We start from the raw sequence: 56,718 nt of genomic DNA, 5'->3' as shown, positions 1-56,718 counted from the left end.
CGTCCCCCAGTTCCTGAAAGAACGCCTGCCATGCCTCATCCACCGCATTCGGATCATTGGCATATCGCGCGTAAAGCTGCTCGATATACTCGGCATTGTGGCCTTGGAGGAATGACGAGGCCTTGAAGATATCGTTTGGAGATTGGTCGGTCATGATGAATCCTCACTTCTATTAGAAGTAGTATTTCTAAGGTCTTCAATTACGGCTTTAACAAGCCAAGCTGCTGCCAGCAGTGCTGCGGCAACAAAAGCCAATAATGGCCAGTTTACGATAGTTTCGAAAAAATCAGTCGGTGAGTTAGAAGAGAACAATCCTTCGGATTCACTGCCGATGTCTGTGCGAAAGTAATTTGTTTGAATGATTGGGCCAAAGGCTGCGATGCCAACGGCGGTCGAAACCGCAAGCCCAACCAAAAAGATAATTAGTCTTCGCAGCGTCATTAGTGGTCTACCCAATCGCCTCCAGCACCGCCTCACCAAGACCCGCCGGGCTCTCGGAAACAACAATCCCGGCCGAGCGCATGGCCTCGATCTTGTCGTCCGCGCCGCCCTTGCCGCCAGCAACAATCGCGCCAGCGTGGCCCATACGACGACCCGGAGGTGCCGTGCGACCGGCAATAAATCCAGCGACTGGCTTCCAGCGGCCCTTCTTCTTCTCATCGGCCAGGAACTGCGCCGCTTCTTCCTCAGCAGAGCCACCGATTTCACCGATCATGATGATCGACTGCGTCTCGTCATCCGCCAGGAACCACTCCAGCACATCTATATGCTCGGTCCCTTTGATCGGATCGCCGCCAATACCCACACATGTCGACTGTCCCAGCCCCACATCCGTGGTCTGCTTCACCGCCTCATAAGTCAGGGTGCCCGAGCGTGAGACAACCCCGCACGACCCGCGCTGGTGGATGTGTCCCGGCATAATCCCGATCTTGCAGGCGTCCGGCGTAATCACACCCGGACAGTTCGGCCCGACCAAGATCGTGTCGGATGTCTCCAGCGCCCGCTTCACACGCATCATGTCCAGCACCGGAATGCCTTCAGTGATCGCAACCACCAATGGAATTTCGGCATCAATCGCTTCCAAAATTGAGTCAGCCGCAAACGGCGGCGGCACGTAAATCACGGATGCATTCGCCCCGGTCTTTGCCACCGCTTCGTGGCAGGAGTTGAACACCGGAAGCTCCAGGTGTGTTTGTCCGCCTTTGCCGGGCGTCACACCACCAACCATCTGCGTGCCATAGGCAATCGCCTGTTCGGAATGGAACGTGCCCTGGCTGCCGGTGAATCCCTGACAGATGACTTTCGTGTTTTCGTCTACGAGGACTGCCATATCAGGCTCCTTGGTTGCGCGGCTGGGGCCGCTTCGTGTTCATATTCAATTCAATTCCAAACCAGCCTGATGCACGATCCTGCCGATTGTCTATGCCGCTTGAAGTGGGCTTTGTGATCAAGACTTGCATCATCCCGCCGCCGCCGTTTCCATGTTGAAACGCGCAACTACTTTACGCACCTGCTCAAGCGACCAGATTGCCATCCAACGCTCACCGCCTGGTGCATCCACGGGAACCAGATCGCCCGCATCGTTGCGCGTTGCTGTTTCTACAACGGCCTCGACAGGTTCAGGGAAATCAAACGGCGATTTGGTCGGGTTGAACGCCTGAAAGCGCCCATTATCCCGCACATTCCGGTTGGCCTCGACTGCATGCATCGTTGTCAAAAGATACCGCGACCCCGAGGCGACAAAGCGCTGGAAAAACTCCCAGCGCAGCCAGTATTTCAAATGAAACAAGCAGTCGCGGCACATGAACAAATCGGCCTTGGGTAATGGGTCAGAGGTGACATCCGCCACCGCAAAAGAGACGCCGTCGCGTGCATAGGCGGCCTGGTTCGCGGCAATCAGACTTTCCGAGATATCCAGACCGACATAATCGACGCCTTGCAGATCAACCTCCTGCATCCAACTCCAGTCGCCACAGGGCGCGTCAACAAAGGATTGGACTTCGTAGCGGTCAAACAAACCCGGCAATGCCTCACGAATGCGCGCGGTCAGAGCAAGACTGGATCCAACGCCCGAACGCGGGTGCTTGCCACCCTCGGACCAGTCCTTGTCTTCAAACACACGCTTCAAATTTTGACGCAAATCCGGGAACCCCCTGGTGGTCTAAACCGCTGGAATATTCGGCCAACCGTTACCCCTTAACCGCAGCAACGATCTTCTCGGCACCGTCCTTCAGGTTGTCCGCCGCAATGACGTCCAGCCCAGAAGTATTGATGATCTCTTTGCCCTTCTCGACGTTTGTACCTTCCAGCCGAACCACAAGCGGCACTTTCAGGCCGACCTCTTTCACAGCCGAAACCACGCCCTCGGCAATCACGTCACAGCGCATGATGCCGCCGAAAATGTTCACAAGAATGCCCTTCACCTGCGGGTCAGACGTGATGATCTTGAAGGCTTCGGTCACCTTCTCCTTGGTCGCTCCACCGCCAACGTCCAGAAAATTCGCTGGCTCCGAGCCATAAAGCTTGATGATGTCCATCGTCGCCATGGCCAGGCCCGCACCGTTCACCATGCAGCCAATCTCACCATCCAAAGCAATATAATTCAGATCGTATTTCGAGGCTTGCAGCTCTTTGGCATCCTCCTCGGTTTCATCCCGCAGCGCGGCGATGTCCGGGTGACGATAAATGGCATTGCTGTCGAACCCCATTTTTGCATCCAGACACTTCAGATCGCCTTTGTCGGTGACGATCAGCGGATTGATTTCCAGCATCTCCATGTCTTTCTCAACGAACATGGAATAAAGCGTGCCCATCAGCTTGACGCATTGCTTGATCTGCTGGCCTTCCAGCTTCAGCGCAAAGGCGATCCGGCGGCCATGAAACGGCTGGTACCCGGTGGCAGGATCAACGCTGAACGACAGGATTTTATCCGGTGTTTTCTCGGCCACCTCTTCAATATCCATGCCGCCTTCGGTCGAGGCGACAAAGCTCACTCGGCTACTGCCGCGGTCCACCAGCAATGCCAGATACATCTCTGTCTGAATGCCTGCGCCATCTTCAATGTAGATGCGGTTGACCTGCTTGCCCGCCGGACCGGTTTGCTTGGTCACCAACGTGCGACCCAACATGCGTTTGGCTTCTTCAGCAGCTTGCTCAACCGACTTGGCTAAACGAACACCACCCTGATCACCGGCATCGGCTTCTTTGAACGTGCCCTTGCCGCGGCCACCTGCGTGAATCTGCGCTTTGACCACCCACAGCGGGCCGTCCATTTCACCGGCTGCACTTTTGGCTTCTTCGGACCGCAATACCGCGCGACCGTCCGAAACAGGGGCCCCGTAACTGCGCAGCAATGCTTTTGCCTGATACTCATGGATATTCATTTGGGGTCTCCTTGACGGCTTTTCATTGGAATTGTTGGCACGCGATGTCCGGGTTGTGAAACGAAAATGTCCTTGCTGGCATGGATTTGCGAATATTTCCGAATTTTGTGATCACACCATTATATCGTGTGATCACAAAGCCGCCGCAAAATGGAATTATTCGCGAATCCCTGATTTTTGCCAGCTGGCCTGGCGTGAAAGCGAATGCCGATATCCGGAACACGACAACTTAATTGCCGCGTTGAAAAGCATTCTCCATCATCGCCGTTAGGACTTCAAATTCTGCCAGGATACTGCCCCAAGATTAGCCAACGCGGCTTCCAATCCCGGAGCCAGCAGCGATGGGTTTAAACAAAGCGTATCTTTGCTCAGACGAAACCCAACATAATTAGCCGCTTCAAGCTGGTCGCGAATACGGCGGTCAGTCGCGTCGTCCAAATGAACATTCTCATATAGGATGAACTCGGGACTAAACTGGTCAAAGCGTGCTCCGGCAAAAACATCTGCCTCATGGCCCTCGACATCCACAATCAACCCGTCTGCATCCAAGGCATGTTGTTCAACCAAAATGTCATCCAGCCGCCGCAAATCGATCTTTTCTTCAACGATGTCGTTCGGGTCGGCATTGTCGCGCCGCATCGACATCAACCGAAAAAAAGTGTCGCGATCCAGCGATGCCGCACCGGGAACCCATTTTGGATATCGATCGCGTGCTTGAGGGTCCAAAGTATGAAGAGTTAAAGTTCCAGATTTAGAAGATGCACCGACATTCAAACATTTCACCCATGGGCGGTCTTTGTGCAGAGTTTGCAATCTGGCAAAAGGTTCAGTCGCAGGTTCCAACAACAACGCGTCCCAGGTCCCGCGGACTACATGACTATACATCATGTCATCGAGAAACCCGTCATGGGCGCCAACCTGAACATACTTTGGACGACGGCCCGCAGCGCGTGCTTTTGACTCCACCAGATCAAAAACCAAACCCGGCAAACTGTCCTGAGACGCCTGCAGTAACCTGCGATGCGCGCGTTTAAAATGTCGGGCGTCTGCGGCCAATGTTGATCCTACTCAGGCTTTTCGAATTCCAGGCCGACACTCTGCAATGCCTGACCAATGAAAGACTCGGAGTGCGGAGGATTCGACTTGTGGTGCGCCCGCATCAAACTGCTCCACAAGTGAACAGTACACGTTTTTTCTGTCATCCAGAACTCCATGCTGGGCTTGGAGTTAAATGGAAGATCGGCCAGGGTCCAATAAACAGGCGAAAACACCTCTTGTTGTGCGCAATGTTCGAACTCACCGGAATCCAACAACCCATGAGTTATGGCCATCGGTCCCAGAATTATTCTTCGTTCCTTATACATCCCGACCAACTTATTCTCGGGCGGAATATCAGAGACGCGGTTCTGTCCACGCGGACGAAGCCAAGGCGGAACAAACTCGGGGTCCGTGACGGCTTGATGCAACAGCGCAAGAGTGGCCGAACCATGGGGTAGCCGCATTACCGCATTGTTGACTTGGTTCCTCTCGCCGGTTCGGCCGGCGATGAAGCGGTGTTCGGGCCAGGTAATAGGCTTCACACAAATTAAATCAGTGTCGCACCAGACCTCATCGGTCTTTGACATCAAAAAGATGCGAAAGATATCCGCGATATATGCAGGAGCTGTCTGGTCGAACAGCTCCTGGCTTGGTTCGAATATTTCGTTGGCGTCGGCCGTCTCAATGTCTTCAGGTATATTCTCTACCGGTGCATAGGAATACAGCTTTACCCGATGCCCCTGAGCACGAAATGACGCCAATCCAAGCCGATCATACCAGCGCAGCCGATTTCCAACCCAAAGACTTGAAATCGTAGGCAGATCAGGATCAATGGGCGTCAGTGACACCGACTTAGCTGAGGTTTCCGTCGATGCCTTTACACGCCTCGACAAGCCCCTTCACGGCGTCAACCGATTTATCGAACATGGCTTGCTCGTCTTTGGACATCTTAATGTCGATGACCCGCTCAATACCGCCTGCGCCGATCACGGTCGGCACACCGACATACATGCCCTTCAGGCCCAATGCGCCGTCGACATAAGCCGCACATGGCAGAACCCGTTTTTGGTCTTTCAGATAAGCCTCGGCCATCTCGATTGCGCTGGTCGCAGGCGCGTAATAGGCCGATCCATTGCCCAACAGACCAACGATCTCGGCGCCACCGTCACGGGTGCGCTGAACAATCGCGTCCATTTTTTCCTGCGTCGTCCAGCCCATGTCCACCAGATCAGGCAAAGGAATGCCCCCAATTGCTGAATAGCGCACAAGCGGAACCATAGTGTCGCCATGACCACCTAGAACAAATGCAGTCACGTCTTTCATCGAAACTTCAAATTCCAGGCTCAGGAAGTGACGGAAACGCGCCGAATCCAAAACCCCGGCCATTCCGCAAACCTTTTCGCGGGGCAGCCCTGAATACTCACGCAATGCCCAAACCATGGCATCCAGCGGGTTGGTGATGCAGATGACAAAAGCGTTCGGCGCATGGGCTTTGATGCCCTCGCCAACCGATTTCATGACTTTCAGGTTGATGCCCAACAGGTCGTCGCGGCTCATGCCCGGCTTGCGTGGCACACCAGCAGTAACGATACAGACATCAGCTCCGGCGATATCGGCGTAGTTTGTCGTGCCTTTCATTGACGCGTCGAAACCTTCGGCAGGTCCAGCCTCGGCGATGTCCAACGCTTTGCCCTGAGGCGTGCCGTCGGCGATGTCGAACAATACGACGTCGCCAAGTTCTTTCATCGCTGCGAGATGGGCCAAGGTGCCGCCGATCTGGCCGGCTCCGATAAGGGCAATTTTGGGTCTGGACATGAGGGTTCTCCGATCCGAATGCGAGTTCAGGTTCGGAACCGATGCCTAGACACACTTGCCGACCCGCGCAAGGCAGAACGCCACACTGCGACACTTCTGGTGCGCGCGGGTCAAGAAACACAAGGTTCAACAGCGGCCAGCACACTCCCGGAATTGGCGAGCAGAACCCTTTTACATGTGATCCTGGTCATGGTTGCTACCGCAAATGCCAAGGGGGATTCGGCAGAAACGACCACCTCGATGACTTGGCTTAACTCTGGATACCCGCCGGTTGCAGGTCTTCGGTCAAAAGCTCAAAGGCGTCGCCCGCGCTCACCAGACAGGTCAGGCCGCTGGGCAGGGTCACCGTTATGGTCCAGCTGCCACTCTCTTCAGACGCGAACACTTCGACGACACGGCCCTGGCTGGCAATGCCGATGGCCTGTCTGCTCTCTCCATACTTCCCCGCCAATTGCTCGATCACGGCAGCACGGGGCGCGCAGTTCTGTTGGGCCGAGGCTGTGGTCGTCGCTATAACTGTTGTCGCAAATGCTGCCATCGCAATTATGGTCTTCATCAGTTGCCTTTCTGGACCCGGTTCACTTTAGGCCCGTTGCCGTGTCAGACCGTCACGCGATCTCTGACTCCAATCTCGTCAGCCAAACCCTAAAACTGATTAACAGTGCGTGCGCAGCTCCCGGGGCGCGCAACACCTGTTCCGAAGCACCCAAATGCTGCGTTGCGGCGAAAATGCTTGCAGATTGCTGCGTCAAGGTGCAGGTTCCGCGCAATAAAATTGCTCATAGGTCGAATCATGACGACAGAAACGGCGCTCTACCGTTCGGTTCTCTACATTCCAGGCTCGAATGCACGGGCGCTGGACAAGGCGCACAATTTGCCGTGCGACGCCATCATTTTCGACCTGGAAGATGCTGTTGCGCCCGATGAAAAAATCGCCGCGCGAGAGAAATTGGCCGCCGAACTGGCGAAAGGCGGCTATGGTCACAGGCAAAAACTTGTCCGCATAAATGCTCTCGATACTCTCTGGGGCCAGGACGACGCGCGCGCAGTTGCATCCATGGATTGCGACAGCGTTCTCTTGCCCAAAGTCGATGATCCCGCGCAAGTCGACGCACTGTCAGCGATCCTTCCAGATGTGCCGATCTGGTGTATGATGGAAACGCCACGCGGCGTGTTGAACGCCCTATCTATTGCTGACCATAAAATGGTTGCTGGGTTCATTCTCGGAACAAACGACCTGGCAAAAGATGTCGGTTGCGAAACCGGCGGCGACCGTCTGGCTATGATGATGGCATTGCAAACCTGTCTTTCTGCTGCCCGAGCCGCTGGGATCGCCTGTGTTGATGGTGTCTTTAACGCCTTCAAAGACGAAACCGGCCTGAATGCCGAATGCCGACAGGGCAGGGCGCTGGGCATGGACGGTAAATCTCTGATCCACCCGGCCCAGATCGCCGCCACCAATCAGGTCTTCGCTCCAACCGCCGATCAAATCGACATCTCCACCCGTCAGATCGCCGCATTTGACGAGGCGACTGCGCGCGGCGAAGGTGTCGCTGTGGTCGACGGTAAAATCGTCGAGAACCTGCATATCGAAACCGCACGCGTGCTTTTGCAAAAAGCAGACGCCATCGCGAAACGAGAGAACGCATGACCCTTCTAATTCTTGGATTGATCCTCTGGACCGCCGCCCATTTCTTCAAACGACTGTCACCCAATGCCCGGCAAAGCCTAACTGATCGCTTGGGTGACGGCTCGAAAGGGGTTGTTGCTCTAGTTCTTCTGCTTTCTGTCGTCCTAATGGTTATCGGCTATCGGGCCGCGCCCTTCGTCTCTGTCTACGAGCCGCCGTCATTCCTGCGCCACGTGAACAACCTGATGATGTTGTTCGCGGTCGCACTTATGGGCCTTGGCAGTTCAAAAAGCCGATTCAACGGCACTCTTCGGCATCCTATGTTGACAGGTGCCATCGTCTGGGGCGTTGCGCATCTTTTCGCGAATGGAGACTTGGCGTCCATTGTCCTTTTCGGTGGTATCACGGTCTGGGCTTACACGCAGATGGTCTTGATCAATCGCGCAGTCCCAGACTGGACACCACCCGAACCCGGCACTGCTCAGGGCGACATCAAGCTAGGTGTCATCACTCTGGTTCTGTTCGCGATCATCGCAGGTATCCACACCTGGCTCGGCTACTTCCCGTTCGGTAGCTGATCACATGAAAACCAATCCAGGTCGTTTCTTCGAAGACTACAGCTTGGGCGAAACGATTGCGCATGCCGTCCCACGCACAATTTCAGGTGGCGAACGCGCCCTCTATCACGCGCTTTATCCCGCCAGACATGCGCTCCACTCATCGGACGAATTCGCAAAAAATTGCGGTCTCAACCCGGCTCCGCTGGACGATCTGCTGACGTTTCATTCAGTTTTCGGCAAGACGGTCCCGGATATCTCTCTGAATGCCATGGCCAACCTCGGCTATGCCGAAGGCCGTTGGCTGAAACCGGTTTTCCCAGGTGACACGCTGACAGCAACATCCGATGTCATCGGGCTTAAAGAAAACTCCAGCGGCAAGAACGGAGTTGTCTGGGTGCTGACGACTGGTCGTAACCAAGCGGGCGAGCCGGCGCTGGAATACGTCCGCTGGGCAATGGTGCGCAAAGGTAACCTTGCAAGGCCCGCGCCCAATCCCGTTATACCAGAGTTGAAATCGGTGCTCACTGCGGACGATTTGGTCATCCCTAATGGTCTCGACTTCACCAACTACAATTTCATCCTCGCCGGGGAACCGCACCGCGCAAGCGACTACGACATTGGTGAAAAGATCGACCATGTCGATCGCGTCACCGTGGAAGAAGCCGAGCATATGCTCGCCACCCGGCTCTGGCAGAACACCGCCAAGGTCCACTTCGACGCCACAAACCGAGAAGACGGTAAACGCCTTATCTATGGCGGCCACGTCATATCTCTGGCTCGCGCGCTCAGCTTCAATGGCCTCGCCAATGCCCAAATGATCGTCGCCCTGAACGGCGGCACTCACGCGGGTCCTTGCTTTGCAGGTGACACAGTCGCCGCCTGGTCCGAAATCCTCGACAAAGCCGAAACCACCGCCCCCGGTATCACCGCAGTGCGCCTTCGCCTTGTCGCACACAAAGCCGATCTGCCGCCGTTTGAGTTAAAAGCCGACACTGGCAAATACGCACCTGGGGTCTTGCTTGACCTCGACTACTGGGTTCTGATGCCCGCATGACGCGAATTCTATCAATTGTTGCTTCGGTATTTTTGGCATCACCTGCGGCTGCCGCCATCTGCGGTGAGGACACCAGCAGCGACATCCCAATGTTCGAAACGGCGAAAACAGCTTTCAAAAGTGGTGACTACCGAACCTTCACGCGCATTGTGGGCAACTTCTTTCCGGACCTGAAAGACAACTACGACGGCTATTTCGGCAAACTCGACGAGCTTTTTCCGGAAGGCTACGACCGCTGCACAACTATCTTGCAACGAAGGGAAGACCCGGGCTTTTATCAGGACATGGTTCTGTTTTTTCCAAAAGGTTACGATGCCCCAATGGCCGTCCTTTTGATTGGTGCCAAGATCGACGGCGAAGTGCGTATGATCGAGTTCAACTACAACACCAACATTTCCGGCGTGCTGGACGAATTGAAGTAGCAACACGCGCTTTTCGTGATCACACAAATCTACCGTGTGATCACGCTTGCGGCCACTTTCTGCCCCAAACGGCCAAAAGATGCCGTCCACCGTCGTTGCGGGGCGTGACTCCCCCGTAGTTTTTGTTATCCATGACAAAAGCGTTTCGCATGAAGGAGCCACCAATGGCCGACGTGAACCGAGGCAATCGCCCTCTGTCACCGCATCTGACGATTTACCGTCCGCAACTTACTTCGATGACATCTATCCTGACACGCATCACCGGCAACGCTTTGCTGGTCGGCGCGCTGCTAGTTGTCTGGTGGTTTCTGGCTGCGGCGACATCGCCGGAGTATTTCGCAATCGCAGACGGCATCATCACCTCGTGGTTCGGTGATCTGGTCATGACGCTTTCGCTCTGGGCGCTCTGGTATCACTTGCTGGCCGGACTTAGGCACCTCTATTGGGACACCGGTCGCGGCCTTGAAGTTGAAACCGCCGAAAATCTTGGCATCGCCATTATCATCGGCTCGGTCGTCCTGACCGTCGTCACCATTCTGTTCGTGTGAGGGGGCGCTGACATGGCTTATATGACCGATCTGAAACGCGCCGTTGGCATGGGTTCCGCCCGCGAAGGCACCCACCACCACTGGTCCATGACCAAATCTTCGGTGGCGCTTCTCATCCTCGTGCCGCTTTTCATCTTCACATTCGGTCCCATGACTGGCCAATCGCACGAGGCCGTCACCGAATACTTCGCCCGACCATTCCCGGCGATCGTAGCAGCCCTGACCCTTGTGGTCGGCTTCATGCACTTCAAAAACGGTGTGCAGGCATTGCTCGAAGACTACGTCCACGGGTTGGCCCGCAAGATCATCATCATCCTCACGATTTGCCTTTCCTACGGCGCGGCCGCCACCGGCCTCTTCGCTATCGCAAAAATCGCGCTTTAAGGACTTCTCAATGGCTGCTTACGACTACGAAACGCACGAATACGATTGCATTGTCATTGGGGCAGGGGGCGCTGGTTTGCGCGCAACGCTGGGCATGGCCGAACAGGGCCTGCGCACCGCGTGCATTACCAAAGTCTTCCCGACCCGGTCCCACACCGTAGCGGCCCAAGGCGGCATCGCTGCCAGCCTTGGCAATATGGGTCCCGACAGCTGGCAGTGGCACATGTATGACACCGTCAAAGGCTCCGACTGGCTGGGCGATACCGACGCGATGGAATACCTCGCCCGCGAAGCCCCGAAAGCGGTCTATGAACTGGAACACTACGGCGTTCCCTTCTCGCGCACAGAAGAAGGCAAGATTTACCAACGCCCCTTTGGCGGCCATACAACCGAATACGGCGAAGGCCCCCCGGTCCAGCGTACCTGTGCCGCAGCCGACCGCACCGGCCACGCCATCCTGCACACGCTTTACGGCCAAAGCCTGAAGAACAACGCTGAATTCTACATCGAATATTTCGCCGTCGACCTGATCATGGCGGAAGACGGCACCTGTCAGGGTGTCCTCGCCTGGTGTCTGGAAGATGGCACCATGCACATCTTCAACGCCAAGATGACCGTGCTGGCCACCGGCGGCTATGGCCGCGCCTATTTTAGCGCCACTTCGGCCCATACCTGCACCGGCGACGGCGGCGGCATGGTCGCGCGTCAAGGCCTGCCGCTTCAGGATATGGAGTTTGTCCAATTCCACCCAACAGGCATCTACGGTGCAGGCGTCCTCATCACCGAAGGCGCACGCGGCGAGGGCGGATACCTTACGAACTCCGAAGGCGAACGCTTTATGGAGCGTTACGCCCCCACCTACAAAGACCTCGCCAGCCGCGATGTCGTCAGCCGTTGCATGACAATGGAAATTCGCGAAGGTCGTGGCGTGGGCGGCGAAAATGACCACATCCACTTGCACCTGAATCACCTGCCGGCCGAAACACTGGCCCTGCGCCTGCCGGGCATCACCGAAAGCGCGAAGATCTTCGCGGGCGTCGATCTGACCAAAGAACCGATCCCGGTCATTCCGACGGTGCACTACAATATGGGCGGCGTGCCCACGAACTATTGGGGCGAGGTGCTGAACCCGACCGCTGATGACCCTGACCGTATCCTTCCGGGCCTCATGGCCGTTGGTGAAGCCGGTTGTGCCAGCGTCCACGGTGCAAACCGCCTTGGCTCAAACTCACTCATCGACCTTGTGGTCTTTGGCCGCGCCGCTGGTATCAAAGCGGCAGAGGTCGTCGATCCGGAAAACGCGAACCCAACGCTGAACCAAGCCAGCATCGACAAGGCGTTCGACCGCTTCGACGCCCTGCGCCACGCTTCAGGTTCGGTGCCGACGGCTGATCTGCGCCTCGAAATGCAGAAAACCATGCAGGAAGACGCAGCCGTCTTCCGCACAGACAAGACTTTGGCCGAGGGCGTCGACAAGATGTACGATGTCGCTGCCAAACTTGATGACATCAAGGTCACCGACCGCTCGCTGGTCTGGAACTCGGACCTGATGGAAACGCTTGAGCTGACGAACCTCATGCCCAACGCGCTTGCCACCATCGTCGGCGCAGAAGCCCGCAAGGAAAGCCGCGGTGCCCACGCCCACGAAGACTACCCAGATCGCAACGACAAAGAATGGCGCAAACACACGATTGCCCACATCGGCGACAAGGTCACGCTGGACTACCGCCCAGTCCATCTCGATCCGCTTTCCAAACACGAAGACGGCGGCATTGATCTGAAGAAAATCGCACCGAAAGCGCGGGTCTACTAATGCGCAACGCCGCGAGTCCCGTGGTATTTGCATTGGTTGGTGGCCTAACGCTTGCCGCCTGCGGTCCGGTGTCGCCTGAACTTGCTGCCGATCAATGCGAAGAACGCGCTCGCGCCACAGCGGGACCAACTGGCGAAGTCGGCGTAGGCATTGGCAGCGGGGGCGAGGTCTCCAGCAAGATCTCGATCGGCATCTCTTCCGATTTCCTGCGCGGTGCGGATCCGCACCAAGTCTACGAAAGCTGCGTGCGCGAAAAGACCGGAGAGGGGCCAATTCGGCCTTTGGAGCTCTGATGCCAGCACCAGCAGGGTATTCCGGCACTCCGCTTGCCAAAAAGCTCGGTCTGAAAGACGGGCATTCAGCTGCGTTTGCAGGCTTGCCACCGTCGCTGGACTGGCTGCCCGACGAGCGCGCCCTCATGGGTCTTCAGAAAACCAACGACTGGACGGAAATCGACGGTAATGACCTCGACTATATCCACCTCTTCACGGACAGCGCCGCTACCGTCGATGCGGCAACCCCGAAACTCCGCGACCAGATCAAACCTGACGGCATGATCTGGATGAGCTGGCCCAAGAAAGCCTCGAAGGTCCCTACCGACGTCACCGAAGACACCATCCGCAACCGCGCCCTTCAGGACATCCTTGTCGATGTGAAGGTCTGCGCGGTCGACGACATCTGGTCTGGCCTGAAACTGGTCATCCGCAAGGAGCATCGCCCATGAAACGCCTCGCCCTGATCACCGCAATGGCCATCGCAGCCTGCACGCCCCAACAACAAGACGCGCTGGCCCAAGACGCCGCCAAACAGGCCGTCCGCCCGGTGCTGGAAGAACGTTTCCCCGGTGTGCCGCTGGAACCTGCCACCGATTGCGTCATCGAAAACGCCACAGCCAGCGAGATCCTCTCGCTCGCCGCTGATGCCGTCACCGGACCCACCGCTTCAACGGTCGAGATAGTTGCAAACATCCTCGCTCGCCCCGATACTCTCACCTGTCTCGCGTCCGAAGGGCTTCCCGTCCTTCTCAGCCGCCTATGATCTGAAAGAGCACGAAAATGGTTCAACTGACCCTTCCCAAGAACTCCACAATCCGCACCGGCAAAACCTGGCCGCGCCCGGACGGGGCCACCAACGTGCGCAAATTCCAGATCTATCGTTGGAACCCCGATGACGGCCAAAACCCCCAGGTCGACACCTACTTCGTCGATATGGACACCTGCGGCCCCATGATCTTGGACGCCCTCATCAAGATCAAAAACGAGATCGACCCGACCCTGACTTTCCGTCGATCGTGCCGCGAAGGCATCTGCGGATCTTGTGCGATGAACATTGATGGCATCAACACTTTGGCCTGCATCTACGGCATGGAAGACGTCAAAGGTGACACCGTCAAAATCTATCCATTGCCCCACATGCCCGTGGTCAAAGACCTGATCCCCGACCTCACCCACTTCTACGCTCAACACGCTTCGATCATGCCGTGGCTGGAAACCAAAACAAACCGCCCGCAAAAAGAATGGCGCCAATCCATCGATGATCGTAAAAAACTCGATGGCCTTTACGAATGCGTCATGTGCGCATCCTGCTCTACATCCTGCCCAAGCTACTGGTGGAACGGCGACCGCTATCTCGGCCCAGCCGCACTGCTCCATGCCTACCGCTGGATCATCGACAGCCGGGACGAAGCCACGGGCGAACGCCTGGACGAGCTTGAAGACCCCTTCAAACTCTACCGCTGCCACACCATCATGAACTGCACCAAGACCTGCCCCAAGGGCCTGAACCCGGCCAAGGCGATTGCTGAAATTAAGAAAATGATGGTCGAGCGGGTCGTCTAGCGACCAGAAGCACATTCACATTTGCCGCCGCCGAAACTGTCCTTGATGCGGTCAGTCTTTGTGACGCGATGCTATTTTACGCTAGCCCGACGAGCATCCGTATTGCCAGAACACTGGCGCTCCAGATGCCATTTCAATTGAACCAGCAATAAAGACAATCTGCCAATTTTCGCCAAATTTGTTTCACATTTGGCAGATACCACTTTGAGAAGAATCAATTTCAAGGGAATATTATTATGAAGAATCAAATGATTGCCGCTGTATCGCTGTTAGCCTTATCCGCCTGTGGCGGTGGAGGCGGAAGTAACTTTGGCGCAGCAGACTACGCAGCCTTTGCAAGTGACCCGAATCTTGGGGCGCTTACACCGGATGCAACCGTCGATGCTCTAAACTCATCGCCGACATACAACGGCTATTCCAGCCTTATCGTCGGGTCAGGCCTGGATGCGGTCTTTTATTATGGAACCCTGAACGTATCTGCCAACTTCAGTTCGAACACTTTGACCGGTTCGACAGGCAATTTCACCCGATACTATTCTGCCATCGCGTCCCCCTCCAACGGGCAATCTGCATCTGGCTCGATTGCCCTCAACGGCACGATCACACCGCTCGACAATACGACCTTTGACGGATCCATCGGCGGAACAGCCATTGGTTCAATTGACGGCACGACCGTCAACGGTGACCTGACCGGCAGATTTACGGGCTTGAATGCCGAAGGCGTATCTGTCACGATTGATGACAGTGTAAACGACGTGTTTGGCGGCGGTTTGGCGCTTCAGTAGTCCCTGAATTCATCAAAAGAATCCCAGCGCCATCTCTTTCTAGCAAGAGGTGGCGTTGCGCGAAGTCATCGTCATTTGCTTGCATTCTTTGCGGACAGGAAATTGGTTTTTTCGCAGATCTTTGACGAGCCGTGGCAGTGATCGGGCGCCATTGAAACAACTGCGGACTTTTGAATGGAACCCGGAGCGTTGATTAAAACCGATGTACTCCTACGCTGTCACCCGCGGCACCCCAGCCGCGGCTGACAGCGGGAACCACTTCGAAAAACTCCGCACCAGATCCTTGGCACCCACCAGTTCCAACCGCCCCGCATCCATTGCCCCGCGCAATGGCTGGTCCCCCATCCAAACCTCAATCAAATCCCGTGCATTCGCCGTCAGATACAGATCAACATCCTTGCCCGGATCCGTGTGGCACAAATCCACCGTGCCCCCCGCATCCCCGTCAATCACCATCCACCATCGATCAAACTGCGCCAGATCTCCCACGTTGAAACACAGAACAGTCTGGCCGTCCGGCAAAGCTTTAGTCACCAGATTGCGCTGAATGTCGAACATCAGAAACGTAACATCCATCTCTGCGTCGTCCATTTGCGACCGCGCCCATCGCATCCCCCAAATCGTCAGCCCCTCCACCACAGGCCCCAATTCCCGACCCGCCGGCGTCAGCCGATACTCATGACCGCGCTGCCCTTGAAGCCGTCGCTTCACGATCAGCCCATTGGCCTCTAACTCCTTCAGACGGGTGTTCAAAACAGTGGGTGAAATCTTCGGCATCCCCTTCTGAAATGTGCTGAAACGTGTGCTGCCCAAAAGCATCTCGCGAATGATCAACAACGACCACGGATTTCCCAGCATCTCCGTGGACTTCGCCACCGGGCAGAACTGTCCGTATTTTGTCATATCCCCGTCTCCCCTTCGGCAAAAACTATCGCCGCACGACTAACTACGCAATCCGTAGTTCATTGCTTGCTTTCGCGCAGTATTGCCGCCGCCCGCGGGCACCTAAACCCACCACATCACCTATTTTCAAAGGAAACAAACAATGACCCGACCAAACCTGATCGTCAGTATTCTGCACCTCCTGGGCATCGTCACCCTCAGGTTCAAACCTGTGCCGCGCATCTGGGCCACCTGGTTAATGGCGGTCAATCTCGCGGCAGTGGCTTTCCTCGGGCGCATCGAAGGCCAGGTGGCGTTCACCGTCGCAGGGGTGGCTGTCCTCGCCATGGCCCTGATTTACCAACGCAACCGCTTCACGCGGGTCCTTGGCATCTGCCATATCCTCTGGGTGCCAATGATTGCGTGGTTAGTGTGGCGATGGGACAGTATTCAAACTGATCCAACCCTCGCGACATGGATCACTCTCATGATCGCCTCAAACGTCGTCTCGCTGGTCATAGATGTGACGGACGTCACACGCTTTCTGAAAGGCGAACGCAAACCATTCTATGCCTGGTAACACACCAGCAACGCGTCCAATCAAAGCGGTTGGGCGCGTCCCGAGTTCATTATCGGCCCTAAAATATCCTCGCCGAAGGCCGCGGGCATCCGCCCGCGTTCCAGATTTCGTCTCGAAATCTGGTTAACCAGATCTTTTCCATGCGTGCGCAGGCACCGACGTAATACCGACGCGATACAGACAGCCGATTTTTGGCACAAAAATCGATCCGAAAATCTCATAGGATTTTCGCCGCCCCGGCAACCACCTGCACAAATTCTCCAAACATGACGCGCGAGGCCTGCGCATTCCAACCGCTACCTCTCGGCGAAGACACTCTATTTGAAAGGTTTTTCCTATGTTCCAATCTCCGGGCCTGCGCTTCATCGCCGTCGGCATCCTCACACTATTGATGTTCATCCCCCTCAATATGGTTTCCAGCGTCATTAACGACCGCGCAAATTACTCGGGCCAAACCATCAATGATCTCAGTCACGAGTGGGGCGGTGCCCAACGTCTGAGTGGCCCGCAAATCATTGTCCCTGTCACCGAAGATGTCACCTACGACCGTCGCCGCGAAGCCGTAGATGCTCTTACTGGCCTCACGCTGCGCGATGACAAAGGCAACCCGATTTTCGAGCATTATCAAGAAACTATCACTGAAGCGCGCCCGCCCGTTTACCTCTACCCCGAGGACCTCGATATCCAACTCACCAGCCGCAGCCAGACCCGGTCGCGCGGCATTTTCAACGTGCCGGTCTACACGACGGACGCGCTGTTGAACTTCACTTTCAACACCGATCTGATCGAACCCAGCTCGACAGCAGAAGAGGTCATTCACTGGGACGAGACGCGCCTCAACATTTACCTGTCCTCAAATCGCGCACTCCGAGGCGAGGCGCAGCTAACCTCGGCAGGGCGCCCCCTGACATTAGAGCCGATCTCGCAAAGCGCTAAAAAACAAACCGGAATCACGACATTGCTTGGCGATCCGCGTGAAACTGGCCCCTTCGTTCTGTCCCTCACAATGAACGGCGCGCAACATCTGGCCGCAACAGCCACCGGACGCACAACTACAGTCAGCATCAACAGCGACTGGCCCGACCCCAGTTTTTTTGGAAACTTCCTGCCGGACGCCCGGGAAATAACGGAAAATGGCTTTACGGCCGAATGGATCGTTCCCCATCTTGCCCGGTCGCTGCCACAAGTGGCACGCGAAAACTTCGACCCGACGGCCCGGAAATCAGCCTCCATGGGCGTGCGGTTCATCACGCCAAACGACTTTTACCAGAAAGCCTACCGTTCGGCGCGTTATGGAATTCTTTTCATCGCTCTTACATTCTTGACCATTCTTCTTCTGGATCGCGCCGGAAAAAAACCTGCGCACCCCGTGCAATATCTGATGGTCGGCCTCGCACAGTCGGTTTTTGTATTGTTAATGGTGGCTTACGCCGAGCAAATCGGCTTCGGAGCGGCCTACTTGCTTGCAGCGGGCGCAACGATCGGTCTGTTAACCATTTTCGGGGCGACAGCGTTGAAATTGGGTCGTCGCGCCATGGTGCTCGCCGCGATGCTGATCACCGTATACGCCGTGCTCTACCTGATCTTACGCAGCGCTGATTTCGCGCTTCTGGCGGGCTCAACTCTCGCCTTCGTCGCCCTTGCAGGCACCATGATCCTGACCCGCAACGAAGACTGGCACGGACCTCAGCGTGAACCGCGACAGTGGTTCCGACGCAAGACGCCCCCTCCCGCACCTACGACTTAACTGCGCCTTGCGAACGACCGAGGCCCGCCACCCTATATCTCGGGTGGCGGGCCTCAACTAAGATTAACTATCTGACATAGATTAAGAAAAGGCCGCTTCCATCTCGACGCCTAAGATCCCATGCCGCTGCATCTGTTCATTCAGATCGGGTCGTTCGTCATAGAAAACATCCGACGAATATATCCCGCCAACATGCACCCCAACGTCCCGGCCTTCCGCCGCAGCCACCGCTCCGCGCAGCAAACTCCAATCCGCACAGGGCGCAAAATTAACTTCTTTGAAAATCCCCCGCGAAGGTGTCGAAAGCGAAGTTGCCGTCATCGCGACAATCACATCGCGCACCTTCACCTTTTCCTGCATCCCGCCGCAAGATCCGATACGGATCAACGTCTTAGCACCATAATCCTTGATCAACTCGTTGGCATAGATCGAGATCGAGGGCATCCCCATGCCCGATCCATGGATCGTCACCGGATTGCCCTTATACGTCCCCGTAAACCCCAGCATCCCCCTGACTTCGTTGATCAAACGTGGGTTCTCAAGATAGGTTTCCGCTGCCCATTTGGCCCGATAAGGATCCCCCGGCAGCAGAACGGTTTCAGCGATGTCACCTTCTTTGGCACCAATGTGGACGGTCATGGCAAACTCCAATTGCTAGATATTCCATCGACCCTAAACCGCTTTCACGCCCTGCAAAAGCCCGGTTGCTGGACACAAGCCCGCCACCATTGAATTTGGGCGTTGCACCTGTTTGAAAGACAAGGTTCACAATTGAGGAAACCACCCGAAATGCGCTGCCTCATGCTTTTTGCTATCATGCTGCCAGCTGCAGCCTGTGCCCAGGAAACGGGCGAGCGTGAGTTAGTGCAACAAGTCTTCACAAACCTCCAACCCATCTCGATTGCCAACAACCGCGAGTATTGCGGATACATCGGTTACACCGCCCAAGGCCTCCTGGTCGCGTCAAGCCCAGCACGCGGAGACGAAGACTCATGCGAACCCGAAGACCCTGCAAATATTGATGTAATCATAGCCTCCTACCATACCCATGGCAGCTTCTCGCATGAATATTCAAACGAAGTTCCCTCCGGCGAAGACTTGGAGGCGGACGAGGCAGAAGGCATCGACGGCTGGGTCGCAACTCCCGGCGGTCGCCTATGGTACGTCGACATCGACGAAATTGTAACAAGCCAAATCTGTGGTCTCGGCTGCTTGCCGTTTGATCCAAACTTCATCGAAGGCGACATGGGGCATGTCGCGCTCAGTTACACCTATGAAGAGCTGGTCGAAAAACTGGAAGAAGACAGCTAAGTCAGCGCCTTACTCTGCCGCGACTTTTGCAGGGTCCACCAGTGCCACGATGTCGAACATGATCCGGTTCAGCTCGAAGTCCTTAGGGGTATAGACTCGCGCAACTCCCATCGCCTGAAGTCGTTTCGCGTCGTCCTCGGGGATAATTCCGCCAACAACGACGGGCACTTCCCCAAGTCCTGCATCCCGCATCTCAACCAGCAATTCCTCAATCAACGGCATATGGCTGCCCGACAAAATCGACAGCCCCACAACATGCGCACCCTGATCCAACGCCGCCGCAACAATCTCGGACGGCGTCAGGCGAATACCCTCATACGTGATATCCATTCCCACATCCCGCGCCCGGCTCGCGATCTGCTCGGCCCCGTTTGAATGCCCGTCAAGTCCCGGTTTTCCAACAAGAAACTTCAACCGTTCGCCCAACCGGCCCGAAACCGCGTCCACAGCGTCCCGCAATTCATCCAAACCGTCTGTTCTGTTCGAAGGCGCGCGTGCAACTCCGGTCGGCGCGCGATACTGACCGAATACACCCCGCACAACATCGCCCCACTCACCCGTCGTTGCCCCAGCTTTGGCCGCAGCAATCGAAGCCGGCATAATGTTCGCATCGCCCTTGGCAGCAACCCGCAACTCCGCCAACGCCGCCTGAACCGCGCCTTCATCCCGCTCCGCGCGCCAGGCCTCCAACCGCCCGATCTGATCCGCTTCGGCATCTGCATCTGCGACCATGATCGCGTCAGGCCCGCTGGTCAGGGGGGACGGCTCACCCGTCTCAAACCGGTTCACGCCTACGACCGTAGTTTCACCGGCTTCAATCCGCGCAATCCGATCCGCGTTGGCTTCGACCAAGCGCATCTTCATATGTTCAATCGCTTCAACCGCACCGCCCATCGCATCAATATGCGCCAGTTCCGCGCGCGCGCCGTCCTTCAGTGCGTCGACCTTCGCGGCTACAACCGGGTTGCCGTCAAACAAATCCCCGAACTCCAGCAGATCAGTCTCAAACGCTAAAATCTGCTGCATTCTCAACGACCATTGCTGATCCCAGGGGCGCGGCAACCCCAACGCTTCGTTCCACGCAGGCAACTGAACTGCGCGCGCCCGCGCGTTCTTCGACAGCGTAACCGCCAGCGTTTCCAACAGGATACGATAAACGTTGTTCTCTGGTTGCTGCTCGGTCAGGCCAAGGCTGTTCACCTGCACACCATACCTGAACCGCCGAAACTTCGGATCCTCAACACCGTAACGTTCAAGACAGATCTCATCCCACAGCTCAGTGAAGGCCCGCATCTTGCACAGCTCGGTTACAAACCGAATGCCCGCATTCACAAAGAAACTGATCCGGCCAACCATCGCCGGAAAATGCTCGTCGGCGACTTTGCCCTTCAGATCATCCAGCACCGCTACAGCGGTCGCCAAAGCATATGCTAACTCCTGCTCTGGCGTCGCACCGGCCTCTTGCAGGTGATAGGAACAGACGTTCATCGGATTCCATTTCGGCAAATGCCCCCGTGTCCAGGCCGCAACATCGGTGATCATCCGCAAAGAAGGGCGGGGCGGACAGACATACGTCCCCCTTGATAGGTATTCCTTAATGATATCGTTCTGTACTGTGCCCTGAAGTTTCGCGATATCAGCACCCTGTTCTTCCGCCGCCGCAACATACAACGCCAACAACCAGGGCGCCGTCGCATTGATCGTCATCGAGGTATTCATTTGCTCCAGCGGAATATCCCTAAACAACGCGCGCATGTCGCCAAGGTGCGAAACAGGTACCCCGACTTTGCCAACCTCGCCGCGGGCAAGGCGGTGGTCGCTGTCATATCCTGTCTGGGTCGGCAGATCGAAGGCAACAGAAAGGCCGGTTTGACCCTTCGCAAGATTGCCCCGGTATAGCTCGTTCGAGGCTGTCGCCGTCGAATGACCCGCATAAGTGCGGAACAACCAGGGTCTGTCTTTCTGCGGTTGCGACATGATCGCGGCCCCCGATTCGAGTGAGTAATTAAATTACGTCAAGTGACTGACTAACGAAAAGAAATGTCACTGTCAATTCGCTGCAACGCGGCATTTGATGGAATTCTTCCGCTTGCCCCGGCGACATTCTCCCGCCAGACTGAAAGAAAATCGGAGGGAATAATGGATACTGTCACCGACCTGATTATGGCACTGCATTTTATCGGCCTTGCCATGGGGGGCGTCGCAACTTTCGGCTTACCAGTCATCGGCGCAATGATCGATAAAGCGCCACCCGAGCACCGGCCTTCGATTGGCGCAATTGTGCTTCCGATTAAGAACATTGTAAAAGCCGGAATGGCGATGCTCATTGTGACCGGCATTATTCTTGTTTTCACCTCTGGCGTGACAGACGCTGCGCCTGGAACGTTCTGGCTAAAATTGCTTCTTGTCGCAGCTCTGGTGGCCAGCATTGTCGTCGCAGATAAAACCGGACCCAAAGCCATGACGGGCGATGCCGCCGCAAAGGAAAAGATCAAAAAGCTGGGAATACTCAACAAAGCGCTTTTGGTTTTGATCGTTCTTCTGGCGGTGATCTCGTTTCATTGAAAAGCAGTTTCGCATAGACGCAGAAGGGGTTTTCTGACAGTTTTGCGCGAATGCTTGGCACCGTGGAACTCCCGATATGGCTGCTTGCCCTGATCCTCGTCTTTGCGACGGTGACGGCAACAACGCATCTGTTGTTCCCTTCGGTTCGCTGGTTCTTCCGACGCCGGGCCGAACGTTTAGTCGCCGAACTGAACAAACGCCTCGACCGACCTATTCAGCCCTTCAAGCTGCTCCGTCGTCAGGACATGATCCAGCGCGTCATTTACGATCCCGATGTTGTGCGGGCAGTGGGCTCATACGCCGAACACGAAGGCGTCCGCGAAGACGTCGCGTTTGAAAAGGCCCAGGATTACGCCCGCGAGATTGTGCCATCCTTCAGCGCAACGGTTTACTTCGGGGTTGCCATTCGTCTTGCTCGTTGGCTGGCCAACAAGTTGTTCAACGTCCGTCTGCACTATGTTGATGAACAAGCAATTTCAGACATCAACAAAGATTCGACGGTCGTTTATGTCATCAATCACCGTTCAAATTTCGATTACGTCCTGGTCACCTATCTGTCTGCCCGCCAATCAGCGATCAGCTATGCTGCGGGCGAATGGGCAAGAGTCTGGCCCTTGTCCTGGCTGGTCCGATCCGCCGGGGCCTACTTCATTCGCCGCCGCTATCGTGGGGCGCTATATCGCAAAGTCTTGGCCTCCTACGTCCAGAAAGCAACCGAGGCCGGTGTCTCCCAGGCAGTCTTTCCTGAAGGCGGGTTGTCGCGGTCCGGCGTAGTTGGCGAGCCTAAACTGGGCATCCTCAGCTACATTGTCGATGGCTGGCGTCACGGCGGCAGGGAAGTGGTCTTTGTGCCGGTCAGCCTGAACTACGACCGTGTTGTAGAAGACCGCATTCTGGTCTCGGCCGGTCGATCCGGTCAACGTCGTTTTCGTGCAACGGCACCCGAAGCAATCGGATTTACACTACGCTATATCCGCCGACGGATCACCGGAAAGGTTGGCAGATTTGGCATAGCCGCTGTTACATTCGGTAAGCCGCGCATCTTATCGGAACTGGCCGCTGAATATCCGGAAAAGACCGTAGATAAACTGGCCAGAATACTGCGCGATGACATTCGTGGCAGCGTTCCAATCGTTACAACGCCTTTGTTGCTTGCCGCGATCTTCCAGATAGAAAATGGAACTGCACAAGAGGTTGCAGACGAACTGGTAAAATTGCGCGCCGATCTTCCGGACGATACTGCGGATTTTGCAGTCGATGAAAGCCAGATCGAAGACGTTAAGCAAGCGCTCGAAATTCTCGTTCTACGCCAGCTCTTAAAATCCGACGGTCAAACCTACAGCATCGCTGAACCCGATGTTGCAGCATACTACGCAAACTCTCTCAGACACCACTTTGCTGCAGATGCAGCCTTGTCGATCCCAAGCGCGACCCCTCCCGGAAAGCCCATAAAGACATAAAGTTACAAAAATGAGCAATTTCTATTTGCAAAATTGCGCAGCCGATTCTACTTCCTTGGGGTAGACGGCGTTGATTCTGCGTTGCAGCGCCAAATTTATCGGGGAGGCTGACCATGGCGTTGGACACAAGGATTGAAACGATGAGTTACGATGCACCCATCAAGGATCTCTATGATGTTGGTGAGATGCCCCCGCTGGGTCATGTGCCCGAAAATATGCACGCCTGGGCCATTCGGCGCGAGCGCCACGGCGAGCCGGACAAATCGTTCCTGCAGGAAGTTGTGCCCGTAAAGAAACCCGACAGCCACGAAGTCGTCGTTCTCGTGATGGCGGCGGGCGTGAACTACAATGGCGTTTGGGCCGGTCTCGGAATTCCGCTCAGCCCGTTCGACGTCCACAAGGCCGATTATCATATCGCGGGCTCTGATGCGTCTGGCATCATCTGGGCCGTAGGTGAAAAGGTGACGCGCTGGAAAGTGGGCGATGAAGTCGTCATTCACTGCAACCAGGACGACGGCGACGACGAAGAATGTAACGGCGGCGATCCGATGTTTTCGTCTAGCCAGCGTATTTGGGGCTATGAAACTCCTGACGGATCATTTGCGCAGTTCACAACAGTCCAGTCCCAGCAGGTTATGCCGCGCCCCAAGCATCTGAGTTGGGAAGAGAGCGCTTGCTATACACTGACACTAGCAACGGCTTATCGTATGCTCTTTGGCCACCACCCACATGAACTGAAGCCAGGTCAGAACGTTCTGGTCTGGGGTGCGTCAGGTGGCCTTGGGTCCTATGCGATCCAGTTGGCCAATACGGCAGGTGCCAACGCCATCGGCGTCATCTCAGATGAAGATAAACGCGAATTCGTGATGAGCCTTGGCGCAAAAGGCGTATTGAACCGTCGCGATTTCAATTGCTGGGGCCAACTGCCCACTGTGAACACGCCAGAGTATAAGGAATGGTTCGGCGAGGTCCGCAAGTTCGGCAAGGCAATCTGGGAAATCACTGGCAAAGGTGTGAACGTCGACATGGTCTTCGAACATCCGGGTGAGGCGACGTTCCCGGTTTCGACCTTCGTTGTGAAGAAGGGCGGCATGGTCGTCATCTGCGCCGGAACCACCGGTTATAATCTGACCATGGACGCACGGTATGTCTGGATGCATCAGAAACGCATTCAGGGCAGCCACTTCGCTCACTTGAAACAGGCCGCTTCGGCAAACAAGCTTATGGTAGACCGCCGGCTTGACCCCTGCATGTCCGAAGTTTTCCCTTGGGCCGAGATTCCAGACGCTCACGTCAAGATGCGCGCCAACGAGCACAAGCCAGGCAACATGGCCGTTCTGGTGCAAGCGCCGCGCACCGGATTGCGAACATTCGAAGACACGTTAGAGGCTAGTGTTTCTTAGTTCGGAAATAGCTCGTATCCACAGCTACGATTCGCGCCGGGCAACGACCCGGCGCATGTCTTTTTGGACAGTCAAAATAATCCAATCTTTTTAAATCAATAGCTTGTATTTGCGACACATCCCTATTTCTGGGGAGTTGAAATTAGTGAATACTTCAAAAATTTTATACATGCTAAGGTTGTATTAATGTTTCGTTAACCTTTGAAAAAGAGAGTCCCATATGACGAACGAATGGATACTTGATGTTCTGGTGGACCTAAGAACTTTTGCGGTTAAGAACGGTCTTTCCGGTTTGGAAAAGCAACTCGATCAAGCGGTCGCGGTTGCCGACAAAGAACTGGCCTCAGAACAGGCAAACGCGCCCGAAGCGGCGCAGCGGGGCTTGAAACGTGCTGGAATCATTCATCGAGCGGTTGCGGAATGTTGATTCACTCGAAAAACTGAATGATCAGGTTGTCGCTCTGCGCGATGTCCTTGATGTCGAACATATCGTCTATCACTCGGTCAATTCCACCGGCGAACAATACGCCGCCTTGACGTATTCGCCGGAATGGGTCGATCAGTATCTTCGAGAAGATTATGCACGTATCGATCCTGTTGTGCTGGCCTGTTACCAGCGGTTTCACCCCGTTGATTGGAAACGCCTCGACTGGTCATCAAAGGCCGCGCGCAATTTTCTTGGCGAAGCCAGTTCAAGTGGTGTCGGCAAGCAAGGATTCTCGGTTCCGGTGCGGGGCCCGTCAGGGCAGTTCGCACTTTTCACAGTGTCGGACAATTGCAGTGACGACAAATGGCTGCGCTACACCGAGGAAAACACGCGCGACTTGATCCTGGTCTCGCATTACATCAACCAAAAAGCGCTCGAGCTTGAGCGCGGAACGGACCAAACGCAGGTTGTTACGCTCAGTCCAAGGGAAACAGATGCTCTAACACTTCTGGCAATGGGATACAGCCGCGCTCAATCTGCCGAGAGCCTGAAAATCTCGGAACACACATTGCGCGTCTATATTGAAAGTGCCCGTTTCAAACTTTCGGCAATGAACACAACCCATGCCGTAGCCACTGCTCTCAGTATGGGTTTGTTAATAATCTGACACCCTACGCGCACGCTCCCTTCCGAAAGCGTTAACACCACCGGCCTAGCACGTCTTCTGTATTCAATGACGGAGGAACCCGATGCTACGCTATCTTTACGCCGACGAACTCACCCGCTTTCCCCGCCTTGCCAAATCCATGTTCACCGACCGTGCGAACCAATTCCATACGCGACTTGCCTGGGATGTCACTGTCGCTGACGATGGAACCGAACGGGATAATTATGATGAACTGAACCCGCTCTATGTTATCTGGGAACGCCCCGATGGGCTACACGGTGGGTCGCTTCGTTTCTTGCCCACCACTGGTCGGACAATGATCAACGATCACTTTCTGAACCTGACCGACAACGTCGAAATCCGCAGCCCTTTCATCTGGGAATGCACCCGTTTTTGCCTTGCTCCTGACGCCGAAGCTCGGGTTTCTGCCGCTCTTATGCTTGGCGGTCTCGAAGTAGGTCTGGCCAGTCATCTGTCACATGCAGTTGGCGTCTTCGATGCCCGAATGGTGCGCATCTACAGCCGCCTTGGCTGGGGCCCGACGATCCTTGGCACAACCGGCGAAGGTCGCGACGCTATCAGCGTCGGGCTCTGGGCATTCGAACGTGACGTCAAAGCCCGGCTGCTGCCACGCGCCGGTGTTTCTGCCGAACTCAGTCGCCACTGGTACGACCGCGCTTTCGGCACTCCGCGTCCCGCAAACATCGCGATTTCCGCCTGATCTGACTGGCGCTAACTTGGGCGGGCCGATAGGGTCCGCCCATGTCGGTGCCATTGACGCAATTCTCAGAAGATCAGGCCGAAGCCTTTGATACGATTGCCGAAGTGCTGCGCAGCGCTGGTGTTGATATTGAAGAAAGCATCACGACACCCCGCGCCGAAGGCGGCACCAACACCTTGGCTGTGATCGGCAAGGCCGGGTCCGGCAAAACTATGCTGCTGGCCCGCATCGCCGAAGCCTTGTCCGATGCCAATGTCGATACGATCTCTGGCGATTACGAAAGCCGGCGCCGCAAAGACCGTCGCACCCTGGCCATCCTTGCTCCAACGAACAAAGCTGCCAGTGTCCTGCGCACCCGGGGTGTCGCCGCAACCACGATCCACCGCATTCTCTACACCCCGCTCTATGATCCCGAATACGAGAAAATCGCCGAATGGCTGGTCGGAAATGCCGACCGCCCTGATGTCGAAGACCTGTCCGATTCCGCCCTCGATCGCGCCCAAGGCTTTTACCGACACACCAAATCCATCCCCGGCGCGCTGGCCGCGGCTGGTCTAAAAGGTTCCGACTTCATCATCGGCTGGAAGCGCCGCGAAGACCCGTTGGATATCGGCTTTGTCGATGAAGCCTCGATGCTCGACAAACGTCAATTCGCGGACCTGCAGGAGATTTTCCCAACCCTCGTCCTGTTCGGTGACCCGGCACAACTTGCGCCTGTGAACCAATCCGGTTCCATGGTCTTCGAAGACCTGCCGGAGCCACGTAAACTCACCCTCAGCCGGATCCACCGCCAGGAACTCGACAATCCCATACTCGATCTGGCCCATGCCCTTGGCGATCCAGATCTGACCTTCGAGGCGTTCGAACGCCAGATCGAAGACGCTGCCCGCACGGACGACCGGGTCGTCGTCGCCGAACGCGTGAATGCCGACATGATGGCTCGCTCGCCAACCCTGGTCTGGCGCAACGCCACCCGCATTCGCCTGATCACCGCCTTTCGCGGTGCATTCGACGTTCCCGATGGCGGCCTTCTGCCCGGCGAACCTCTGATTTGCGATGGTATCGAGCTGCCGTTGAAACACCGCAAGAAGCGCCTTGATCTCGAAGCGCGTGGGCTGATCAAAGGCGCACAAGTCATCTACCTCGGCCCGGGAAAACGCGCCGGTTTCTCGCGGCTCCACGTCATCGGCGCGTCCGACCCCCAAGTTTCGGCCGCCTCCATCGTCAAAATCGAAATTCCGGGCGAAGATGAACCCGCAATCCCTTTTGCCGCCAACATGGGCGCGGCCTTCCTTCACGGTTCGGCCGTCACCATCCACAAGGCGCAAGGTTCGCAATGGCCCGAGGTTCAAGTCTTCGCGCCTGATCTATACGCCGCCAGCAGCGCAGGCCGGATCGAGGCCGGCATCCCCTTATGGAAACGCCTTGCGTATGTGGCCATAACCCGCGCAGAAACCCGGCTTCACTGGGTCACCCGATACCGGTTGGCGCGCCCCGAATTTCCCCTGATCACAAGCGATCTGGCAACGCCGACCCCGGATTTCAAACTCACAGCAGAGGACCCAAAATGACAAAATCAATAATCGTTACCGGTGCCTCTTCCGGGATCGGCAACGCAACCGCCCGCCTGTTTCTGGATCACGGCTGGACGGTTGGCCTCGTCGCCCGCAGCGCCGACCCCCTCGAAGCACTTGCCGATCAATACGATACCGCCGTTGCGCTCCCGGCAGATGTCACCAACGAAAGTCATATAGACGCCGCCTTTGATGCCTTCGTCGACCAGACCGGGCACCTGGACGCGCTCTTTAACAACGCTGGCATTATCGGCCCCCAAACCACCATCGACGAGATTTCGCTAGACGACTTTCAACAAGTGCAAAACGTCAATGTAACCGGTATGTTCCTGGCCGCCCGCGCCGCCTTCCGCCATATGCGCCACCAATCTCCGCAGGGCGGGCGCATCATCAACAATGGTTCCATATCCGCTTACATGCCGCGCCCGGGCTCGACTTGTTACACGACTTCTAAACACGCCATAACGGGGCTCACACGCACACTCAGCCTTGATGGCCGGCCCATGAATATAGCCTGTGGCCAGATCGACATCGGCAACGCCGAAACTGATATGATCACCGAACTCAATACGCGTCTTGCCGCTGCTGGCGAAGACCCGGTGCCGACCATCGATGTACTGGATGCCGCCAAAAGCGTGCTTCACATGGCCAACCTGCCGCTCAACGCCAATGTGCTTTTCATGACCGTCATGGCCAATCAAATGCCCTATGTGGGACGGGGCTGAGACTGGTCATTCTTTCTGGCTAAAATACTCCGGGGAGTCGCCCAAAGGGCGATGGGGCAGCGCCCCTTCAAAAAAACGTGTGGTTTTTTTTATTCCCTTAGAACCGGATCCACCGGAAAAACGCAGACGCCATCCAACCCGCCGAAATAGCAATGGCCAAAGACATAAGCCCGTAAATCAACGGCTGCTGACGTGACAGGTTGAACAAGAACTGCTCCAAGCCGACTTTGCGAACATCCAGATACGTCTCGTGGGTATCCAGAACTTCGCCTCCCCGAGTTAGCAAAAAGCGGGTCTTATACTCGCCTTCCGTCAGGTTCGCGGGCAGGGAAATAGATGTCTTGAACAACGTCTCCTCATCCACCTCAACGGCCCCAAACTGATTGAAATAGGCGCCCTGATCGTTCTTGATCCGAATAAGCGCCTCGACGAACTCAGCCGAGTCGTCCCGTTCCAACCCAACTGCCCGGATAGCGCGATCGATCGACACGTCATGGCGCAGGTCTTCAACGTCCGAGATGACATCCGCCCAAGGACCCGACGTCGCAACCGCATAAAACGACGGAGCCTCGTCAACTTCCACCGAAGCATTGTTCACCCAAATCCCAAACCGCTTGTCTTTGCGACGGATGGTGACCGGCCCCTTCGGACCTTCAACTGTCACAATGACCTGAAGCGGTTCGCCGTCGGGCAAAGGTGCATCACGCTTCACTGCCCCAAAGATCAAAATTTCCGAACCATCGAAATTGGTGGTGATCTTAACAGTATCCTGGCTCAGGCCCGCAACAACTTCCTCGGCATGAACCGGCAATGCCATCAGCATCAACAGGGCAAAATGACGAAACATCAGTGTCCCCCCGCCGCGCCGATGGAAAACAATTCAGATGGCATGAACAACAGTTCCGTCGCCAGCTTTCCGCAAACCAGCAAAACCAACCCGGCCAGCAGAATCCTCAATTGCTCAGCTTTCAGTCGCGCCCCCAGCTTGGTGCCAACCTGCGCCCCGATCACACCGCCAACCAACAGCAGAACCGCCAGAACGACGTCTACCGTAAAGTTCGTCGTCGCGTGTAACAGCGTCGTAAACCCGGTCACGAAAATGATCTGGAATAGCGAGGTACCAACAACAACCTTGGTTGGCATTCCCAGCAAATAGATCATCGCCGGAACCATAATAAATCCACCACCGACACCCATGATCGCGGCCAAAACACCGACGAAAACGCCAACAATAACTGGCGGAATGACCGAGATATAAAGACCCGATGTGCGGAACTTCATCTTGAATGGCAGATTGTGAACCCAATTGTGACGCTTGCGCTTTGGAGCAACACCCTTGGCCGTATTGCGAATTGCATTCAGGCTTTCGATGAACATCAGCCCACCGATAATGCCCAAGAAAACAACGTAACAAAGCCGCACCAACAGGTCGACCTGTCCCATAGCTTTCAGGGCGTTGAACAATTGCACACCCAATGCTGCGCCAATCAAGCCGCCGATCAGCAGCACGGTGCCCATTCGAAGGTCCACCGTCTTCCGTCTGAAGTGCGCCAACACGCCCGAGAATGACGATGCGACGATCTGGTTCGCTTCGGTCGCAACTGCGACGGCGGGGGGATGCCTATGAAAAACAAAAGCGGAGTCATCAAGAAACCGCCGCCAACACCAAACATTCCGGACAGCACGCCAACCATGCCGCCAAGACCCAGCAAAAGAAACGCGTTAACCGATACTTCGGCGATGGGAAGGTAAATCTGCATGAGCATCCCATACGCCCGTGCCTTGGGAATGTTCAACGGCCAATTGAACATTCCCCATAAAGCCAAGTGCGACAAATCGGAGCGTCACAAGGACGCCTGCGATTACCGCTCTTTTACGTAGGGTTCGCCCCCGGCACGCGGCGGAATGGCTTTGCCGACAAATCCGGCCAGAATGACGACCGTCAGGATATAGGGCAGGGCATCCAATAGCTGCCCCGGAATGTCGGCTTGCACAACCTGTTCAACAACGTCCGGGCGCAGCGACAGCGCCTGCAGGAACCCGAACAACAAACAGGCCCAAAGCGCATACCACGGTCGCCACTTGGCAAATATAAGTGCCGCCAAGGCAATAAACCCGCGACCAGATGACATGTCTTTGACAAAGCCCGCCTGCAAACCCGTTGCCAGATAGGCCCCCGCCAATCCGCACAGGATCCCACAGATGCCAACCGCAACATACCGCAGTGCCACGACCGATACGCCGGCGGTGTCTACTGCCGCCGGGTTTTCCCCGACCGCCCGCAGCCGCAGTCCAAAACGGGTGCGGAACAAGATATACCAAGTCAGTGGGACGGTCAGGAACCCGATGTAAACCAAGATCGAGTGTCCAGAGATCAGCTCCGAATAAATCATGCCCATCGGACCGGTATCGGCCAATTGGTCTGCATAAGGCAGGGTGATCCCATTGAATCGCGCGTTCGGCCCGAACTCAGACAAAGACGGTGTTCGCCCGCCCTGGCTGAACCAGTCCTGCGCAATCAACACAGTCATACCGGCCGCAAGAAAGTTTATCGCAACACCGGAAATCAGCTGATTGCCACGGAATGTGATCGACGCCAGTCCGTGGATGATACTCAGCGCCAAAGATGCCCCGATACCTGCCAAAAGACCGATCCACACATTTGCGGTGATCGCGGCAATTGCGGCCGAGAAAAACGCGGCCGCCAACATCTTGCCCTCAAGGCCAATATCGAAAATACCGGCACGTTCGCTGAACAATCCGGCAAGACAAGCAAACAATAACGGAATTGCAAACCGAATGGCCGTGTCAGAGATTTGGAGGAAAGTCACAAATTCCATGTCCCTTACCCCTCCGCCTTGGCCGAAGGTGCATCGGCAGGTTCCTTACGGCGGAACATTAAGAACAGCCGTTCCAACGGCATCCGAACCATGTTGTCCAAGGCACCCGTGAACAAAATGACCAATGCCTGAATGACGATGATCAATTCGCGTGGGATATTGGTCCAAAGGCTAAGCTCGGCGCCGCCCTGAAACAAAAATCCGAACAAGAGAGCCGCCAACAGAACTCCAAACGGATGGGATCGTCCCATCAGCGCAACCGCAATACCGATAAACCCGGCCCCCTCGACCGAGTTCAGAACTAACCTCTCGGCTTCGCCCATAGTGGTATTGATGGCCATCATCCCGGCCAAAGCGCCAGAGATAAGCATGGCGATCATGATTATCTTTGTTGGTGAAATACCGGCATAAAGTGCCGCCGGTTCACTTTGCCCAAAGGCGCGGATCTCATATCCCAGTCGCGTGCGCCAGATCAAAAGCCAAACCGCCACACATGCCAGCAAGGCCAGGAAGAACGTAACGTTTACCGGAGCCCCCCGGAACAATGGTGTTTCAGCAGTCGAGAACATTTCCTGGAACGTCGGCAAATGTGCCCCTTCCGGGAAGTTGGCCGATGCGGGGTCCATTGAGCCTGCGGGCTTCAGGACTTCAACCAGCATATAAGTCAGCAAGGCCGCGGCGATGAAGTTGAACATGATCGTCGTAATAACGATGTGGCTGCCGCGTCTCGCTTGCAAATAGGCCGGAATAGCCCCCCATATTGCGCCAAACACCGCACCACCAATCATCGCCGCAGGAAGTGCAATCAACCAATGTGGCCAATCCACCGCCAGGCACACAAGGGCCACGCCCAAACCGCCCAAGATCGCCTGACCTTCACCGCCGATGTTGAACAAACGTGCATGAAATGCCACGGCAACCGCCAGCCCGGTGAAGATAAAGTTGGTCGTGTAATAAAGCGTGAACCCCCAACCGTTCGACGACCCCAACGCGCCGGTTACCATGGTTTCCAACGCCATCCGTGGGTCTTCGCCAATTGCAACGATCACTCCGGCCGAGATTATTCCAGCAATAATGACCGAAATCAGCGGAACTAAAATGGCGTCTGCCCACTTAGGAATAATGTCCATCAGTTATGCCCCCTGTCCCGGATTTCCGACGCGCATCGCACCACTTGACCCCTTGGCCAGGGCCGACGGCTCTGTGTCGGTAATGCCTGCCATCAACAAACCAAGCTCGCGCTCGTCTGTTTGGCCCGCGATCCGCTCACCCATGATCTGGCCGTCGAACATGACAATGATCCTGTCGGCCAGCGACATGATCTCGTCCAGCTCTACTGACACCAGCAAAATCGCCTTGCCCCGATCGCGCAGCGCTACCAATTGCTGATGAATGAATTCAATCGCCCCAATGTCCACACCGCGGGTCGGCTGACCGACCAGCAGTAACTCGGGGTTACGCTCAATCTCGCGCGCCAACACGATCTTCTGCTGGTTCCCGCCCGAGAAATTCTTGGCGTTCAGTGACGGAATAGGAGGCCGCACATCAAAGCGCTCCATCTTCTCCGCGGTGATCTTCTTGATCGCCTTGTTATCCATGAAATACTTCGATTTCTGATAAACATCGTCGTGGTGATACCCGAACGCGATGTTTTCCCAGGCATGGAAATCTAGAATAAGCCCTTCCCGGTGCCTGTCTTCGGGCACATGGGCAATCCCGCGTTGCCGGCGGGTCTGCCCGTTGGCCTTGCGTCCGGTCAGATCGATCTGGTCGCCATTGACACTGACTTTGCCCTTGGCCCTTCGATACCCGCCAAGAACCTCCATAAGTTCGGACTGACCGTTTCCGGACACACCTGCGATACCAACGATCTCGCCGCCGCGCACATCCAGGTTGATACCCTTCACCCGCTCAACACCGGCATCATCCTTGACCCGCAGGTTTTCGACTTCCAGAACTTTCGCATAAGGCGTCGCGGGCTTTTTATCGACCCGAAGCAATACTTTACGCCCAACCATCAACTCAGCCAGTTCTTCCGGCGACGTGTCACGCGTCTTTACTGTCGCGGTCATCTGCCCGCGTCGCATTACACTGACCGTGTCGGTGACGTCCATAATCTCGCGCAGCTTGTGCGTAATCAGGATGATGGTTTTACCTTCATCCTTAAGACCGTTCAAAATGCGGAAAAGGTGGTCAGCTTCTGCCGGGGTCAGAACACCGGTTGGTTCGTCCAAGATCACATTGTCGGCTTTGCGATACAGCGCTTTCAAAATCTCGACACGCTGCTGCAAACCCACGCTCAGCTTCTCAATCTTCTCATCCGGGTTGACGCTCAATTCATAATCATCGGCCAACTGCGTCAGCAACTTACGTGCACTGCGCAATGACGGCTTCAGACGCGGTCCATCTTCGGCACCCAAAACTACATTCTCGAGAACTGAAAAATTCTCGACCAGCTTGAAATGCTGGAAAACCATACCGATGCCCGCAGCAATGGCCGCCTGGCTGTCCGGTATCTGAGTTTCTTTTCCATTGATAAATATCTGGCCCTTATCAGCTTTGTAAAAGCCGTAAAGAATTGACATCAAAGTGGATTTTCCAGCGCCATTTTCGCCGATAATGCCATGGATCGTCCCAGGCATAACCTTGATCGAAATGTCTTTGTTGGCCTGGACCGGCCCAAAGGCCTTGGAGATCCCTTTGAGTTCGATCGCTGCAGCGTCGCTCACGTCACCCACCTCCGCCGTCTTTTTAAAAGAAGGCCGCGCCGGTTGCTCGGCGCGGCCGATTTTCTTAATCTAAGCAGGTCTTAGAATTCGTGAACCGGGCAGCTGTCGTTCGTGTAATAAGCCGCAACCTCAAGCTCGCCAGAAATGATCTTGGCTTTCGCTTCTTCTACGGCTGCGATCATGTCAGCTGTAACAAGCGATTCGTTGAATTCGTCAACAGCGTAACCAACCCCATCGTTGTCCAGGCCCATCACGGAAACACCGGACTCGAAGCCGTCAACGCCGTTTTCGAACACGTCATAGACAGCGTTATCAACGCGCTTCAGCATCGATGTCAGAACCGAACCTGGGTGCAGGTGGTTCTGGTTCGAGTCAACGCCGATCGACAGAATGCCTTCGTCTGCTGCCGTCTGAAGCACACCAACGCCGGTGCCGCCAGCGGCAGCGTATACAACGTCAGCACCCTGGCTGATTTGCGCCTTGGTCAACTCGCCACCTTTCACCGGGTCATTCCATGCAGCAGGCGTTGTGCCTGTCATGTTGGAAACCACAGTGATGTCCGGGTTCACAGCTTTTGCGCCTTGGGCATAACCGCAGCCAAAGTGACGGATCAAGGGAACGTCCATACCACCGATAAAGCCAACCGTGCCGGTTTCGGACTTCATCGCAGCCAGCATGCCAACCAGATAGCTGCCCTGATGCTCAGCAAAGCTGATCTGACGCAGGTTGCCGATGTCCAGCCAGTTCACGTCGATGATAGCGAACTTAGTGTCGGGATAGTTGGGTGCAACTTCTTCGACGGTCGAAGCGTTCTGAAAGCCCAGAACAACAATCGGATTGAATCCGGCTTCGGCTAGACGCGTCGCGAACTGCACGCGCTGCGCTTCCGAAGTCACTTCGATCTCGCGGTATGAATTGCCTGTGTCTTCAGCCCAGCGTTTCGCACCGTTGTAGGCGGCTTCGTTGAAGGACTTGTCGAACTTTCCGCCCAAGTCATACATCAAAGCAGGCTCGGCCATCGCTGCACCGGCGCTCATCGCCATTGCCGCTGTCGCGCCCAAAATTTTCTGCATAAGGGTCATTTGGTTTCTCCCAGGTTACTCTTTTTTCGTAAGCGCCTAGGGCGGATTTCACCCACGGCACCCGTTTTTTGTCCGATTAACGTCGGATCACCCCCGATTAAGGACTTGGCGCAGAAGGGGGTCAATAGGATTCTTGGGGTTGACGGGCAGACTCTGCCCGGTTTCGCGGCAAACGACGTAAAGTCAGGCGATCACAATGGTTTTTTGCATCAGGACCGCATCAACCGGGGTGTGTGCATCTGAAGCGTAGTATCCTGTGCGCCGCCCACTTTCGATATAACCAAAGCGGTCATAAAGTCCGCGCGCAGGCGCGTTTGTCGCTGCAACCTCTAAAAGGGCCCGCTTCGCACCAAACATTTGTGCCTGTTCTTCAAAATCCCGCAAACAACCTGCGCCAATGCCACGACGTTGCTGGTGCGGTTCCACAGCCAGTGTCAGCAACTCAACTTCGTCCAGAACTACCCGACCCAAAGCAAACCCGGCTTCTCGGTCAACTGAAAACATGCCCGGCATCATCAGCATGTCCGCGAACTCGTCCGTGGTCCAGGCCCGGGGCATCACCATTGCCCGGCTGTGGATTGTCGCCATCGCTTCTGGCGTCACGGCAAAATCACCGGCGGCGGATCGGACGGCGGTGCTGCATCTGCCGGTCGAATATAAAGTGGGGCAGGGCGCGGTATTTCATCTCCGCTTGCCAACCGTTCTGTCGCAATTGCGGCCAAAACTTCAGGCGCGCGCTTCCAGTCCACATCTGCATCCGACCAGGGATACAAATCCGTGGCACCGCGCCCATAGGCAAGCATCAGGTATTCGGCATAAGGCCCCAGAAGCTCGGTTCCGACCGGCGGTGTGGGCAGTTCGCTTTCCAACCAATGTGGGCTGTCGCGCTCTAACACAATCGGTTCGGATGCCGCCTGCGCGCTTTCGAAATGCTGCATGTAAATCGAGTTTCTGGGACCGGGCAGCGTCACGATCTGTCTTCCGGGTCCGCCCGCCGCTACCGGCCCCCGCGCAATCTCAAACGACGAAACGCCAATGGCCGGAATGCCAAGCGACAACGCCAAACCCCGCGCCGCGCTTACCGCAATCCGAATGCCAGTAAAATTACCTGGCCCAATCCCGACAGCAATCGCATCCAGCTCTTCCCAGACCGCGCCCTCATCTGCCAAAACAGCTTCAAGCAGGGGAAATAGAGCTTCCGCCTGCCCCCGCGCCATCTCCTCATAGCGTGACGAAACACTCACACCGTCAATAACGAACGCAACACTCAAATGCAGTCCGCTGGTGTCAAACGCCAAAATCCGGCTCATCCCCGGCCTCGTTGCAAAACGGCCCGCGCGGTCCCGGCAATTCTTTCAGCGTTGTCTTCAATGTGAAGCCAACCTAGCGCCTCATCTACATGGCAATGCGTTTCAGGGGCGAGTGCACCCGCCTGATCCAACAATCCCAGCGAGACATAGATCTGTCCGGGCAAATATGCGTAACGACCCAAAACAGGCGATCCACAATCCCCGCAAAATGACCGCTCGACACCGTCGCTTACCGATACCGATGTCAGTTTTGCACCAGAAATCTGCACATCGCCTTCGGAAAACGCCGCGAACGCCGCCACGGGCGCGCCCGTCACCCGCCGACAGTCAACACAATGGCAATAGGCGACTGATTGAGGCGGCGTTGACGCCTCAAGATGAACAGCTCCGCAATAGCAGCGCCCGGTAATTGGAAATATCAGTTCGCCCACGTCATCAGGCTGCGACTGGGCGCACCTCAAGCACTTCGGGGATATAGTGGCGAAGCAGGTTCTCGATCCCCATCTTCAGCGTCAAAGTCGAAGACGGACACCCGGCACAGGCCCCCTGCATATGCAAATAGACCACGCCACGATCAAAGCCGTGAAACACGATATCGCCACCGTCCTGCGCCACCGCCGGCCGCACGCGCGTATCCAGCAACTCTTTGATCTGATCGACAATTTCGCCGTCTGGCCCATCATGGTCGGCATGTCCCGTCTGACCGCCGCCTTCACCGTCGATCACCGGTTGACCGGATTGGAAATGCTCCATGATAGCGCCCAGAATGGCCGGTTTCACATGGTCCCAATCGGTTTCTTCCGACTTGGTCACCGTCACAAAGTCCGTCCCGAAGAACACACCGGTCACCCCGGAAATCGTGAACACACGCCGCGCCAATGGTGATTTCTCGGCCGCCTCAACGGTCGGAAAATCTGCCGTTCCCATCTCCAGAACAGCCTGCCCCGGCAGGAATTTCAGCGTCGCCGGGTTCGGCGTCGATTCCGTTTGAATGAACATCGCATCGGTCCTTTCGAATGAACTTCAGATATGCGAGCCGCGGCCCCAAGTGTCAAGAACTTGGAACCATTCTAAATCGACCCCAATTCTTCTTCTGATCTCTAAATACTCCGGGGTGAGGGTGCGAAAGCACCCGAGGGGCAGCGCCCCTAACCCTGGCCTAAGTAATCGCTTCCAACTTCTCTTTGGAAAGTTCACCCGGCACAATCGTCACCGGCACCGGCAAATCCCCGAACCGCCGTGCCAGATCCGAAATAATCGGTCCCGGTCCGCGCGTATCTGACGAGGCACCCAATACCAGAACCCCAACTTCGCCGTCTTCTGCGATTTGCGACATGATCTCCGGCACAACCTCGCCTTCTCGAATGATTAACTCCGGGTCTACGCCTTGCTTGTCACGCATCCACTTCGCAAACACTTCGAAATGGGCGTGAATCCTTTCGCGGGCCTCTTCGCGCATGATATTGCCGACACCGATCCAGTGATTGAACTCGTCCGGCGGGATCACAGACAGAACCTCAACGCCACCGCCCGTGTGCGCTGCCCGCATCGCCGCAAAACGCATGGCGTTCAGACACTCACGACTGTCGTCCAGAATAACTAGGAATTTACGCATGTTTGCCCCTTCCTCATCCGATCATGCGGTTTCCCGCAAAGCCTGTCTACGCCTGTCACCCAATTCGTTGCCCGGCACCAGCTTTTTCCGCCACCTTCAATGCCAGGGCGGCTGCGGCATAGTCGCCCAAGGCGAGCCCTCTAAAGATAAATGCGTTTGGCCGATCTTGAGGCACTGAAAATTCAGAATTCACCACAATTCCCGTCAGATCATCTTTGATCAGGTCAGCAGAAACCATTGGCTTTTCAGCCGCTCTTTCCTGCTCCAGATCATCGACAACAATCCCGCCAAAGGCAGTCGCCGAGGTGTCTTTCCACGGAATAAACAGATCAGTAACCGCAGCAAACGCCCCTGGTTTCAGCAAATTTGCATCCAAAAAAGGCTTGATCGAATAATCCAGCGTAATCGACGTCACAATCAAATCCGCCAAGGGCAATGCTACATCCGGCGTCGTCTGCTCTGCTGTCAATCCCATGTCCCGCGCTTCGCCACAAAGCCGATCAACATTCGCACCACCGCGCCCAATCACATAAATTTTCTCCAGCGGAAACATTGCATTGAATGCCGCCAGATGGCTCGATGCCTGCACGCCACAGCCAACAAAGGCCGCGCTCTTGGCTTTGGGATCGGCCATTCTTCGTGCTGCAACCACTGACAAAGCCGCCGTTCGAACCGCAGTTACCCAATTGGCGTCCATAACGGCGCGCAAGCGCCCGGTTTCGGCATCCAGCACCATGATTGCCCCGGTGATTGCGGGAAGATCGCGCCCGGCATTTTCCGGATAGACGCCTACCGCCTTCAACACCGTCAATCCGTCATCCCCAACGGCCAGAGTCGACATCATATATCGCCCATCTCCCGGCATGATCGACGATTTCGGTGTGGTGTGCAGGCGACCTTCTGACTTGGCGATCAGTGCAGCTTCAACCGCATTCGCGACTTCGGGTGGTTCAATTCCAAGTCCCGTAACATCTTCATCTGAAAGAAATATATGTCCCAATGTTAATTCCCTCAGCCCTTGTCCGACAACGCCCAGTCCCAATAAAGCTCGCGCAATCGACGTGCCACTGGTCCAACTTGATAGTTTACTCCGTCAAATTCGGTTACCGGCGTAATCTTCGACATATTGCCGGAAACGAACACTTCGTCCGCGCCATCGAAATCTTCGAAAGACAGCGTTGATTCATGAACCTTTATGCCTTCATCGGCCAGATTGGCGATGTGACGCGCGCGCGTGATCCCCGCAAGAAAAGTGCCGTTGGCAACCGGAGTGAATATTTCACCGTCCTTTACCATAAATACATTGGCTGTCGCCGTTTCGGCCACATTGCCCTCGGCATCTGCTGCCAACGCATTTGCGTATTCCTTGGTCTTCGCTTCTGCCAGCATTCGCGCATTGTTCGGATATAAACATCCCGCCTTGGCATTCACGACAGAGCTTTCCATCACTGGCCGACAGAACCGGGTTCGCGTCAACGTCGTGGTTGCATCCGCCGGTGGCATTGCCGCGACTTCCAGACAGAGGGCAAACTCTGTGCTGCCGTCAGTTTCCACAACGCTTCCCAATGCACCAACGCCCCAGTACATGGGTCGTATGTACACAGCCGCATCCGGGGGCAGGGTGGCCAAACCTTCGCGTGTGATGTCCACCATTTCGGGTGCCGAGATGGTTGGTTCCAGCATCAAAGCTCGTGCCGAATTGTTCACACGCTCGCAATGGGCCAACAAATCAGGCGACACGCCCTCAAATTGCCGCGCGCCATCAAACACAGTTGTTCCTAACCATGATCCGTGATCAGCGGCACGCATAATAGCAACATCGCCGTCATGCCATGTGCCTTGAAAATAGGTCTGCGTGTTGCTGCCAAATGCCATAAGCGGCCCTCCCGAAAGACGAACCCTAGGCACATGCCATTGGACCGTCCAGAGCAGAATGACCTGATGTTGCGCTAGGGTTAGCTCTCCAGACCGTCAGCCATCAATGCCTCGACATCTAACGGCTGGTTGATCAACTTCACGACCCCTGCATCGTCCCTTTCCCAAAACTCTTGTGCCCGATCCCAGTAAAGCTCGATCCCGTTGCCGTCAGGATCGTCGAAATAAACTGCTTCGCTCACGCCATGATCCGCCGCGCCATAAATATTGACGCCCGCTTTTTTCACCTCGGCTACCGCTCGTCCCAATGCCGGACGATCTGGATAGACAAAGGCCACATGATACATACCTGATTGACCTTCTTTCGGCACGGGCGCGCCGTCCAGCGAATGCCATGTATTCAGACCTATATGGTGATGATAGCTACCAGCGGCCATGAATGCGGCATGCTCGCCATATCTGAGTTTTAATTCGAACCCCAGAACGTCCTGATAAAACGCAATCGAACGCTCCAGATCGCTAACTTTCAGATGAATATGTCCAACACGGGTTTCGTCAGGGGCTTTGTATGTCATCGGAGTCTCCTACATTTCCCTAATTAGGGCGCGTCGGTTGGTGAGTAATTCCATAAAAGCCAACCATGCCTGTGCAGGAAAAGAAAGCCCCCGGGCTTCGGGGGGCCCAGGGGCAAGAAGAGGACAATGAACCGCTCCCCGTCATGTAAGAGCGCATATGTGACCGCTGCCAGGGACGTTCAGCATGGTCAGCTGAGGGAACAGTCAGCAAAGTCGTGTCCTCACCTGATGCCTTCTAGGTCGATTCCACTACGCTTTTGTGACAGCCAGCCCCAAAGCTCAGTAATGCGGCGGCCGCTCGTCCCCGAACACAACCCCGCCACCACCATCAGCTTCCCGCGCCGCTTCGCGCTCCATCAACATCGCCACCCGGCGCACCAGCAGATCAACCTCATCGGCCTGTTTCGCCACCACACCGCTCAACTCATCCACAATGCGCTCCAGATGCGCCACGCGCTCTTCGATTTCCACACTCATCTTCGTCCTCCTTGCTCCCCCGAAGGCCACGGGCTAAACCGCCCGCGACTGTGAAAGGGATGGCCATGGCCAAAACCAAAAAGACCCCGCGTCCCAAGGCACAAACGCCAAAGGGCTTTCGTGACTACTTCGGCGCTGACGTCGCCGAACGCAAGGCGATGCTGGATGCAATCGCCGGGGTCTATCATGCACATGGCTTTGATGCGCTGGAAAGCTCCGCCGTTGAAACGGTCGAGGCGCTGGGCAAATTCCTCCCCGACGTTGACCGCCCCAACGAAGGCGTCTTCGCCTGGCAAGAGGACGATGACGAGAACTGGCTGGCGCTCCGCTATGACCTGACCGCGCCCCTGGCGCGCGTCTACGCCGAACACAGAAACGATCTGCCAACCCCCTACCGCCGTTACGCAATGGGCCCGGTCTGGCGCAACGAAAAACCCGGCCCCGGCCGCTTCCGCCAGTTCTACCAATGCGACGCGGACACCGTGGGCACGGCTTCAGTGGCCGCCGACGCCGAGATCTGCATGATGCTGGCTGACGCTCTTGAGGCTGTCGGGATTGAGCGTGGCGACTACGTCATCCGCATCAACAACCGCAAAGTCCTGAACGGAGTCCTAGAAGTCGCAGGCATCGCCGAAGACGACGAGCGAACTCGTGGCATTGTCCTGCGCGCAGTTGATAAACTGGATCGTTTGGGTCTCGACGGAGTAAGCGCGTTGCTCGGCGAAGGCCGCAAAGACCCAAGTGGCGACTTCACAACCGGTGCGGGACTGAGTGAAGCAGCTGCAAGTCATATTATTGCGTTTCTAAAATTCGGGCTCCAGATGCGATTTGGCCCAGACTGGGAAAAGGCGCAACGGGGCGAAGAATTCGTCAAGCCACTAACCGGCCAACCGGGAACTCTTGGTGACGGGACATTCGTGCTCGGTAATAAAGGCTCAATTGGATTTGGTCGAAGTATCGTAGAAGAATCCGAGATCGGACGAGTTGGGTTCGATGAACTCGAACAAATCGCTGACCTCATGGCCGCCGCAGGCTACGGCCCCGACCGCATTGTCATCGACCCTTCAGTCGTCCGTGGCCTCGGCTATTACACCGGCCCCGTCTTCGAGGCCGAACTCACGTTCGAGATCAAAGACGAAAAAGGCCGCCCTCGCCAATTCGGTTCCGTCGCAGGCGGCGGGCGCTATGACGACCTCGTCAAACGCTTCACCGGCCAAGCCGTCCCGGCCACCGGCATCTCCATCGGCGTCGACCGCCTGCTGGCCGCACTCCGCGCTAAAGGAAAATCCACCTCCGACACCACCGGCCCCGTCGTCGTTACCGTCATGGACCGTGACCGCATGGCCGACTACCAGAAAATGGCCGCTGATTTGCGCGCCGCAGGCATCCGCGCCGAAGTCTACCTCGGCAACCCGAAAAACTTCGGCAACCAGTTGAAATATGCTGACAAACGCCAATCCCCCGTCGCCATCATTCAAGGCTCCGACGAAGCCGAACGCGGCGTGGTCCAGATCAAAGACCTCATCCTCGGGGCCAAAATCGCCGAAACCGCCACCCATGAGGAATGGAAAGACCAGCCCGCCCAATTCGAATGTGCGCTGGACGATATGCCCGCCAAAGTGGCTGAAATCCTCGCCCGGCAATGACCCTGAAATCCGACATCCGGGCCGAAGCCGACCGTCTGCGCGCCACCTTCCAGGCGCGCGGTGCCGAGGTCTTTGAACCCGAAATCCTGCAACCCGCGGGCACGCTTCTGGGTCTTTACGGTGAAGACATCCGCGCCCGCGCTTTTGTCACCCAGGACCCGATCCGAGGCGAAATGATGCTGCGCCCGGATTTCACTGTCCCACTGGTGCAATCCCACATCGAAGCGGACCGCACCTCCGCCAGCTACACCTATTCGGGCGAGATTTTCCGTCGTCAGGAAGACGACGATACCCGCCCCACCGAATACATGCAGGTCGGCTACGAGATTTTCGCGGGCGAAGACGAAGCCACCACCGACGCCGAAGTTCTCGCCGCCGTGTCCAACGCGCTGGCCGACCTTCCACTTGCCACCACCATCGGCGACTTCGCCATCCTCCGCGCCGCCATCAACAGCCTCGACACGCCCGACCGTCGCAAGGCTGCGCTCCTGCGCCACCTTTGGCGTCCGGCCCGGTTCCGCGCGCTCCTGCAACGCTTCTCGCGCCCGGCGCCACCGCCGCCACCGGCCCCGGACCCAAACACCCCCCACGTCGGCCTGCGCAGCCTCGAAGACATCGAGGTCCGCCGCGCCCTTCTGGCACAAGAGGCCAAAACCCCACCAATCACGGACGCCGAAGTCACCCGCCTCAACGCCATCCTATCGGTGCGCGACAAGGCCCCTGCGGCCCTCGCGACGCTTATGTCACTCGCAAATGGCGACAGTGATCTCGCCAATGCCGTCACGCGCCTGCAATCCCGCCTGGACGCGCTCGCCGATAAAGGCATCGCCCCGGACACTCTCGATTTCGAAGCCAGCTATGGCCGTACCTCAATGGAATACTACGGCGGTTTCGTCTTCGGTCTCTCTGCCCCCGACAAACTCGACTGGCCCGTTATCGCCACCGGCGGGCGCTACGACTTACTTACTGAAACCCTTGGCCAGCCCATCCCCGCCGTCGGCGGCGTCATTCGCCCCGACGCGGTTCTGGCTCTCAGGGGGTCCACGCAATGACCCTCAAACTCGGCATCCCCTCCAAAGGCCGCCTGATGGACGACACTTTCGACTGGTTCGCGCAACGAGGCGTCACTTTGGAACGCACCGGAACCGACCGCGAATACGCCGGCGCCGTCAGCGGCGTTGATGGTATCGACCTCGTGCTTCTCTCCGCCGGCGAAATCCCTCGCGAACTCGCGTCAGGCCGCATCACCCTCGGCGTCACCGGCTCCGACGTCGTGCAGGAAAAGATCGCCCGCTGGGACAGCAAAATCACACCCCTGGCCAAACTCGGCTTCGGTCAGGCGGATCTCATCATGGCCGTTCCGAAAACCTGGACCGATGTGCGCGATCTCGATGATCTCGATGCCGCTGCCGAAGCCTTCCGCCGCCAACACGGCTTTCGCCTGCGCATTGCCACAAAATACCACCGCCTCGTGCGCGCCCACCTGAAATCCGCCGGTGTCGCGGGCTATCAACTGGTCGACAGTCAGGGGGCAACCGAGGGCACAGTCGCCAACCTCACCGCCGAAGCCATCGCCGACATCACCTCGACCGGGGCGACACTCGACGCCAATCACCTGAAGATCATCGGCGATGTCATCCACGCCAGCCAGGCGACATTATTCCAGTCGACGACGGCTACGTTGACGCCAGAGGACCAGAGCAATCTTACCGTGCTTCTGAAAAAGCTCGACATCTGATCCACGGGGCCAAACCCCGTCCATTATCGGCCCATAAATATCCCCGCCGGAGGCATGCGGGCATCCGCCCGCACCCCGGATTTCGTGTCGAAATCCGTTGCTAAGTCGTTAACGAAACCAAAACCCGCAGTTCGGGGGCACCGACGTAATACCGACGCGATATAGACCGGCATTTCGCGCCTCAGCGCACCCCGATCTCGGCCAGTTCAGCCGCCAGTTTCGGCGGTAAATCTTCGCTGGTGCGGCCCAGTTTCAGATCGCGCGGTGCATCTAATCCTTGCAAATATCGCCACCCCTGAAAGGGTCGTCTCTGAACAGCTTCGGTGCGATAAACCTTTGGATTCAAGACTATAGCACAGCGCCGGATGCCGTCATCGCCGATGACCTCATCCAGCCGGACAATCCCCTGACGCGCCTGAACAACCCCCTTGATCACCCAATAAAGCGACCCGCCATCAACCAATTCAGCCTCGCGCTTCGGCCACATCCGCGTCACATGCCTCGGCAACCCATCCGCCCCCCAAGCCCGCTCTTGCTTCTGCCAATCCGTCAGATCCTCAAACGTCTCCGCGCCGACACATAGCTTGATAAGATGCAGCTTTTTATCCACAGAATCTTCCCCAGGTCACACTTCCCATCGTAGCGCATTGATGCGGGGCTTCAATATGTAGTAGTTTCGTTCTCCTAGCAGAGGATTCGCCATGACCCGCTTCGCAGCCCCGATCGCCGAGCAAATCTGGGATATGAAATACCGCCTTAAAGAGACGGATGGCACGCCAATTGACGCCTCGGTCGAAGACACTTGGCGCCGCATCGCCCGATCCTTGGCCGAACAAGAAAGCGACCCCGGGCATTGGGAAGATGTATTCTATAACGCCCTGGAAGATTTCAAGTATCTCCCGGCAGGCCGCATCACCGCCGGGGCAGGGACTGCGCGGTCGGTGACGCTGTTCAATTGCTTCGTGATGGGCACCATCCCCGACAGCATGGGCGGCATTTTCGAGATGCTGAAAGAGGCCGCGTTAACCATGCAGCAGGGCGGTGGCATCGGCTACGATTTCTCAACGATCCGTCCCAAAGGCGCTGACGTTAAAGGTGTAGCTGCAGACGCTTCAGGACCGCTGAGTTTCATGGATGTCTGGGACGCCATGTGCCGCACAATCATGTCTGCTGGATCACGCCGCGGTGCGATGATGGCAACCATGCGCTGCGATCATCCTGATATTGAAGACTTTATTTCCGCCAAAGCGGACCCGGCCCGTTTGCGGAATTTCAACGTTTCCGTTCTGGTTACTGATGCTTTCATGTCGGCGGTCAAATCCGATGCCGCGTGGGAGCTGAGCTTCGGGGGCCAGGTCTACAAGACGGTTCAAGCCGCCGATCTCTGGAACAAAATCATGCGCGCGACTTTCGATTACGCTGAACCCGGCGTGATCTTCATCGACCGCATTAACCAAATGAACAACCTCGCCTATTGCGAGACGATCAGCGCGACCAACCCTTGCGGCGAGCAACCACTGCCGCCCTACGGAGCGTGCCTTTTAGGATCCATTAACCTTGCTCGGCTAGTGAAAGACCCGTTCGGCGAAAGCGCGGTTTTGGACGAAAAAGAACTGGATGATCTCGTCGCGATCGCCGTGCGGATGATGGACAATGTTGTTGATGCTTCGAAGTTCCCGTTAGAGGCACAGGCGGAAGAGGCGCACAACAAGCGTCGCATCGGATTGGGTGTCACCGGTCTTGCCGATGCGCTTTTGATGGTAGGCCAGCGCTATGGCTCAGAAGAGGCGGCGCGTCAGACTGGTCACTGGCTGAAACGTATCGCCCGCGCCGCGTATCTGGCGTCATCGGCACTCGCAAAGGAGAAAGGCGCGTTCCCGTTGTTCGAAGCGGAAAAATTCCTGTCCAGCGGCGCGATGCAACCGATGGACGACGATGTGAAAGACGCCATTCGTAAGAACGGCCTTCGTAACGCTTTGTTAACGTCTATCGCGCCCACCGGGACGATAAGCCTCTATGCCGGCAACGTTTCTTCCGGGATCGAACCGGTGTTCGCTTATGCCTACACGCGCAAGGTCCTCCAAAAAGATGGCTCGCGCACCGAAGAGGAAGTGGTCGACTACGCTGTTCAGATGTGGCGCGACTTGTTTGGAGACAAGGCGCTTCCCGACCACTTTGTAAATGCCCAAACCCTTGCTCCGGCAGATCACGTGCGCATGCAGGCGGCGGCTCAGGAATGGATCGACAGTTCGATCTCGAAGACCATCAATTGCCCCGAAGACATCAGTTTCGAGGCCTTCAAAGACGTTTACATGCAGGCCTTTGAAACCGGTTGCAAAGGCTGCACCACCTATCGTCCCAACGCCGTCACCGGCTCCGTTCTGAGCGTCGCTGAAGACACGAAGGTGCCAGAGGTTATTGCCAAAACCGATGCCGAGCCGCCAACGCCCCATGGGGACGTCATCTATATTTCCGAGCCGTTGGATCGCCCGCAAAGCCTGGAAGGGTCTACATACAAGCTTAAGTGGCCCGACAGTGAGCACGCAATTTACATCACCATCAATGACATTGTGGTCGGCAGACGTCGTCAACCCTTTGAGGTGTTCATAAACTCGAAGAATATGGAGCATTTCGCCTGGACAGTTGCCCTAACGCGGATGATCTCGGCGGTGTTCCGTCGCGGGGGTGACGTGTCGTTTGTGGTGGAAGAACTCAAGGCGGTGTTCGACCCACGTGGCGGTGCGTGGATGCAAGGCAAATATGTGCCCTCAATCTTGGCCGCAATTGGTGGCGTGATCGAGCGCCATTTGGTTGCGATCGGATTTATCGAGGCCGAGGGCATGGGATTGAAAAGCGACCCCAGATCCGAAGTTGTAAACTTGGGTGAAAATCGCGGTCCCTCCTGCCCGAGTTGCGGTCAGTTTGGTATGCAGATGATCGAAGGATGTATGACATGTCCCAATTGCGGGCATTCCAAATGTGGATGAAATGGTCAGAGGGGCTTTGCCTCTTAGACTTTTGGCCATCATCTGGTAATATCCTAAAACAAAAGAGTTTTATTGCTTTCGGCTTGCTTCTTCTAGGTGCCGTCAGCGCCGAAGCGGAAGAGCGGAAAACCCTTGGTTGGTCTCTGGCAATTTCGAATGACTCGATGGGCGATTGGCATGATCGTTGGCAAAGCTCGTCAATTCAGAACGGGATCTTGCGCGGGCAAGACTGGACGGGGTCCGCTCCTTCAGGCTTTGGCCAACTGATGGAGTATCGCTTTCGCACAGATATTCTGACACCAGCTTCCTTGTCGTCACCGGTCGCCAGTGATCGCCGCCATGCGGGTGTTCTGGCGTTCGGTGTACACACCTACGCAGCACGTTCCGGATATGATTTGCGAGTCGGGGGCGATCTTGTGGTCGTTGGTCCGCAAACCGGAATGCTGGATTTTCAGACCGAGCTTCACGAACTTCTAGGGTTTACTATTCCGGACCTTGATAATTTTCAGATCCCCGATCAGATGCATATTGATCTGAGCGGGGAAGTGTCCCGTGTTTGGCGTCTTGGCGATGTTGATGTACGTCCGTTCGGCGAGGTCCAGATTGGTAGCGAAGACTTGCTTCGAGTTGGTGTCGACCTGACGCTTGGTGAATGGGGGCGTGGGGATTTGATGACCCGCGCAAATGTCAGTGGTCATCGGGTATCGTTTGGGCTGACCGAAACCAAGGGATTGAGCCTGGTAGCCGGTGCCGACATCGCGCGGGTTTTCGACAGCATTTATTTACCCGAGAGTTTTGGCCATGAACTGACGCCTGTTCGAACGCGTGTTCGCGGCGGCGTCCATTATGGCGGCAAGCGGGTCGATTTCTTCTATGGGCTGACCTGGCTGGGCAAAGAGTTCGAAGCCCAACCAGAAGGGCAATTTGCCGGAACTGCTCAGATTAGGTTTCGCTTCTAAGGCCAGCGGCATAGCAAGTGCGTTGCCGCAAAGACTCACTTTCCCCCAAGCTCACAAAAATTCACTTTTCGCTGGAATCAAAGGCGGTTAGCCTTCCGCAAAAGATATAAAAATATCGAGGCGGGTAGTAATGAATGTGATGACGGGCCAAAACGGCACGTATGTCATTTCGTGGTCGCAAACCGAAATTGACGGGTTTACCGGGTCGCCGCTGGCGGCACTGGCCAAAGGAAGCTCCTGGCAGTGGTCGGGTAAAACCGTGCGTGTTGACGGGGCGACAGGATTTGGCGCGGTCAATGATACAAGCAGCGAAAAGTTGCGGCGCAACGCGGCAGCGAGCGCGCGAAAGTTGGTCGGACGGGCCTTAGTTCAGGAAGGCGTGCGCACACCATTTTTGGAAGAAGACGTCGCGCTAGACCAGTCGTTTACCATTACTGATGGATCGCAAAGCTGGGTGGCAACGTTGATCGACATGCCAGAGATCGCGCGACCCTTACTAATGTTTGTTGGTGCCATGCCGCCCAAAGGTCAGCCGCTTTTGGTTTCTCGGGAAATAGAAGCGCCAGCGCGACTTTCCTACCTGCGTCAGGATCAAGAAGGGGTTGTCTGCTTCACGCCAGGCACACGTATGGAAACTCCGGACGGCCCGCAGTTGGTCGAAGAACTAGTGGCTGGAGATCGTGTCGTCACCAAAGATAACGGGGTTGAAGAAATCCTCTGGGTCGGTGATCGCCACGTGTCCGGTGCAAGGTTACATGCGATGCCGGATTTGCGACCTGTGCGTATCCGTGAAGGCGCAATTGATGAAGGACGCCCGAACGGAGATCTGATTGTGTCGCCAGACCATCGAATGCTCATTCGAGGGGCTGCGGCAATGGCCCTGTGGGGCGAGCACGAAGTTTTGGTTGCTGCCAGAGATCTGATTGACGACGCACGTGTTACACGGGACCTCTCGGCGAAGTCGGTCACCTATATTCACTTGATGTTGCCAAGTCATAATATACTGATTGCAAATGGTTTAGAGACCGAAAGTTTTCACCCGGATGCGGTGCATCTGGAAAGTGTGGACGAACAACAGTTGCTGCGCATGTTTGATGTGATGCCGTTTTTGCGCGACGATACCTCGGCATACGGGCCCATGTCGCGCCGTGTTCTGCGGCAAGCCGAGGCGGCGCTGATCACGCGGTCGCGGTAGATTCTTCGCGCAATGATTGACAGTGTTGCCCGGTCTGCGTATAGGCCGGGCTTCATTGGTGTTGGTGGACCCCGCGAGGGGATCCCTGTCAGGTTAAAGTGCTTTGCAAAGGGCACCCTAAACCAGAGGACAACGCCCTTCATAGCCGCTACCTGGCGGCGTTCTGAGAAGGAGATCAGCCGTGACCAAACGCACGTCTGCCAAATACAAAATTGACCGCCGGATGGGCGAAAACATCTGGGGACGTCCGAAATCCCCAGTTAACCGTCGTGAATATGGCCCCGGCCAGCATGGACAGCGCCGCAAAGGCAAGTTGTCCGACTTCGGTCTTCAGCTGCGCGCTAAGCAAAAACTCAAAGGCTACTACGGTGACCTGACTGAAAAACAGTTCAAACGCATCTTCGCGGAGGCTGCTCGGGTTAAGGGCGACACCGGCGAAAACCTTATCGGCTTGCTCGAACGCCGTTTGGACGCGGTAGTCTATCGCGCTAAGTTTGTTCCAACTATCTTTGCGGCACGTCAATTCGTGAACCACGGCCACGTCAAAGTGAACGGCCAGAAGGTTAACATCCCTTCTTATCGCGTCAAAGAGGGCGACGTGATCGAAGTCCGCGATCGCTCCAAACAGATGGCTCTGGTTCTTGAAGCTGCTCAATTGGCAGAACGCGATGTGCCGGACTATCTGGATGTCGATCACTCGAAAATGAGCGCCAGCTTTGTGCGCACACCGGGATTGGGCGATGTGCCGTATCCGGTGATGATGGAACCAAATCTGGTCATCGAATACTACGCACAGAACTAATCTTTGCGTTTTCAGGAAATTGAAGGCCGCCCGTTTGGGCGGCTTGTTTCATTTCTGGCCTCCCGTTGACGGGAAATTGTCCCCTGTGGAAGAATACTTGAACGAAAAAGCTAGTTGCTCACAGGCTAGGCAGCGGTCGGCGTTTTCGAATGTTCACTGTAGAAGGTCGTTCCTGACTTGGCCATATTCAAGAGGGCTTGGGGCGGTGCAAATCTGGAACCGTGTTCAGTTTCAAGCCTTTGGCAGATTTCCACTGCCTTAGCCGCCCCAATTCTGTCGAGCCAAGAGAATGGGCCTCCGGTCCAGGGCGCAAAGCCCCATCCCAGAATGGCACCGACGTCGCCTTCACGGACGTCTGTGAGAACGCCATTTTCGAAAGCCCGGACCGCTTCAAGCGCCTGGATCATCATCAAGCGGTTTTGCACTTCTTGAACGCTGGGCTGTATATCGCTCAAAGGAAAACTGTTCGTTAGACCGGCCCAAAGTCCAATGCGTTTTCCGGACTTGTCATAGTCGTAAAACCCGCCGCCCGTCTTGCGACCAAGGCGGCCTTTGTCTTCTAACAAAAACAGAACTTCGTCAGATGGTTGATCGGGATAACCATCCCCCATTACCTCCCTGCTGGCGCGTGCAATAGTGGCGTTCAGCGAGATTGAAGTTTCGTCAATCAATTGCAACGGCCCAACCGGAAATCCAAGAAGGCTGGCAGCATTCTCAACCAATGCCGGTTTGATCCCCTCATTGATCATGCGCAGGCCTTCCTTACCAAAGGCTAGAATGCACCGGTTGGCATAAAAGAACCGCGCATCGCCCACAATTATTGGGGTCTTGCGCAGCTGGCGTACGAAATCCAGAGCTTTGGCAACTGCAAGATCGCCAGTGTCAGTGCCCTTGATGACTTCGACCAATGACATCCTGTGAACTGGCGAAAAAAAGTGTATTCCGATAAACCGCTGGGGCTCGTCAATGGCCTGAGAAAGATCGCTTATCGGCAAGGTTGATGTATTCGTTGCGACCACGCAGTCGTGCCCAACAACCGAACCGATCTTTTGAATTGCGTCTGCCTTTACTGCCGGGTCTTCAAAAACTGCTTCAACAACAAGATCGCATCCTTTGAGATGATGGTAATTTGCCGTGGTCTCAATGCGTTTCAGGACCTCAGCTTTTTCTTCTTGTGTGATAAATTTTCGGCCAACGGACTTCTCGATAATCCCATCAATGTGAGTCTTGCCGTCATTGGCGGCGTCTTCCGTGCGATCCACCAAAACAACTTCGACCCCGGCAAGTGCCGCAACATGAGCGATACCTGCCCCCATCATGCCCGCCCCAACCACGCCAAGTCGCCGGACTGATTGATCTGTAACATCCGGGCGATTTGCGCCTTTTTCCAGCACTTCTTTGTTGATGAATAGAGAACGCACCATGTTTGATGAAACAGGATCAAGGAGTACCGAAGTGAACCAGCGGGCCTCGATCCGAAGGGCGGTGTCAAAGGGCACCATTGCCCCTTCATAAATGGCAGACAGCATGGCCTTTGCTGCAGGATAAACGCCCTTGGTTCTTGCATTTACCATCGCGTTTGCACCGACGAAGGTCATAAACCCTTGGGGGTGGTAGGGCGCGCCACCGGGCATTCTCCACCCTTTTCTGTCCCAGGGCTTTACAAGATCGTCGTCGATTGCGCTCATTATCCAATTGCGGGCGCTGTCCAAAAGAGCTTCGGGTTCGACAACATTATCAATGAGTTGTGCCATTTTTGCCTTGCTCGGAGACAGCATTTTGCCCTCGAGTAGTACAGGAGCCGCAGCAAGAGTTCCGACCAGTCGACTGTAACGCGTGGTTCCGCCAGCTCCTGGGAATAAACCCACCCGAATTTCAGGCAGGCCAATCTTGGCGGACTTAGTGTCAGACATGATCCGATGGTGGCAGGCCAATGCGATTTCGGTACCAATTCCGGCGCAAAGGCCGGGAATTGCGCATACTACCGGTTTGCCGCCCTTGTTCTTATCGTCCATCCCCGCGCGTTCTAGTTTGCGCAGGACCCTGTGGACGTTCATCAAGAAAGCCAAAACCCCCGGTGCGGGGTCTTTGCCCGCGCTTCGGACGATGTCCGAGAGCATGTTCAGATCTATACCGCCGGCGAACGAGTCTTTTCCTGATGTAATTATGATTCCACGAACACTGTCGTTATCTAAGGCATCGTCGATTAGCTGATCGAAGTCGGTGAACGCTGGCTTGGTAAGAATGTTCATGGATCGGTCCCGCACGTCCCATGTGATGACCGCAATGCCGTCCCTTTCGATAAAGAGGCGAAAGTCAGACATGATTGAACCCCCATGTGGGCTTACGTGAATTCCAACAAATGGCGGTGGCTGAGCTAAGGATGCGCCTCAGGTTTTTAGGCGAACTGATTGGTTGTCGGCGTCGTTGTGGAATTTTTTGAGCATTGCAATGCCGTTCACCAGAAACTCCACGCTTTCGATGATGAAGTCGTTTGATTCTGTTCTTCGACACAAAAACCGAATTCGATCCTGAGCAATTGCCCGTCCCGTTTCGGCGACAAAATTCCAGTGGACATGCACGTCCAGATTTAGGCTCTTTACGACTTTGATGTCGACGATCTGAGATCTGATAATCGAGGCACCGAATGTTATGGCATCCCTTCGGCGTTTTGCCAAAGTCGTAAGCAGCGCCGCCGAAGAATGCTCTATTCTGATGGTCGAACCGGCAAAGATTGAAAGCGGGTAAGTGTAGGCAGCGGCGAGCCATACCTCGTCGCCTCCCAGAAACGAATCTGCCAGCCGTTGAAAAAACGACTCTAGTTCTTCGGCCATTCTCGTCCACCTTAGCGTCCTGTCGGGCCGCAGTGGTTCCCACGGTATTCGACCCTGTTTGACGTAAGGTCAACTTACACGAATGCGGACAGTTTTCAAATACGAGAACCATTCGTCATACCCGCTCGATAATGATGGCAGCGCCCATACCAGAAGCGACACATAGCGTCGCAAGGCCTATCTCTTTGTTTTGTCGCTCTAATTCGTCCAAAAGAGTGCCAACAATAATTGCGCCGGACGCGCCCAATGGGTGGCCCATTGCGATCGCCCCACCGCACACGTTTAAGTAATCATGTTCAACATCGAACGCCTGCATAAACCTTAGAACAACCGACGAAAACGCCTCGTTAACTTCGAACAGATCAATGTCTTTGATATTCATTCCTGTGTCAGCAAGAATTTTCTCGGTGACAGGAACTGGCCCTGTCAACATGATGGTTGGATCGGTTCCAATCTTGGCGGTTGCCAGTATGCGCGCACGAGGTTTCAGGTCGGCAATTTCGCCAAATGTTGCCGACCCAATGAGTGTTGCCGCGGCACCATCGACAATACCGGAGGAATTGCCTGCGTGATGGATGTGCTCGATCTTTTCCAGATGGGGATACTTTAAGAGCGCAACTGCATCGAAACCGGGCATCACTTCTCCCTGTTCCTTGAAACTTGGTCTCAATGCGCCTAGCGTCTGCATGTCCGTTTCGGGACGCATGTATTCGTCGTGATCCAGAATTGTGATGCCGTTTTGATCTTTGATGGGAACAATGGAACGCGTAAACCGCTGTTCTTTCCACGCCATGGCCGCGCGTCGTTGACTTTCGACAGCGAAAACATCGGCGTCGTTGCGGCCGATCCCGTATTGGGTCGCTATAATGTCGGCAGAGATGCCTTGAGGAACAAAATAAGTATTCATTGCCACCGAAGGGTCCACGGCGATGGCCGCTCCGTCGGAAATCATGGGCACACGGCTCATGCATTCAACCCCACCAGCAATGTAGGCGTCGCCAGCACTGCCCTTTATCTGGTTCGCCGCCAAGTTTATAGCTTCCAAGCCACTTGCGCAAAATCGGTTGATCGATAACCCAGGAATGCTTTCGTCCAAGGACGAGGCCAGAACGGCAGTGCGGGCAAGGCATCCGCCTTGTTCTTTGACCTGAGTAGCGTTGCCCCAGATCACATCCTCAACAGCATGTCCTTTTAACCCGTTTCGTACTTTCAGCGCGTTCAGCATATCGGCAGACAGCTTTACAGGCGTGATTTCGTGCAGGCTGCCGTCTGGCCGACCTTTCCCTCTTGGGGACCGGATCGCGTCATAGATGAATGCGTCATGCATTGTCGTCTCCGATCTACTCCGGTTCCGCCGTCGGTACTGTTTTTAGAGAACCGACTTCTTGGGATGCTTGTTGCTTAAGAATTAACCGCGGTAAGGAACTTGTGAACCGGTGACGTTACGGCCAAATTTGACTTACCTGCCGTAAGGTATGTGCTACCGCGCAATATCTGCGCGTGCTTAGTTATTGAAACTTAACATCAACTCCAATGAATCACGCTTTTGGAACCGAAATTGACGTTCAGAAAATCGGCTATCGTTTTCGCGCGTCCAACTCTGCGTTGAACAACCTTAGCCGGGCAGCCAATTTTTCTTCGTCCATTACAGAATTGAAATTTTCAAACAAGAAACTCAGAGCTTCGCCTTCATCCAGACCAGCTTCGTTTGCAAACTTGCGTAGTCTTCGGAAACCATCTTCGGTCATGGCAACCGGAAAACGTCGTGTCAGGCGTAGGCGTTTGGGCATGTTTGAACTCTTCAGTAGGTCATCGAACAGCAGCCTAGAAGCTTGATGCCTTCAGCGCCATCACTGGATTCGCACCGGTCTTGATGCGTGCCAAATGTAACTTCGTCGCTGGAAGATGCCGCGCCATGTAATACCGGCCAGATTCTAACTTTGCTTGATAGAAACTCTGTTCCTGTGTTCCACTGCTTAAGGCCGTTTGCGACACCTTGGCCATGCGGGCCCACATCAACCCCAATGCGACGTGACCGAACAAATGCATGAAATCGTAACTTCCGGCCAGAGCAGAGTTAGGAGATTTTTGCGCATGGTTCATGAAATACATTGCCGCCGACTGAAGGTCCTTGGATGCTGACTTCAGTGGGTCCAAGAAGTCTGTCCGCAAAGATTCTTCTGTCTCATTCTCTTTGATAAAGCTCTTAACAATATCAAAGAATGCTAAGATCGATTTACCGCCGTCCATGGGCAACTTTCGTCCAACCAGATCAAGCGACTGAACCCCATTTGTACCCTCGTAAATCATGGTTATTCTGGCATCGCGGACAAACTGCTCGATACCCGCATCCCTAGTGAAACCAGTGCCACCAAAAGTTTGCTGCGCGTTCACGCAACTTTCGAACCCTTTGTCGGTCAAAAAACCTTTCATTACAGGAATTAAGAGCGAAACCAGAGATTGCGCGTGCTCATCGCCAAGTTGCTGTGATCTGTCGATGAGCAATGCCCCCCCAAAAGCAAGTGCCCTGGCGGCTTCGATAAAGGCTTTTTGGTCCAGCAAATTCCGACGAACATCAGGATGGACGATGATAGGGTCCGCTGGTTCATCCGGGTTTTGGGGTCCGGTTACATCGCGACCCTGAAGACGGTCGCGCGCAAATCCAATAGCGTTCTGATACGCAACTTCGCTTTGCGCATACCCCTGCACAGCCACCGAATGA

62 protein-coding genes and 1 pseudogene (2 of these 63 running past the window's edge) are annotated in these 56,718 nt (G+C 55.8%); 30 read left to right on the top strand and 33 right to left on the bottom strand.

All coding sequences use genetic code 11. The annotated features are described in order from the left end of the window. The 9 genes from GKR98_08775 to GKR98_08735 all read right to left on the bottom strand — a co-directional run. Positions 1–154, bottom strand: partial view of a 2-oxoglutarate dehydrogenase E1 component gene (locus tag GKR98_08775; GenBank protein ID QMU58280.1) — the start only. It extends 2,810 nt beyond the left edge of the window; only the first 154 of its 2,964 coding nucleotides appear in the window; the start codon lies at positions 152–154; its stop codon lies off the left edge, out of view. After that, positions 151–441 carry a hypothetical protein gene (locus GKR98_08770; GenBank protein ID QMU58279.1) on the bottom strand — a complete coding sequence of 97 codons (291 nt, stop codon included), beginning with the start codon at positions 439–441 and terminating at the stop codon, positions 151–153. The genes GKR98_08775 and GKR98_08770 overlap by 4 nt, the downstream gene beginning before the upstream one ends. A gap of 7 nt (positions 442–448) precedes the next feature. After that, positions 449–1,330 (bottom strand): succinate--CoA ligase subunit alpha, encoded by an 882-nt coding sequence (sucD, locus tag GKR98_08765; protein ID QMU58278.1) that lies wholly within the window; start codon positions 1,328–1,330, stop codon positions 449–451. Positions 1,331–1,459: 129 nt separating this feature from the next. Next, positions 1,460–2,128 (bottom strand): methyltransferase domain-containing protein, encoded by a 669-nt coding sequence (locus GKR98_08760; GenBank protein QMU58277.1) that lies wholly within the window; start codon positions 2,126–2,128, stop codon positions 1,460–1,462. 61 nt (positions 2,129–2,189) lie between these two features. Continuing rightward, positions 2,190–3,383: an ADP-forming succinate--CoA ligase subunit beta gene (gene sucC / locus GKR98_08755; GenBank protein ID QMU58276.1), complete on the bottom strand. Its 1,194-nt coding sequence runs from the start codon at positions 3,381–3,383 to the stop codon at positions 2,190–2,192. Between the two features lie 267 nt (positions 3,384–3,650). After that, complete coding sequence (locus GKR98_08750; GenBank protein QMU58275.1) at positions 3,651–4,439, bottom strand: FkbM family methyltransferase; 789 nt, start codon at positions 4,437–4,439, stop codon at positions 3,651–3,653. An 8-nt stretch (positions 4,440–4,447) separates the two neighbouring features. Next, positions 4,448–5,269 (bottom strand): hypothetical protein, encoded by an 822-nt coding sequence (locus tag GKR98_08745; GenBank protein ID QMU58274.1) that lies wholly within the window; start codon positions 5,267–5,269, stop codon positions 4,448–4,450. A 4-nt stretch (positions 5,270–5,273) separates the two neighbouring features. Beyond that, positions 5,274–6,236, bottom strand: a complete 963-nt coding sequence (mdh, locus tag GKR98_08740; GenBank protein QMU58273.1) for a malate dehydrogenase — start codon at positions 6,234–6,236, stop codon at positions 5,274–5,276. Between the two features lie 250 nt (positions 6,237–6,486). After that, a complete protein-coding gene (locus tag GKR98_08735; GenBank protein QMU58272.1) occupies positions 6,487–6,795 on the bottom strand; it encodes a hypothetical protein in 309 nt (102 codons plus the stop codon). A gap of 234 nt (positions 6,796–7,029) precedes the next feature. Here GKR98_08735 and GKR98_08730 point away from each other — a divergent pair, with 234 nt between their 5' ends. The 12 genes from GKR98_08730 to GKR98_08675 all read left to right on the top strand — a co-directional run bounded on the left by GKR98_08730 (position 7,030) and on the right by GKR98_08675 (position 15,270). Next, a complete protein-coding gene (locus GKR98_08730) occupies positions 7,030–7,887 on the top strand; it encodes a CoA ester lyase (GenBank protein QMU58271.1) in 858 nt (285 codons plus the stop codon). Further along, entirely contained in the window at positions 7,884–8,444 is a 561-nt protein-coding gene (locus GKR98_08725) for a hypothetical protein (GenBank protein ID QMU58270.1), read from the top strand. The genes GKR98_08730 and GKR98_08725 overlap by 4 nt, the downstream gene beginning before the upstream one ends. 4 nt (positions 8,445–8,448) lie before the next feature. Then, on the top strand, positions 8,449–9,480 hold the full coding sequence (locus tag GKR98_08720) for a hypothetical protein (protein ID QMU58269.1): 1,032 nt from the start codon (positions 8,449–8,451) through the stop codon (positions 9,478–9,480). Continuing rightward, on the top strand, positions 9,477–9,902 hold the full coding sequence (locus GKR98_08715; GenBank protein QMU58268.1) for a hypothetical protein: 426 nt from the start codon (positions 9,477–9,479) through the stop codon (positions 9,900–9,902). The genes GKR98_08720 and GKR98_08715 overlap by 4 nt, the downstream gene beginning before the upstream one ends. Before the next feature lie 164 nt (positions 9,903–10,066). Then, positions 10,067–10,450, top strand: coding sequence for a succinate dehydrogenase, cytochrome b556 subunit (gene sdhC / locus GKR98_08710; GenBank protein ID QMU58267.1), 384 nt, complete (start codon positions 10,067–10,069; stop codon positions 10,448–10,450). Between the two features lie 12 nt (positions 10,451–10,462). Next, on the top strand, positions 10,463–10,834 hold the full coding sequence (gene sdhD / locus GKR98_08705) for a succinate dehydrogenase, hydrophobic membrane anchor protein (GenBank protein QMU58266.1): 372 nt from the start codon (positions 10,463–10,465) through the stop codon (positions 10,832–10,834). 10 nt (positions 10,835–10,844) lie between these two features. Continuing rightward, positions 10,845–12,647: a succinate dehydrogenase flavoprotein subunit gene (locus GKR98_08700; GenBank protein ID QMU58265.1), complete on the top strand. Its 1,803-nt coding sequence runs from the start codon at positions 10,845–10,847 to the stop codon at positions 12,645–12,647. Beyond that, positions 12,647–12,940, top strand: a complete 294-nt coding sequence (locus GKR98_08695) for a hypothetical protein (protein QMU58264.1) — start codon at positions 12,647–12,649, stop codon at positions 12,938–12,940. Before GKR98_08700 ends, GKR98_08695 begins: the two co-directional genes overlap by 1 nt. After that, on the top strand, positions 12,940–13,371 hold the full coding sequence (locus GKR98_08690) for a DUF3052 domain-containing protein (GenBank protein ID QMU58263.1): 432 nt from the start codon (positions 12,940–12,942) through the stop codon (positions 13,369–13,371). The genes GKR98_08695 and GKR98_08690 overlap by 1 nt, the downstream gene beginning before the upstream one ends. Continuing rightward, the gene (locus GKR98_08685; protein QMU58262.1) at positions 13,368–13,685 is read left to right on the top strand and encodes a hypothetical protein; all 318 of its coding nucleotides are present in this window, start codon (positions 13,368–13,370) and stop codon (positions 13,683–13,685) included. The genes GKR98_08690 and GKR98_08685 overlap by 4 nt, the downstream gene beginning before the upstream one ends. Before the next feature lie 17 nt (positions 13,686–13,702). After that, positions 13,703–14,485 (top strand): succinate dehydrogenase iron-sulfur subunit, encoded by a 783-nt coding sequence (gene sdhB / locus GKR98_08680; protein QMU58261.1) that lies wholly within the window; start codon positions 13,703–13,705, stop codon positions 14,483–14,485. Positions 14,486–14,721: 236 nt separating this feature from the next. Beyond that, a complete protein-coding gene (locus GKR98_08675; GenBank protein QMU58260.1) occupies positions 14,722–15,270 on the top strand; it encodes a hypothetical protein in 549 nt (182 codons plus the stop codon). A 210-nt stretch (positions 15,271–15,480) separates the two neighbouring features. Here the strand turns inward: GKR98_08675 and GKR98_08670 are convergent, their stop codons facing one another. Further along, positions 15,481–16,173, bottom strand: coding sequence for a transcriptional regulator (locus GKR98_08670; protein QMU58259.1), 693 nt, complete (start codon positions 16,171–16,173; stop codon positions 15,481–15,483). Between the two features lie 142 nt (positions 16,174–16,315). Between GKR98_08670 and GKR98_08665 the strand changes: the two genes are divergently transcribed. After that, positions 16,316–16,732, top strand: a complete 417-nt coding sequence (locus GKR98_08665) for a hypothetical protein (protein QMU58258.1) — start codon at positions 16,316–16,318, stop codon at positions 16,730–16,732. A 337-nt stretch (positions 16,733–17,069) separates the two neighbouring features. Beyond that, complete coding sequence (locus GKR98_08660) at positions 17,070–18,479, top strand: cell envelope integrity protein CreD (GenBank protein QMU58257.1); 1,410 nt, start codon at positions 17,070–17,072, stop codon at positions 18,477–18,479. An 81-nt stretch (positions 18,480–18,560) separates the two neighbouring features. Here the strand turns inward: GKR98_08660 and deoD are convergent, their stop codons facing one another. Then, complete coding sequence (gene deoD, locus GKR98_08655) at positions 18,561–19,118, bottom strand: purine-nucleoside phosphorylase (protein QMU58256.1); 558 nt, start codon at positions 19,116–19,118, stop codon at positions 18,561–18,563. Positions 19,119–19,268: 150 nt separating this feature from the next. Between deoD and GKR98_08650 the strand changes: the two genes are divergently transcribed. Continuing rightward, positions 19,269–19,790: a DUF4329 domain-containing protein gene (locus tag GKR98_08650; protein QMU58255.1), complete on the top strand. Its 522-nt coding sequence runs from the start codon at positions 19,269–19,271 to the stop codon at positions 19,788–19,790. A 9-nt stretch (positions 19,791–19,799) separates the two neighbouring features. On the opposite strand, the gene GKR98_08645 is transcribed toward GKR98_08650, so the two are convergent. Beyond that, a complete protein-coding gene (locus tag GKR98_08645) occupies positions 19,800–21,767 on the bottom strand; it encodes a protein meaA (GenBank protein ID QMU58254.1) in 1,968 nt (655 codons plus the stop codon). Between the two features lie 162 nt (positions 21,768–21,929). On the opposite strand from GKR98_08645, the gene GKR98_08640 reads away from it, so the two are divergent. From GKR98_08640 to GKR98_08605, 8 genes are all read left to right on the top strand, one after another. Then, positions 21,930–22,355 (top strand): hypothetical protein, encoded by a 426-nt coding sequence (locus tag GKR98_08640; protein QMU58253.1) that lies wholly within the window; start codon positions 21,930–21,932, stop codon positions 22,353–22,355. A 50-nt stretch (positions 22,356–22,405) separates the two neighbouring features. Next, positions 22,406–23,815, top strand: a complete 1,410-nt coding sequence (locus GKR98_08635) for a glycerol-3-phosphate acyltransferase (GenBank protein QMU58252.1) — start codon at positions 22,406–22,408, stop codon at positions 23,813–23,815. 113 nt (positions 23,816–23,928) lie between these two features. Then, a complete protein-coding gene (ccrA, locus tag GKR98_08630; GenBank protein QMU58251.1) occupies positions 23,929–25,218 on the top strand; it encodes a crotonyl-CoA carboxylase/reductase in 1,290 nt (429 codons plus the stop codon). Between the two features lie 220 nt (positions 25,219–25,438). Beyond that, a complete protein-coding gene (locus GKR98_08625; protein QMU58250.1) occupies positions 25,439–25,645 on the top strand; it encodes a hypothetical protein in 207 nt (68 codons plus the stop codon). Then, positions 25,632–26,312, top strand: a complete 681-nt coding sequence (locus tag GKR98_08620; protein ID QMU60033.1) for a LuxR family transcriptional regulator — start codon at positions 25,632–25,634, stop codon at positions 26,310–26,312. The genes GKR98_08625 and GKR98_08620 overlap by 14 nt, the downstream gene beginning before the upstream one ends. Positions 26,313–26,394: 82 nt before the next feature. After that, on the top strand, positions 26,395–27,033 hold the full coding sequence (locus tag GKR98_08615) for an autoinducer synthase (GenBank protein QMU58249.1): 639 nt from the start codon (positions 26,395–26,397) through the stop codon (positions 27,031–27,033). A 41-nt stretch (positions 27,034–27,074) separates the two neighbouring features. Further along, on the top strand, positions 27,075–28,604 hold the full coding sequence (locus GKR98_08610) for an AAA family ATPase (GenBank protein ID QMU58248.1): 1,530 nt from the start codon (positions 27,075–27,077) through the stop codon (positions 28,602–28,604). Next, positions 28,601–29,332, top strand: a complete 732-nt coding sequence (locus tag GKR98_08605; protein ID QMU58247.1) for an SDR family NAD(P)-dependent oxidoreductase — start codon at positions 28,601–28,603, stop codon at positions 29,330–29,332. Before GKR98_08610 ends, GKR98_08605 begins: the two co-directional genes overlap by 4 nt. A 97-nt stretch (positions 29,333–29,429) precedes the next feature. Here the strand turns inward: GKR98_08605 and GKR98_08600 are convergent, their stop codons facing one another. From GKR98_08600 to GKR98_08530, 15 genes and pseudogenes are all read right to left on the bottom strand, one after another. Continuing rightward, a complete protein-coding gene (locus GKR98_08600) occupies positions 29,430–30,179 on the bottom strand; it encodes a hypothetical protein (protein QMU58246.1) in 750 nt (249 codons plus the stop codon). Further along, positions 30,179–31,092, bottom strand: a pseudogene (locus tag GKR98_08595) (TSUP family transporter). The gene GKR98_08600 and the pseudogene GKR98_08595 overlap by 1 nt, the downstream one beginning before the upstream one ends. A 102-nt stretch (positions 31,093–31,194) precedes the next feature. Continuing rightward, positions 31,195–32,172 carry an ABC transporter permease gene (locus tag GKR98_08590; GenBank protein ID QMU58245.1) on the bottom strand — a complete coding sequence of 326 codons (978 nt, stop codon included), beginning with the start codon at positions 32,170–32,172 and terminating at the stop codon, positions 31,195–31,197. A gap of 5 nt (positions 32,173–32,177) precedes the next feature. Then, on the bottom strand, positions 32,178–33,302 hold the full coding sequence (locus GKR98_08585; GenBank protein QMU58244.1) for an ABC transporter permease: 1,125 nt from the start codon (positions 33,300–33,302) through the stop codon (positions 32,178–32,180). A 3-nt stretch (positions 33,303–33,305) separates the two neighbouring features. Further along, positions 33,306–34,901: an ATP-binding cassette domain-containing protein gene (locus GKR98_08580; protein QMU58243.1), complete on the bottom strand. Its 1,596-nt coding sequence runs from the start codon at positions 34,899–34,901 to the stop codon at positions 33,306–33,308. Between the two features lie 80 nt (positions 34,902–34,981). After that, entirely contained in the window at positions 34,982–35,983 is a 1,002-nt protein-coding gene (locus GKR98_08575) for a BMP family ABC transporter substrate-binding protein (GenBank protein ID QMU58242.1), read from the bottom strand. 183 nt (positions 35,984–36,166) lie between these two features. Continuing rightward, on the bottom strand, positions 36,167–36,571 hold the full coding sequence (locus GKR98_08570) for a GNAT family N-acetyltransferase (GenBank protein QMU60032.1): 405 nt from the start codon (positions 36,569–36,571) through the stop codon (positions 36,167–36,169). An 11-nt stretch (positions 36,572–36,582) separates the two neighbouring features. Beyond that, positions 36,583–37,293 carry a tRNA (adenosine(37)-N6)-threonylcarbamoyltransferase complex dimerization subunit type 1 TsaB gene (tsaB, locus tag GKR98_08565; GenBank protein QMU58241.1) on the bottom strand — a complete coding sequence of 237 codons (711 nt, stop codon included), beginning with the start codon at positions 37,291–37,293 and terminating at the stop codon, positions 36,583–36,585. Continuing rightward, a complete protein-coding gene (locus GKR98_08560; GenBank protein QMU60031.1) occupies positions 37,290–37,703 on the bottom strand; it encodes a GFA family protein in 414 nt (137 codons plus the stop codon). Before GKR98_08560 ends, tsaB begins: the two co-directional genes overlap by 4 nt. 25 nt (positions 37,704–37,728) lie before the next feature. Then, positions 37,729–38,292 carry a NifU family protein gene (locus GKR98_08555; GenBank protein QMU58240.1) on the bottom strand — a complete coding sequence of 188 codons (564 nt, stop codon included), beginning with the start codon at positions 38,290–38,292 and terminating at the stop codon, positions 37,729–37,731. Between the two features lie 160 nt (positions 38,293–38,452). Further along, entirely contained in the window at positions 38,453–38,908 is a 456-nt protein-coding gene (locus GKR98_08550) for a universal stress protein (protein QMU58239.1), read from the bottom strand. A 55-nt stretch (positions 38,909–38,963) separates the two neighbouring features. After that, positions 38,964–39,965 carry an ornithine cyclodeaminase family protein gene (locus GKR98_08545; GenBank protein QMU58238.1) on the bottom strand — a complete coding sequence of 334 codons (1,002 nt, stop codon included), beginning with the start codon at positions 39,963–39,965 and terminating at the stop codon, positions 38,964–38,966. Continuing rightward, positions 39,920–40,783 carry a branched-chain amino acid aminotransferase gene (locus GKR98_08540; protein QMU58237.1) on the bottom strand — a complete coding sequence of 288 codons (864 nt, stop codon included), beginning with the start codon at positions 40,781–40,783 and terminating at the stop codon, positions 39,920–39,922. The genes GKR98_08545 and GKR98_08540 overlap by 46 nt, the downstream gene beginning before the upstream one ends. Before the next feature lie 80 nt (positions 40,784–40,863). Beyond that, on the bottom strand, positions 40,864–41,358 hold the full coding sequence (locus GKR98_08535) for a glyoxalase (GenBank protein ID QMU58236.1): 495 nt from the start codon (positions 41,356–41,358) through the stop codon (positions 40,864–40,866). A gap of 279 nt (positions 41,359–41,637) precedes the next feature. Continuing rightward, complete coding sequence (locus GKR98_08530) at positions 41,638–41,835, bottom strand: SlyX protein (GenBank protein QMU58235.1); 198 nt, start codon at positions 41,833–41,835, stop codon at positions 41,638–41,640. 65 nt (positions 41,836–41,900) lie between these two features. Here GKR98_08530 and GKR98_08525 point away from each other — a divergent pair, with 65 nt between their 5' ends. The 3 genes from GKR98_08525 to GKR98_08515 are packed head-to-tail and all read left to right on the top strand — an operon-like array spanning position 41,901 to position 45,219. Next, a complete protein-coding gene (locus GKR98_08525; protein QMU58234.1) occupies positions 41,901–43,481 on the top strand; it encodes a histidine--tRNA ligase in 1,581 nt (526 codons plus the stop codon). After that, positions 43,478–44,533 (top strand): ATP phosphoribosyltransferase regulatory subunit, encoded by a 1,056-nt coding sequence (locus GKR98_08520; GenBank protein ID QMU58233.1) that lies wholly within the window; start codon positions 43,478–43,480, stop codon positions 44,531–44,533. Before GKR98_08525 ends, GKR98_08520 begins: the two co-directional genes overlap by 4 nt. Further along, complete coding sequence (locus GKR98_08515) at positions 44,530–45,219, top strand: ATP phosphoribosyltransferase (GenBank protein QMU58232.1); 690 nt, start codon at positions 44,530–44,532, stop codon at positions 45,217–45,219. Before GKR98_08520 ends, GKR98_08515 begins: the two co-directional genes overlap by 4 nt. Positions 45,220–45,400: 181 nt before the next feature. Here GKR98_08515 and GKR98_08510 read toward each other — a convergent pair whose 3' ends face one another. Continuing rightward, a complete protein-coding gene (locus GKR98_08510) occupies positions 45,401–45,829 on the bottom strand; it encodes a DUF1489 family protein (protein ID QMU58231.1) in 429 nt (142 codons plus the stop codon). 91 nt (positions 45,830–45,920) lie between these two features. On the opposite strand from GKR98_08510, the gene GKR98_08505 reads away from it, so the two are divergent. The 4 genes from GKR98_08505 (at position 45,921) to rpsD (ending at position 51,162) form a co-directional block, all read left to right on the top strand. Then, positions 45,921–48,206 (top strand): adenosylcobalamin-dependent ribonucleoside-diphosphate reductase, encoded by a 2,286-nt coding sequence (locus GKR98_08505; GenBank protein QMU58230.1) that lies wholly within the window; start codon positions 45,921–45,923, stop codon positions 48,204–48,206. Beyond that, a complete protein-coding gene (locus GKR98_08500; GenBank protein QMU58229.1) occupies positions 48,164–49,165 on the top strand; it encodes a DUF2219 family protein in 1,002 nt (333 codons plus the stop codon). The genes GKR98_08505 and GKR98_08500 overlap by 43 nt, the downstream gene beginning before the upstream one ends. A gap of 130 nt (positions 49,166–49,295) precedes the next feature. After that, complete coding sequence (locus GKR98_08495; GenBank protein QMU58228.1) at positions 49,296–50,360, top strand: hemolysin-type calcium-binding protein; 1,065 nt, start codon at positions 49,296–49,298, stop codon at positions 50,358–50,360. 181 nt (positions 50,361–50,541) lie between these two features. Continuing rightward, entirely contained in the window at positions 50,542–51,162 is a 621-nt protein-coding gene (gene rpsD, locus GKR98_08490) for a 30S ribosomal protein S4 (GenBank protein QMU58227.1), read from the top strand. Positions 51,163–51,287: 125 nt separating this feature from the next. Here the strand turns inward: rpsD and GKR98_08485 are convergent, their stop codons facing one another. From GKR98_08485 to GKR98_08465, 5 genes are all read right to left on the bottom strand, one after another. Next, positions 51,288–53,486 carry a 3-hydroxyacyl-CoA dehydrogenase gene (locus GKR98_08485; protein ID QMU58226.1) on the bottom strand — a complete coding sequence of 733 codons (2,199 nt, stop codon included), beginning with the start codon at positions 53,484–53,486 and terminating at the stop codon, positions 51,288–51,290. Between the two features lie 66 nt (positions 53,487–53,552). Next, positions 53,553–53,996 carry a hypothetical protein gene (locus GKR98_08480; protein ID QMU58225.1) on the bottom strand — a complete coding sequence of 148 codons (444 nt, stop codon included), beginning with the start codon at positions 53,994–53,996 and terminating at the stop codon, positions 53,553–53,555. A 115-nt stretch (positions 53,997–54,111) separates the two neighbouring features. Next, positions 54,112–55,323: an acetyl-CoA C-acetyltransferase gene (locus tag GKR98_08475; GenBank protein QMU58224.1), complete on the bottom strand. Its 1,212-nt coding sequence runs from the start codon at positions 55,321–55,323 to the stop codon at positions 54,112–54,114. Positions 55,324–55,573: 250 nt separating this feature from the next. Further along, positions 55,574–55,786 (bottom strand): hypothetical protein, encoded by a 213-nt coding sequence (locus GKR98_08470; GenBank protein QMU58223.1) that lies wholly within the window; start codon positions 55,784–55,786, stop codon positions 55,574–55,576. Between the two features lie 34 nt (positions 55,787–55,820). Next, positions 55,821–56,718, bottom strand: partial view of an acyl-CoA dehydrogenase gene (locus tag GKR98_08465; protein QMU58222.1) — the 3' portion only. The gene runs 881 nt beyond the window's last position; only the last 898 of its 1,779 coding nucleotides appear in the window; the start codon falls outside the window, past its right edge; the stop codon is at positions 55,821–55,823.

The sequence above is a fragment of the Boseongicola sp. genome (assembly GCA_014075275.1).
Lineage (GTDB): Bacteria > Pseudomonadota > Alphaproteobacteria > Rhodobacterales > Rhodobacteraceae.
The sequence above is the reverse complement of the archived record's forward strand: the minus strand, read 5'-3'. Positions and strand labels throughout refer to the sequence as shown.

What these genes read in the sequence shown, in the direction of transcription:
- GKR98_08770 (QMU58279.1), bottom strand. Translation starts at nt 441, where the DNA reads ATGACGCTGCGAAGACTAATTATCTTTTTGGTTGGGCTTGCGGTTTCG.
- sucD (QMU58278.1), bottom strand. Translation starts at nt 1,330, where the DNA reads ATGGCAGTCCTCGTAGACGAAAACACGAAAGTCATCTGTCAGGGATTC.
- sucC (QMU58276.1), bottom strand. Translation starts at nt 3,383, where the DNA reads ATGAATATCCATGAGTATCAGGCAAAAGCATTGCTGCGCAGTTACGGG.
- mdh (QMU58273.1), bottom strand. Translation starts at nt 6,236, where the DNA reads ATGTCCAGACCCAAAATTGCCCTTATCGGAGCCGGCCAGATCGGCGGC.
- GKR98_08730 (QMU58271.1), top strand. Translation starts at nt 7,030, where the DNA reads ATGACGACAGAAACGGCGCTCTACCGTTCGGTTCTCTACATTCCAGGC.
- GKR98_08725 (QMU58270.1), top strand. Translation starts at nt 7,884, where the DNA reads ATGACCCTTCTAATTCTTGGATTGATCCTCTGGACCGCCGCCCATTTC.
- GKR98_08720 (QMU58269.1), top strand. Translation starts at nt 8,449, where the DNA reads ATGAAAACCAATCCAGGTCGTTTCTTCGAAGACTACAGCTTGGGCGAA.
- GKR98_08715 (QMU58268.1), top strand. Translation starts at nt 9,477, where the DNA reads ATGACGCGAATTCTATCAATTGTTGCTTCGGTATTTTTGGCATCACCT.
- sdhC (QMU58267.1), top strand. Translation starts at nt 10,067, where the DNA reads ATGGCCGACGTGAACCGAGGCAATCGCCCTCTGTCACCGCATCTGACG.
- sdhD (QMU58266.1), top strand. Translation starts at nt 10,463, where the DNA reads ATGGCTTATATGACCGATCTGAAACGCGCCGTTGGCATGGGTTCCGCC.
- GKR98_08700 (QMU58265.1), top strand. Translation starts at nt 10,845, where the DNA reads ATGGCTGCTTACGACTACGAAACGCACGAATACGATTGCATTGTCATT.
- GKR98_08695 (QMU58264.1), top strand. Translation starts at nt 12,647, where the DNA reads ATGCGCAACGCCGCGAGTCCCGTGGTATTTGCATTGGTTGGTGGCCTA.
- GKR98_08690 (QMU58263.1), top strand. Translation starts at nt 12,940, where the DNA reads ATGCCAGCACCAGCAGGGTATTCCGGCACTCCGCTTGCCAAAAAGCTC.
- GKR98_08685 (QMU58262.1), top strand. Translation starts at nt 13,368, where the DNA reads ATGAAACGCCTCGCCCTGATCACCGCAATGGCCATCGCAGCCTGCACG.
- sdhB (QMU58261.1), top strand. Translation starts at nt 13,703, where the DNA reads ATGGTTCAACTGACCCTTCCCAAGAACTCCACAATCCGCACCGGCAAA.
- GKR98_08675 (QMU58260.1), top strand. Translation starts at nt 14,722, where the DNA reads ATGAAGAATCAAATGATTGCCGCTGTATCGCTGTTAGCCTTATCCGCC.
- GKR98_08670 (QMU58259.1), bottom strand. Translation starts at nt 16,173, where the DNA reads ATGACAAAATACGGACAGTTCTGCCCGGTGGCGAAGTCCACGGAGATG.
- GKR98_08665 (QMU58258.1), top strand. Translation starts at nt 16,316, where the DNA reads ATGACCCGACCAAACCTGATCGTCAGTATTCTGCACCTCCTGGGCATC.
- GKR98_08660 (QMU58257.1), top strand. Translation starts at nt 17,070, where the DNA reads ATGTTCCAATCTCCGGGCCTGCGCTTCATCGCCGTCGGCATCCTCACA.
- deoD (QMU58256.1), bottom strand. Translation starts at nt 19,118, where the DNA reads ATGACCGTCCACATTGGTGCCAAAGAAGGTGACATCGCTGAAACCGTT.
- GKR98_08650 (QMU58255.1), top strand. Translation starts at nt 19,269, where the DNA reads ATGCGCTGCCTCATGCTTTTTGCTATCATGCTGCCAGCTGCAGCCTGT.
- GKR98_08645 (QMU58254.1), bottom strand. Translation starts at nt 21,767, where the DNA reads ATGTCGCAACCGCAGAAAGACAGACCCTGGTTGTTCCGCACTTATGCG.
- GKR98_08640 (QMU58253.1), top strand. Translation starts at nt 21,930, where the DNA reads ATGGATACTGTCACCGACCTGATTATGGCACTGCATTTTATCGGCCTT.
- GKR98_08635 (QMU58252.1), top strand. Translation starts at nt 22,406, where the DNA reads ATGCTTGGCACCGTGGAACTCCCGATATGGCTGCTTGCCCTGATCCTC.
- ccrA (QMU58251.1), top strand. Translation starts at nt 23,929, where the DNA reads ATGGCGTTGGACACAAGGATTGAAACGATGAGTTACGATGCACCCATC.
- GKR98_08625 (QMU58250.1), top strand. Translation starts at nt 25,439, where the DNA reads ATGACGAACGAATGGATACTTGATGTTCTGGTGGACCTAAGAACTTTT.
- GKR98_08615 (QMU58249.1), top strand. Translation starts at nt 26,395, where the DNA reads ATGCTACGCTATCTTTACGCCGACGAACTCACCCGCTTTCCCCGCCTT.
- GKR98_08610 (QMU58248.1), top strand. Translation starts at nt 27,075, where the DNA reads ATGTCGGTGCCATTGACGCAATTCTCAGAAGATCAGGCCGAAGCCTTT.
- GKR98_08605 (QMU58247.1), top strand. Translation starts at nt 28,601, where the DNA reads ATGACAAAATCAATAATCGTTACCGGTGCCTCTTCCGGGATCGGCAAC.
- GKR98_08600 (QMU58246.1), bottom strand. Translation starts at nt 30,179, where the DNA reads ATGTTTCGTCATTTTGCCCTGTTGATGCTGATGGCATTGCCGGTTCAT.
- GKR98_08590 (QMU58245.1), bottom strand. Translation starts at nt 32,172, where the DNA reads ATGGAATTTGTGACTTTCCTCCAAATCTCTGACACGGCCATTCGGTTT.
- GKR98_08585 (QMU58244.1), bottom strand. Translation starts at nt 33,302, where the DNA reads ATGGACATTATTCCTAAGTGGGCAGACGCCATTTTAGTTCCGCTGATT.
- GKR98_08575 (QMU58242.1), bottom strand. Translation starts at nt 35,983, where the DNA reads ATGACCCTTATGCAGAAAATTTTGGGCGCGACAGCGGCAATGGCGATG.
- GKR98_08570 (QMU60032.1), bottom strand. Translation starts at nt 36,571, where the DNA reads ATGGCGACAATCCACAGCCGGGCAATGGTGATGCCCCGGGCCTGGACC.
- tsaB (QMU58241.1), bottom strand. Translation starts at nt 37,293, where the DNA reads ATGAGCCGGATTTTGGCGTTTGACACCAGCGGACTGCATTTGAGTGTT.
- GKR98_08555 (QMU58240.1), bottom strand. Translation starts at nt 38,292, where the DNA reads ATGTTCATTCAAACGGAATCGACGCCGAACCCGGCGACGCTGAAATTC.
- GKR98_08550 (QMU58239.1), bottom strand. Translation starts at nt 38,908, where the DNA reads ATGCGTAAATTCCTAGTTATTCTGGACGACAGTCGTGAGTGTCTGAAC.
- GKR98_08540 (QMU58237.1), bottom strand. Translation starts at nt 40,783, where the DNA reads ATGGCATTTGGCAGCAACACGCAGACCTATTTTCAAGGCACATGGCAT.
- GKR98_08535 (QMU58236.1), bottom strand. Translation starts at nt 41,358, where the DNA reads ATGACATACAAAGCCCCTGACGAAACCCGTGTTGGACATATTCATCTG.
- GKR98_08530 (QMU58235.1), bottom strand. Translation starts at nt 41,835, where the DNA reads ATGAGTGTGGAAATCGAAGAGCGCGTGGCGCATCTGGAGCGCATTGTG.
- GKR98_08525 (QMU58234.1), top strand. Translation starts at nt 41,901, where the DNA reads ATGGCCAAAACCAAAAAGACCCCGCGTCCCAAGGCACAAACGCCAAAG.
- GKR98_08520 (QMU58233.1), top strand. Translation starts at nt 43,478, where the DNA reads ATGACCCTGAAATCCGACATCCGGGCCGAAGCCGACCGTCTGCGCGCC.
- GKR98_08515 (QMU58232.1), top strand. Translation starts at nt 44,530, where the DNA reads ATGACCCTCAAACTCGGCATCCCCTCCAAAGGCCGCCTGATGGACGAC.
- GKR98_08505 (QMU58230.1), top strand. Translation starts at nt 45,921, where the DNA reads ATGACCCGCTTCGCAGCCCCGATCGCCGAGCAAATCTGGGATATGAAA.
- GKR98_08500 (QMU58229.1), top strand. Translation starts at nt 48,164, where the DNA reads ATGTATGACATGTCCCAATTGCGGGCATTCCAAATGTGGATGAAATGG.
- GKR98_08495 (QMU58228.1), top strand. Translation starts at nt 49,296, where the DNA reads ATGAATGTGATGACGGGCCAAAACGGCACGTATGTCATTTCGTGGTCG.
- GKR98_08485 (QMU58226.1), bottom strand. Translation starts at nt 53,486, where the DNA reads ATGTCTGACTTTCGCCTCTTTATCGAAAGGGACGGCATTGCGGTCATC.
- GKR98_08480 (QMU58225.1), bottom strand. Translation starts at nt 53,996, where the DNA reads ATGGCCGAAGAACTAGAGTCGTTTTTTCAACGGCTGGCAGATTCGTTT.
- GKR98_08475 (QMU58224.1), bottom strand. Translation starts at nt 55,323, where the DNA reads ATGCATGACGCATTCATCTATGACGCGATCCGGTCCCCAAGAGGGAAA.
- GKR98_08470 (QMU58223.1), bottom strand. Translation starts at nt 55,786, where the DNA reads ATGCCCAAACGCCTACGCCTGACACGACGTTTTCCGGTTGCCATGACC.